The organism is uncultured Nostoc sp., assembly GCF_964247315.1.
Classification (GTDB): domain Bacteria; phylum Cyanobacteriota; class Cyanobacteriia; order Cyanobacteriales; family Nostocaceae; genus Nostoc.
This window is the reverse complement of record NZ_CAXTTT010000055.1, coordinates 1-50,519: the sequence shown is the minus strand read 5'-3', so window position 1 is coordinate 50,519 and position 50,519 is coordinate 1. Positions and strand designations below refer to the sequence as shown.

Annotated in this window: 22 protein-coding genes and 2 pseudogenes; 20 read left to right on the top strand and 4 right to left on the bottom strand. The window is 41.8% G+C overall.

Going from position 1 to position 50,519, the window contains the following annotated elements:
* Positions 1–419, top strand: a pseudogene (locus ACFE93_RS17570) (IS1 family transposase); the annotation flags it as partial.
* Positions 420–578: 159 nt separating this feature from the next.
* On the opposite strand, the gene ACFE93_RS17565 reads toward ACFE93_RS17570, so the two are convergent.
* Entirely contained in the window at positions 579–1,181 is a 603-nt protein-coding gene (locus tag ACFE93_RS17565; RefSeq protein ID WP_375474627.1) for an IS630 family transposase, read from the bottom strand.
* A complete protein-coding gene (locus tag ACFE93_RS17560; protein ID WP_375474623.1) occupies positions 1,106–1,576 on the bottom strand; it encodes a transposase in 471 nt (156 codons plus the stop codon). Before ACFE93_RS17560 ends, ACFE93_RS17565 begins: the two co-directional genes overlap by 76 nt.
* Before the next feature lie 335 nt (positions 1,577–1,911).
* Between ACFE93_RS17560 and ACFE93_RS17555 the strand changes: the two genes are divergently transcribed.
* The 13 genes and pseudogenes from ACFE93_RS17555 to ACFE93_RS17495 all read left to right on the top strand — a co-directional run bounded on the left by ACFE93_RS17555 (position 1,912) and on the right by ACFE93_RS17495 (position 42,596).
* Positions 1,912–6,051 (top strand): putative Ig domain-containing protein, encoded by a 4,140-nt coding sequence (locus ACFE93_RS17555; RefSeq protein ID WP_375474621.1) that lies wholly within the window; start codon positions 1,912–1,914, stop codon positions 6,049–6,051.
* Positions 6,052–6,184: 133 nt separating this feature from the next.
* Positions 6,185–11,656 carry a phytase gene (locus ACFE93_RS17550; protein WP_375474619.1) on the top strand — a complete coding sequence of 1,824 codons (5,472 nt, stop codon included), beginning with the start codon at positions 6,185–6,187 and terminating at the stop codon, positions 11,654–11,656.
* 798 nt (positions 11,657–12,454) lie between these two features.
* A complete protein-coding gene (locus ACFE93_RS17545) occupies positions 12,455–15,553 on the top strand; it encodes an esterase-like activity of phytase family protein (RefSeq protein WP_375474617.1) in 3,099 nt (1,032 codons plus the stop codon).
* A gap of 406 nt (positions 15,554–15,959) precedes the next feature.
* Positions 15,960–18,635, top strand: coding sequence for an alkaline phosphatase family protein (locus tag ACFE93_RS17540; protein ID WP_375474615.1), 2,676 nt, complete (start codon positions 15,960–15,962; stop codon positions 18,633–18,635).
* Positions 18,636–19,739: 1,104 nt separating this feature from the next.
* Positions 19,740–21,983: pseudogene (locus ACFE93_RS17535) on the top strand (AMP-binding protein).
* A 3-nt stretch (positions 21,984–21,986) separates the two neighbouring features.
* Complete coding sequence (locus ACFE93_RS17530; protein ID WP_375474613.1) at positions 21,987–25,475, top strand: beta-ketoacyl synthase N-terminal-like domain-containing protein; 3,489 nt, start codon at positions 21,987–21,989, stop codon at positions 25,473–25,475.
* Between the two features lie 290 nt (positions 25,476–25,765).
* The gene (locus ACFE93_RS17525; RefSeq protein WP_375474611.1) at positions 25,766–29,176 is read left to right on the top strand and encodes an amino acid adenylation domain-containing protein; all 3,411 of its coding nucleotides are present in this window, start codon (positions 25,766–25,768) and stop codon (positions 29,174–29,176) included.
* Positions 29,173–33,441 carry an amino acid adenylation domain-containing protein gene (locus tag ACFE93_RS17520; RefSeq protein WP_375474609.1) on the top strand — a complete coding sequence of 1,423 codons (4,269 nt, stop codon included), beginning with the start codon at positions 29,173–29,175 and terminating at the stop codon, positions 33,439–33,441. The genes ACFE93_RS17525 and ACFE93_RS17520 overlap by 4 nt, the downstream gene beginning before the upstream one ends.
* A gap of 169 nt (positions 33,442–33,610) precedes the next feature.
* A complete protein-coding gene (locus tag ACFE93_RS17515) occupies positions 33,611–33,748 on the top strand; it encodes a hypothetical protein (RefSeq protein ID WP_375474607.1) in 138 nt (45 codons plus the stop codon).
* A gap of 272 nt (positions 33,749–34,020) precedes the next feature.
* Positions 34,021–36,489: a DUF4347 domain-containing protein gene (locus tag ACFE93_RS17510; RefSeq protein ID WP_375474605.1), complete on the top strand. Its 2,469-nt coding sequence runs from the start codon at positions 34,021–34,023 to the stop codon at positions 36,487–36,489.
* A gap of 815 nt (positions 36,490–37,304) precedes the next feature.
* Positions 37,305–40,316 carry a peptidase domain-containing ABC transporter gene (locus ACFE93_RS17505; RefSeq protein ID WP_375474603.1) on the top strand — a complete coding sequence of 1,004 codons (3,012 nt, stop codon included), beginning with the start codon at positions 37,305–37,307 and terminating at the stop codon, positions 40,314–40,316.
* 87 nt (positions 40,317–40,403) lie between these two features.
* The gene (locus tag ACFE93_RS17500; protein WP_375474601.1) at positions 40,404–41,987 is read left to right on the top strand and encodes an HlyD family efflux transporter periplasmic adaptor subunit; all 1,584 of its coding nucleotides are present in this window, start codon (positions 40,404–40,406) and stop codon (positions 41,985–41,987) included.
* A 111-nt stretch (positions 41,988–42,098) separates the two neighbouring features.
* Positions 42,099–42,596, top strand: a complete 498-nt coding sequence (locus ACFE93_RS17495; RefSeq protein WP_375474599.1) for a DUF427 domain-containing protein — start codon at positions 42,099–42,101, stop codon at positions 42,594–42,596.
* A gap of 150 nt (positions 42,597–42,746) precedes the next feature.
* Here the strand turns inward: ACFE93_RS17495 and ACFE93_RS17490 are convergent, their stop codons facing one another.
* Positions 42,747–43,739 carry a metal ABC transporter solute-binding protein, Zn/Mn family gene (locus ACFE93_RS17490; protein ID WP_375474597.1) on the bottom strand — a complete coding sequence of 331 codons (993 nt, stop codon included), beginning with the start codon at positions 43,737–43,739 and terminating at the stop codon, positions 42,747–42,749.
* 862 nt (positions 43,740–44,601) lie between these two features.
* Between ACFE93_RS17490 and ACFE93_RS17485 the strand changes: the two genes are divergently transcribed.
* The 3 genes from ACFE93_RS17485 to ACFE93_RS17475 all read left to right on the top strand — a co-directional run bounded on the left by ACFE93_RS17485 (position 44,602) and on the right by ACFE93_RS17475 (position 46,250).
* Complete coding sequence (locus ACFE93_RS17485; protein ID WP_375474595.1) at positions 44,602–44,937, top strand: hypothetical protein; 336 nt, start codon at positions 44,602–44,604, stop codon at positions 44,935–44,937.
* A gap of 411 nt (positions 44,938–45,348) precedes the next feature.
* Positions 45,349–45,687, top strand: coding sequence for a YtxH domain-containing protein (locus ACFE93_RS17480; RefSeq protein WP_375474593.1), 339 nt, complete (start codon positions 45,349–45,351; stop codon positions 45,685–45,687).
* 23 nt (positions 45,688–45,710) lie between these two features.
* Entirely contained in the window at positions 45,711–46,250 is a 540-nt protein-coding gene (locus tag ACFE93_RS17475; RefSeq protein WP_375474625.1) for a DUF948 domain-containing protein, read from the top strand.
* A 154-nt stretch (positions 46,251–46,404) separates the two neighbouring features.
* Here ACFE93_RS17475 and ACFE93_RS17470 read toward each other — a convergent pair whose 3' ends face one another.
* Positions 46,405–46,725, bottom strand: coding sequence for a DUF2281 domain-containing protein (locus ACFE93_RS17470; RefSeq protein ID WP_375474591.1), 321 nt, complete (start codon positions 46,723–46,725; stop codon positions 46,405–46,407).
* 357 nt (positions 46,726–47,082) lie between these two features.
* On the opposite strand from ACFE93_RS17470, the gene ACFE93_RS17465 reads away from it, so the two are divergent.
* From ACFE93_RS17465 to ACFE93_RS17455, 3 genes are all read left to right on the top strand, one after another.
* On the top strand, positions 47,083–47,889 hold the full coding sequence (locus ACFE93_RS17465; RefSeq protein WP_375474589.1) for a TPM domain-containing protein: 807 nt from the start codon (positions 47,083–47,085) through the stop codon (positions 47,887–47,889).
* Between the two features lie 109 nt (positions 47,890–47,998).
* On the top strand, positions 47,999–48,628 hold the full coding sequence (locus tag ACFE93_RS17460; RefSeq protein ID WP_335194462.1) for a precorrin-8X methylmutase: 630 nt from the start codon (positions 47,999–48,001) through the stop codon (positions 48,626–48,628).
* Between the two features lie 106 nt (positions 48,629–48,734).
* On the top strand, positions 48,735–50,147 hold the full coding sequence (locus tag ACFE93_RS17455; protein ID WP_375474586.1) for a right-handed parallel beta-helix repeat-containing protein: 1,413 nt from the start codon (positions 48,735–48,737) through the stop codon (positions 50,145–50,147).
* Positions 50,148–50,519: the final 372 nt, after the last annotated feature.

Genomic DNA, 50,519 nt, shown 5'->3' with positions numbered 1-50,519 from the left:
AAAGAAGACATTTTACCAGAAGTTGGAGAACTGGATGAATTAGAGACATTCATAGGTTCAAAAAAAACAAAATCTGGCTATGGACAGCAGTAAATCACTTTACTCAAGGTATTTTAGCCTGGGTTTTAGGAGACCACAGTGCAGAAACATTTGAGCCATTATGGGAAATTGTTGAACAGTGGAAAAGCTATTTTTATGTGACCGATGGCTGGAAGGTTTATCCCAGTTTTATACCCAATGGAGACCAAATTGTCAGTAAAACATATATGACGCGAGTGGAAAATGAAAATACCCGATTACGTCATTATCTTGCACGCCTTCATAGAAAAACTTTATGCTATTCCAAATCAGAACAAATGCTGAGACACTCAATTAAATTATTATTTCATTATTTAAAGTATCAAATTGTACCTACATAAATCAATTCATCCCTCTATTCAGCAACGCCATTACAATAAGTCGAGGTCTAATATCAAGTCCGGCTAATTAGTTATGATTCCCGAATCTATGCAGAAACCCAAAAACCCTTCCCCTCTGCCCCTCTGCCCCCCTGCTCCTCTGCTGCCTTATAGCGGTTCTCAGTTGGGTGCAATATAGTAACAGCAGTGGGTGAACCATCCAATAATGTCTTTTTTCGTTACTGCATTGAGGGCATTTGTAATGGCCTCGTCTAACTCTTGATATGTTCTAGCAGCTTGCGATCGCAAAAACTCTTTCACCTTCGACCAACAGTTTTCAATCGGAGAAAAATCAGGAGAATAAGGAGACAAGTATACCAGCCTTGCTCCAACAGCAACAATTGCTTTTTTTATACCTGTAACCTTGTGAGAACTGAAGTTGTCCATGACTACACACGCTCCTGGCCAAAGACTTGGAACCAAAACTTGAGTGACATAGGTTTGAAAAGCTGATGCATTGGTACCACCAGTAAAAGTCATAGCAGCAATAATGCCTTCTAAGGAAATTGCTCCAATCATCGTCACATTTTTTCCACGCCCATCAGGACGCTCACCATAAGCACGACTACCTTGAGGCGAACGAGCGAAGTGTCTAGTCATCGCTATGTTAACTCCGGCTTCATCAATAAATACCAAGTCAGCTAGCTTCACAAAGCCAATGGTTGTCCAATACTCTGCTCTGAGTTTTTGTACTCGCTCTGTATATCGCTCACTGGCGTGGATTGTTTTTTTTTGCGTGTCAAATTCAGCTTTTGGGTGATTCTTCCCATCGTTGCTCGGCTGACTACAACGCCCGTTCGCTCCTCCAATCGAGAACACAACTCAACCAAAATTGCATCGTTGTCTTCCTCCACCAAGGTGATAACTATTGCCATTTGCTCACTACTTAGTTTACCTGTATTACCTCCACCATGCGCCTTTTGCTCGACTGTCCCACTGCTTCGATATCGCTTTAGTAACTTTTGGATAAAAGTTAAACTCACGCTAAATCTTTTTGCCAGTTTTCGTTGGGAGTCTTCTTGATTATTGTACGCATCAATTATTTTTTGGCGCAGGTCAATGGAGTATGCTTTCATTTGAGATGCACTTTGCTGTTGACTTTGTTCATCCTCCCACATTCTGTATTTCACTCAAGCGAGAACCGCTATAATGATAAGTCTTTAACCGGACATGATATAACATCCAACTGTATATTCTGAGGGCAACTCACTACCAAATATTTGTTCTTTTAACCTTTTGCTAGCGGTTTGTTAACGTTCCTAAGATAACTTGAGGTTGCTGAATATAGATTAATACTAGTAAATTACGTAGTTTTTTTACTAAAAAATAGTTTTTTTGATAGTGATATTGCGATTGTCAATGTGACTTCATTATGTTTGCAAATTATTCCTGAATATCGGCTTTTCAAGGGGTTCTTAAGCAATACAAAATAAATTGAAGGAGACGTATATTAATGGCTTTGACACAAGACGATATTGCTTTTATCTCTTTCAATGCCGATGAAGATGGCTGGTCTATTGTCACATTTGTAGATATAGATCCGAATACTACCATTTACTTCACCGATAATGAAGCTACTAGCCTTACCGCTTTTAACACTGGGGAGTCATATTTTCAGTGGAACTCAGAAGTTAATACAATTAATGCTGGTACTGTAATTCGCTTCAGCGCAATTGACAATGCTGTTAATCTAGCAGCGTCAATCGGTACATTTAGCCGAGTTAGCGTTTCTGGTAGTTCTAACTACGGTCTGAGTGCATCTGGTGATACTATTTATGCTTATCTCGGCAGTAGTGCTAATAGTCCTACTGTATTCCTGTCAGGCATATCAAATGATACTAACAGCCAAGGAACAACTGATTTAACTGCTGCGGGTTTAACGATTGGGACTAATTCAATTTTGCTCAATAGTAGCGCTGATTATGGTGTATACAATGGTTCACGCAATGGAGAGTCCAGTTTTGCAACCTATAAACTCTCTGTTAACAACGTCAACAATTGGACAGTCGATACCGTTAATGGGGACTATACTACGACAGTTGCGAACACCACAAACTTTGCAATCGCCAGTAGAACTCCCACAGTCAACTTATCGGTCAACACTAACTCAGGAACTGAGTCCGGGACAACCCAAATTACTGTCACTGCTACTGCTTCTAGTGTTGTTTCTGGTAATCAAACAGTTAACTTGGCTGTAACGGGAACTGGCATCACAGCCACAGATTACAACCTCAGCAACACAGTGATCGCAATTCTTCACGGACAAACCGCAGGTTTGATCGCTTTCACCATTGTCGATGATGCTGTGATTGAAGGTACAGAAACCGCTACTTTAACCATCAGCAACCCTTCCCCTGGTATCAGCCTTGGCAGCACTACTATTCAAAACATCACCATTACTGATAACGATCTGGTAGTGGGACAAGCCCCAACTATTCAACTAGATACAGCCAGCACCACAAACCTTTTAGATGCGAATAGTGCTTTGTCCGCCACAGGAACAGGGGCAATTAGCGGCGTGATTGGCAATGCCAACGATCCGGCAAAGACAGTGGGCGTAAACTTTGCGATCGCTGAGTCCGATACCCCTGTAGAAAATTTGACCGTTACAGTCACTAGCGGTAATACCGCAGTGGTTCCTAACGGGAATATAACGCTAACTGGCACTGGAGTCAACCGCAATCTGAAAATTAATCCTGTAAGTGTTGGTAATGCAAATATTATAGTTACCGTCAGTGATGGTACTAGTACTGCTGAGTATGCGATCGCATACTCAGCATCGGCGAATAATAGTACTGCCACAACTCAATTTTTAACGGGTACGAATGATGCTTCTACAGCTATTCCCGTTAGCGGGACAACTTGGGATGGCAAACCCAACAGCAAACCCCAATTGCGTGCAGCAACATTTTCTGCCAACTTCAACCCAGAAGGAATTATTAACATCCCTGATAACTTAACAAATACTTCTCAAATTCAATTCGTCAGCGATGATGGCAACAGCGTTCTCTACAACGACGGTACAGCAGCCAAAGATTTATCAGAGAACAATTTCAAAAAGTTTCGCACCGATAGTATTACACTTGGCGCTGTAGTTTTCACTCCTCGCATTCACGACATCCAGGGCGCATCTCACATCTCTGGGTTAAATGGGCAAAAAGTCGCTGATGTCGCGGGAATTGTCACAGTTCTAAAATCTAATGGCTTTTATTTGCAAGACCCAAACCCAGATAGCGACGATCGCACCTCGGAAGGTATTTTTGTTTTCACCTCATCAGCACCAACTGTACAAGTGGGTGACTCTGTACTAGTTGACGGTACAGTGAGCGAGTTCCGTCCTGGTGGTGCTACCAGCGCCAATCTGACTACTACTGAAATTATTAGCCTCACGATTGCTAAACTCTCCAGTGGCAATGCTTTGCCAACTGCCACAATTCTGGGTAATGGCGGTAGAACTATTCCAACGTCGGTAATTGATAACGATACCACTGGTAATATCGAAACTGGAACGACCACCTTTGACCCTGCCCAAGATGGCATTGATTTCTACGAAAGTTTGGAAGCAATGCGAGTACAGGTAAATAATCCTGTAGCAGTTAGTCCGACTAATTCTTTTGGGGAGATTTGGTTACTGGCAGACAATGGCGTTAATGCTACCGGACGCACAGCATGCGGTGGTGTCGCGATTAGTCCCAATGATTTCAATCCAGAGCGCATCCAAATTGATGATACCCTATTTACCTCTGGTAGCTCACCCCAGGTTAATGTCGGTGCTACATTCAGCACGATTACGGGTGTGGTTGATTATAGTTTCAGCAACTACGAAGTTCTGCCCACCTCAGTGACAGTGACTTCTAACACGCTAACCAAAGAAATTACTAATTTAACTCCCACCAATGACCAACTGACAGTTGCTACCTTCAACGTCGAAAACCTTGACCCCGGCGATGGTGCAACCAAGTTTAACAACCTTGCCAGCCGCATTGTCAATAATCTCAAAGCACCAGATATCATTAGTCTCGAAGAAATTCAGGATAATAACGGGCCGACGAATGATAGCGTAGTTGATGCCAGCACCACCTTCCAAACATTAATTGATGCAATTACTGCTGCTGGTGGCCCCACATATCAATACCGCCAAATTAACCCAGTAGACGATACGAATGGCGGTGAACCTGGTGGAAATATTCGAGTGGGTTTCTTGTTTAATCCCAATCGTGTCAGCTTTGTAGATCGCCCCGGTGGTACTTCCACTTCCAACACCACAGTCAGCAATGTTTCTGGTGTTCCTACAGTTTCTAATAGTCCTGGTTTGATTGTTTATATAATTGGCAACCACTTTAATTCTAAGGGTGGCGACCAACCGCTATACGGATCAAATCAACCGCCAACCCTCACCAGTGAAGTACAACGTCAACAACAAGCGACGGTGGTGAAAAACTTTGTTGAGAGTATATTGGCAATTAACCCCAATGCCAACATAGTAGTAGCAGGTGACTTAAATGACTTTGAGTTCTCCAACCCCGTCAGCATTTTAGAAAGCGCTGGACTGACTTCTCTAATTGAAACCCTACCTCAAAATCAGCGTTATACCTACAACTTTCAAGGCAACGCCCAAACCCTTGACCACGTTTTAGTTAGCAACAACTTACGCAGCAAGCTAGATAGGTATGATGTAGTTCACGTTAACTCAGAATTTGCCGATCAAGATAGCGACCATGACCTTAGCGTAGCTCGGTTTAATCTGGCTAAAAACAATGCCCCTACAGTGCAACCGCTTGATGACCAAATCATCTCTACTAACAAAGCCTTCTCTTTCAACGTTAGTAACAAATTTGCAGACATCGATGGCGATACCCTGATCTACAGTGCTACGGGCTTACCCACTGGATCTAGTATTGTTGCTAATACAGGTGTGATATCTGGTACTATCTCCCAAATTGGTATCTTCGGAGTCACAGTTACAGCTGCTGATGGCCAAGGTGGTAATGTTAGCGATACCTTTGACCTGACTGTTGCCAATAATAAGGCGACATCTGGCAACGATATCATCTTTGTCAGCGAACTTACTGATTTTAAAAAATACATAGTCCATGCTCTAGCTGGGAGCGATCGCGTCATCGGCACTAATAACAATGAGTTAATCGACGATGGATCGGGCAACGATTACCTTGATGGTAAGGGAAACGCCGATGTACTCCTTGGCGACGATGGCAATGACACAATCTTAGGTGGGCTTGGCAATGATGGACTTTTTGGGGGCAATGATAATGACCGTCTGATTGGTTGGGGGGGTGGCACAAACGAAATCGACTTCCTCAACGGCGAGCAGGGTGCAGATACTTACATCCTGGGTGATGTTGCTTCAGTTTTTTATACCAGTTCTCACAACAATGATTATGCCGATATTTTCAGCTTCCAAGCAAGCGATCAAATTCAGCTTAAGGGAGTTGCTAACAATTACTCACTAGGGTCAGTTAGATCGGCTGTGGGCATTTTCACCAACAATGGAGTGGAATTGATTGCTGTTGTGGAAAACGGGTTAAATTGCAATACAAATTTGGCAACAGATACTCGTTTCGTCTTTGTTTAACGCAGATTTAATAGGACTTACGCAAAATAGCTCTCAAACTCCGATTTCTTTGTTTACTCTGCGGTTCCTTATTCCCCACTCCCAATTTTCAAAACAGTCTCATTCACGTCTGGAATCTATTTCACAATTAAACATGGTAACTACTAATACAATTCGCTTTTCCCAGTTCAACGCTTCTTTAAACCGTAATGCTGAAGGTCAGTTAGTTAGTGATTTATCTACTCCTGACAATGCTCAGGCAAAGGCGGTTGCTGAGATTATCCAGCGCAATAACCCAGATGTATTGCTAATTAACGAGTTTGACTACTCCCCAGAGGCAGTTCAACTATTCCGGCAAAATTACTTAGCCGTTAGCCAGAATGGTACAACTCCCGTTGACTACCCCTACTTTTATATCGCTCCTTCCAATACAGGTATTGCCTCTGGGTTTGACTTAAACAACGACGGTACAGCAGTTACAAGCCCAGGTGCAGCAGGATACGCCGATGATGCTTTTGGATTCGGAAATTTCTCTGGTCAATATGGGATATTGCTGCTGTCCAAATATCCCATTCACACTGCCAACATTCGCACCTTCCAAAATTTTCTGTGGAAGGATATGCCCAATGCCTTACTTCCCGACGATCCGACAACCCCACAGCCAAATGATTGGTATTCTGAGGAGGAATTGGCAGTTCTACGCCTTTCTTCTAAAAGTCACTGGGATGTACCCATCCAGGTAAACGGCGAGACAATTCACATCCTCGCCAGCCACCCCACACCCCCAACTTTTGATGGTGCGGAAGACCGCAACGGTAAGCGCAACCATGACGAGATCCGCTTTTGGGCAGACTATGTTACCCCTGGTAAAGGCAATTACATTTATGATGACGAGGGTAGAACGGGTGGTATTGATGCTGGGTCAAGCTTTGTGATTGTGGGCGACCAAAATGCAGATTCTTTGGATGGTGATAGTTTTGACAACGCTATTCGCCAACTGTTGCAAAATCCTAATATCAATACTAATGTCATCCCTATCAGTCTGGGTGGTCTCCAACAAACAGACTTACAAGTTGGTGCAAACGCTAGTCAAAAAGGTAATCCTAGCTTTGACACGGCAGATTTTGCCGATACGACTCCCGGAAACCTGCGGACTGACTATGTGCTACCCTCAACTGATCTAACAATTGCCGACTCAGGAGTATTTTGGCCTCTAAATACCGATTCGACGTTTCCCTTGGTAGGTACTTTTCCTTTCCCCAGTTCTGACCATCGCTTGGTATTTGCAGATGTACAAACTGGGCCAACTGAAGCAGGTAAAACCATTCCCAGTATAGGATTTTTAAAACAAACTACCTTCGTTACTGGCTTTATTCCTGCTGGCGCGGCGGGAACTGTAAATGGGGTACAGACTCCAGTGGGTGGATTATCTGGTGTTACTTATGATGCTGCGAATAACCGTTATTACGCTATCTCAGATGATCGCTCCCAAGTTGCCCCTGCCCGTTTTTATACCTTCACTGCCACCGATTCCGGGGTGACTTTTACTAATGTTACTCCCCTAAAAGATACCAACGGCAGTTTTTTTGCAACCAACAGCCTCGATACAGAAGGTATTGCTTTAACCAACAATGGCACAGTCTTTATCTCTTCAGAAGGCGAAGTTAATCCTGGTGCTGGTCGTGTTACTAATCCCTTTATTAAAGAGTTTTCGCTGACTACAGGGCAAGAAGTGCGATCGCTACCTGTCCCCAGCAAATTCCTACCAGTAGTTGAAGATACCAATAATGACGGCGTTGTAGATATAGGTGATACGCAGACATCAGGTATTTACAATAACTTAGCCTTTGAAAGCCTCACGATCACACCCGACCAGAAAACCCTATTCACCGCCACCGAAAACGCCCTTTCCCAAGATGGATTAAAAGCTTCACTTACCAGTGGCAGCCCTTCCCGAATTCTGCAATACAATCTAGTTACTGGACAACCAGAAAAAGAATACCTCTACATTACTGATGCAATACCCGAATCGCCTGACCCTAGCACAGGCTCAGCTGACAATGGTTTGGCAGATTTACTAGCAATAGATAATCGTGGCACTTTCCTAGCGTTGGAACGCTCCTTTGCCCAAGGTGTAGGCAACACGATCAAAATCTACGAAGTTTCTTTGCAAGGTGCAACTGACATTAGTTTCGACAATTCTCTCAATAGTTTGAGTGCTGAAAAACTAGCTAGTATTAAACCCGCTCAAAAGCGCTTACTGTTGAATTTAACTGACCTGAATCTGCCTACTGATGTAAACCACCCGATTACAGGAGTGGATAACATTGAGGGTATTGCCTTCGGCCCCAAACTAGCAGATGGTCGTCAGTCCATTGTGTTAGTGAGTGATAACAACTTTGGTAGCACTCAATATACCCAAATCCTTACCTTGGGTGCAGACTTAGTTCCCACTGCTGCACCCACACTAGAAACTCGTCCTGCTTTATTTGACGATGACGATCCAGCACTACCTGCTGTAGATCAAAATGCTGATGCTGATGACCCTGCTATTTATGTTAATGCGACAAATGCTGCTGATAGCCTAGTATTAACCTCAGTCAAAAATGCTGGACTGCGGGTTTATGACCTGTCTGGTAATTTATTGCAAACAGTTAATCCCGGTGGTATTCGCTACAACAACATTGACCTGCAATACGGTTTTAAATTAGGCAATCAATCTATTGATATTGCCTTAGCTAGCGATCGCCAAAATGATAAACTAGCAATCTTCAAAATTAACCCCAACTCCACCACTCGCGGACAATACTTGGAAGATATCACCGATAGCAATATTGGTACTATTTTCCAAGCATCACCTTTTGAACCTCCCTATTCTGCATCAACTCGCAGTTCTTACGGACTTACCTTATACCGTAGCCCCGAAACTAATGATTACTATGTCTTTACCAGTCGTCGCCAAACTGGAGACATAGCTCAGTTCAAATTGCTCGACAAAGGTAATGGCAAAATCGGTACTGAACTGGTGCGAGAGTTCACCATCCCCTCGCCCACCGCAGCAGAACGTTCTCCCCAAACAGAAGGTATGGTGGTTGACCAAGAAACCGGCTTTCTCTACATAGCCCAAGAAGATGTGGGCATCTGGAAATTCAACGCAGAACCAGATGGTGGCAGAACAGGTAAACTAATCGATCGCGTTCGTTTTGAAGGTGGTTCTCATCTCACCGATGACGTCGAAGGGTTGACCATTTACTACGGCAAAAACGGTACAGGCTACCTGCTAGCATCCAGCCAAGGCGATAGTACCTTTGTTGCCTACACTCGTGAAGGTAATAACGAATACGTGGGTAACTTTGCCATTGGTAACAATGGATCAATTGATAGCGTCCAAGAGTCAGATGGTGCCGATGTAATTAATGTGCCACTGGGGCCTAACTTCCCATTTGGTTTATTTGTTACTCAAGATGGGTCTAATGAACCTGCCAAAACCATTGATGGCGAAAACGTCAACTCGAACTTTAAGCTGGTGCCTTGGGAAAATATAGCCAATACCTTACCCAATTCTTTAAATATCGATACCACTAGTTACAATCCTCGCAATCCCGTTGCCCAACCCAAGCTAACTATCTATAAATTTGACAACCTACCCAAATTAGGCACCACCTCCAAAGGTCAAGATATTTTCTTGGGTGGTTTTTCTGGGTTGTATTTCCAAGGGTTTGCAGCAAATGGCAACCTGAAATTTGTCACCAACACAGACCGCGGCCCCAATGGAGATGCTGATGGTGTCAAAAGACCATATTTATTACCAAACTTCCAGCCAGAAATAGTCAGCTTTGAACTCAATCGCACCACAGGTGAAATCACCATCACCAACAGAACAGGATTATTTCGCCAAGATGGAACGACGCCATTAACAGGACTACCAAACTTGCAAGCTGTAGGAAACGGTTTAGCTTACACAGATGAAATTGGCGTTGACTTAAATAATAATGTTCTTCCTAAAGATCCTTTGGGCGCAGACTTAGAGGGAATTGCAGTTGCACAAAATGGTGACTACTGGATGGTGGATGAGTACCGTCCAGCAATTTATCACTTTGATAGTAATGGTAAGCTAATTGACCGCTTTATTCCTCAAGGAACTGCCACTGCACTCGACCCAGACCAACCCGCCGGAACTTTTGGTACTGAGGTATTACCAGCAGTTTATGCCCAACGCCGCAATAACCGAGGATTTGAAGCTGTAGCACTCCAAGGTAATAAATTATATGCCTTTATTCAGAGTGCGATCGATAATCCAGATGTCGCCAATGATGCGACTTCTAAAGCTTCTCTCAACCTACGAATTCTAGAGTTTGATATTGTCAGCAAGCAGGTGACAGGAGAGTATTTATATCGCCTAGAAGGTCTACGAGGAACCGATAAGATTGGCGATGCAGTTTCTTTGGGTAACGGCAAATTTGCAGTAGTTGAGCGAGATGACAATGCTACATCTGCTGGCAATAAATTAATTTACCAAATTGATTTAGCTGAGGCGGCCAACATCAATAACCCTGCTAATTTTACCTTGCCAGTTGGTAAGACTATTGAACAACTTACCTCTGCAGAGTTAGCTACTGCCAATATTACCCCTGTCAGCAAGAGTTTGATTGCTAATGCTGCTCAGTTGGGTTACACAGGAATCGAAAAATTAGAAGGTCTAGCATTGGTAGCACCCAATACTTTAGCCTTGATTAACGACAACGATTTCAACATTACAGGTAATACGGCTGCTGAAAAACTCGGCATTCTCGAACTACCTAATAATCTGACAACTGTAGAGCCTACTTTCCCGAACGGTTTTGGTTCTAGTAACAACGATAATGTCAATCTTGAACCAGGACAATTCTTTAGTGCAGGTGATGGAGCAGACTTTGTAGAAGGTGCTGAAGGTAACACAATCCTGGCTGGAAACGGTGATGACACAGTGCTTGCAGGCAGTAACTCTTCAGTTTCCGGGGAAGATGGTAACGATCGCATATTTATTGGTCAAAATGGCTCAGTTCAAAATACCAGTGCTGATGGTGGCAATGGTGATGATGTTATTACCGTGGTGGAAGCCAGTGGTAGCAATAATTTGTTTGGAGCAGCAGGTGATGATAATCTCACAGTAATTGAAGGTACTCGTCAATCATTATTCGGTGGCTCAGGTAACGATACCCTCACGAGTAACGGTAGCAATAACCGTCTCTATGGTGGTTCTGGCGATGACAAACTCTTCTCTAATATCAATGACTCCCTGTTTGGTGGAGATGGCGATGATGTGTTATTTGCTAGTCAAGGAGGTGGCGATCCCTACGGGGGGCTGCGCCAAAGCCTTAGCGGTGGTGCTGGTGCCGATCAATTCTGGATTGCCAATGGTAGTTTACCAACTAGCAAGAACATCATTACTGATTTTACAATTGGTATTGACAAAATCGGGCTTGGTGGTATTTGTATCACTCAATTTAGTGGTTTAACTTTATTGCAACAGGGTAGTGATACTTTGGTGAAAACCGGAAATATAGAGTTAGCTTCATTGGTTGGAATTAGCTCGACTAGCCTCACAGCTAATGATTTCGTTTTCTCGGCTAGTATCGTGGCTTAATTTATTCGCCTAGCTTCTCATCAAAAAGTCATTTTTGGGGACATATAGCTGTATGTCCCTACAGCCTATTTATTTGATAGGAAATAATGCGATCGCTAGCCAATTGAAACCGCAAAATTTAATTTTTATCTTTTTAGAAGAATCAAAAATAGTTTGCAAACTCAAGCATAAATATTTAATATACAGCAGATTGCAAGTTAATGAAGTATAAAAATACCCCTCCCTAACCCTTTCCTGAGAAAGGGGAGGGAACTATATTAGGAATTTCCCCCCAATACATCGGGGGGATTAAGGGGGGTAAAGATGTACTTTATTTATATGCAAAATGCTGTATTATTTTTTATTTATTTTTCTCAAATTTAAAAAAATATATTTTAAAGATAAACATATTTTAATCGTTTCTGTCGTTTAATTTATTTTTTTCTTAATCTTTTAATGAAAACATCTTTAATGCGAGCTAAGTTGTCTCATAACTACTATCGACAGCTTTAGATTTGGAATCTAAGTGTTTGACGTTTTTACTCACTAATACAGATTAGTAGTTGACATTCTACTTCATTACTCAAGTTTTCGATAACTCTGAGAAAATACGTTTTTTGTAAATGTATTTTCATATTATTGACAAAATCGGACTTAACGGATTTAGCAAACTATATTCTTCTAACTCTGACATTTACCCGTAATCCCGGTTTATAGCATGAAAAAATGATTGATTTTTTCCAGCAGAGTTAATGCAATTAGAGAAATTGTATAACTGGCGATCGCTCTCAAATCAAACATCTAACAAATATTCTAATTATGGCAATTGAATTAGTCGGTTTTGCCTCTTTACCCGCTGATACTTTTAGTGATGGGCCACCTTCTGGTAAAGATGTTTCAGCGAATGGTAGAACAGGGCCTTTTCCAGGACAGCCAATACAAGGCTTTAGTGGTGTTCAATTTGCTAACAGCAACTCTTTCTACTTCCTGTCAGACAATGGTTACGGTAGCAAAGATAATAGTGAAGACTTTCTGCTGCGAATCAATCGTCTAGACCCGAATTTTAAGGGAAGACAAAATGGCGATGGCACTGTTAAAGTTTTAGATTACATTCAACTGTCTGACCCTAACCACAAAGTTCCTTTTGGAATTGTTAACGAAGGAACTAATGACAGATTACTAACTGGTGCAGACTTTGATGTAGAGTCATTCGTCTTTGATAAAGATGGAACAATCTGGATTGGAGACGAGTTTGGGCCCTACTTGCTGCATTTTGATGCCACTGGTAAGTTATTAGAAGCTCCCATTGATACACCCGACCGCTTCAAAACTTTAAATGGAGAAGCGCCTAAAGTTATTGGTCACAGAGGTGCAAGTGGCTATTGTCCAGAACACACCTTAGAGTCTTACAAGCAAGCAATTGCACGAGGCGCTGACTTTATTGAGCCTGATTTGGTAGTAACAAAAGATGGTGTGCTAATTGCTCGCCATGAGCCTGCTTTAGCAGTTTTGAATGCTGATGGTACTGCTAATTTCAACAATACAACCACAGATGTTTACAAACATCCAGAGTTTGCCGATCGCAAAAAAACAGTAAGTTTAGATGGAAACACAATTACAGGTTGGTTTGCTGAAGATTTCACCTTAGCTGAAATCAAGACTCTACGAGCAGAAGAACGTTTACCTTTCCGCGATCATTCCTTTGACGATAAATTTGAAATTCCTACCTTCACGGAAATCATCGATTTGGTTAAGGATGTGGAAGCCAAAACAGGTAAAAAGATTGGCATTTACCCGGAAACTAAGCATCCGACCTATTTAGCTGATAAAGCCACCTATGTAGGCACTACGGACAAAATACACAGAAACATCAGTCAGTTACTCATTGATACGCTCAAAGCAAATAACTTCACTGACCCTAGTCGCATCTTCATCCAGTCCTTTGAAGTGAGTAACCTCAAAGAACTGCATGATCGCATTATGCCTGCGGCAGGGGTAGATATTCCACTTGTCCAACTTCTAGATGCCAGTGACATTGACATCAACGGCAAGATTATCGAGAGTCAGCCTTATGATTTAAAAGTCAGTGGTGACACTCGCACTTATGGCGACTTACGAACTCCAAAAGGCTTGGCTGAAGTTGCTACTTATGCTGATGGCATTGGCCCTTGGAAGCGGATGATTGTTAGCGTCAAAGGTACTGATGCTAACAATGATGGTAAAGTCGATGATGTCAATAACGATGGAGTAGTTAATGATGCCGATAAGACAACATCACCTCCCACTACTTTAATTCAAGATGCTCACAATGCAGGGTTGCAGGTTCATCCTTACACTTTCCGGGCAGAAGATCAATACTTAGCAGCAGATTACAAAGGTAAGCTAGCACTAGAAATTCAGCAGTTCTATCAATTAGGGGTAGATGCACTCTTCTCAGATTTCCCAGATATAGCGGATGAAGTACGGGATAAACTTAGAGACGATCCTCAATATAATGTAGTGCGATCGCCACAAAACCCCGATGTACTTTCAGGAGATGCTTTTGCTAACTTGGCTAGCTCCAAAGGTTTTGAAGGTGGAGCAATCAACGCCAGCAAAACCAAGCTCTATATGCTGCTAGAAGGGACAGTCCAAGGTGATACTCCTGGTGCTTTGCGGATTAACGAATTTGATTTAGCCAGTCACGAGTACGCTGATAAAAAGCTTTACTACAGATTGGATAATCCGTCAAATTCCATCGGGGATTTAGCAGTCATTAATGATAATGAGTACTTAGTCATTGAACGGGATAACAATCAAGGGGCTGCGGCTAAATTTAAGAGGATCTACAAAATAGACTTGTCTAAAACAGATTCTAATGGCTATGTAGCTAAAGAAGAAGTTGCAGACTTGTTAAACATCCAAGACCCCAAAGACCTCAATGGAGATGGCAAAACTAACTTTGACTTCCCTTTTCAAACAATTGAAAATGTTTTAGTTATTGACAAAAACACCATTTTGCTAGCTAATGACAACAACTATCCTTTCTCAACAGGTCGTCCTGGGAACGATCCTCAAAATCCAGTTATAGACAACAATGAGATTCTAGAACTGAAGTTAGAGAAGCCCCTTAACCTTGCTCCTGGCTTAGGACAACCTCAAGCTGAAGAAATTAATTTTGGCTCCACTACCAGCAATGATATTACCGTTCAGCCAAATCAAACCTTACTCACAGGTGACGGAGCAGACTTTGTAGAGGGTACTAAAAGTAACACAATTGTGACTGGGAATGGTGAAGACACTGTGGTGGTCGGCGGTGACTCCTCGGTGTCCACAGGAGACGATAATGATCGAGTCTTAATTGGCGCAAATGGCCCTGCTAACAACACTAGTGCTAATGGTAATGCTGGTGATGATGAAATTACCGTAGTAGAAGCTAATGGTAGTAATAATCTATTTGGAGCAGCAGGTAATGATACTTTGACAGTAGTTGAAGGTTCGCGTCAATTATCCTTCGGCGGCTCAGGTAACGACACTCTCAAGAGTCAAGGTAGCACTAACCGTCTCTACGGTGGTTCTGGCGATGACAAACTCTTCTCTAATATCAATGATTCCCTGTTTGGTGGCGATGGTGATGATGTGCTATTTGCTGGTCAATCGAGTGGCGATCGCCTCAGTGGTGGTGCTGGTGCTGACCAATTCTGGATTGCTAACGCCAGTCTGCCAACTAGCAAGAATATTGTGACCGATTTTGCGATCGGCATTGATAAAATCGGGCTTGGCGGTGTTGGGATCGCTCAATTTAGTGCTTTAACACTGCTGCAACAGGGTAGTGATACTATCGTGAAAACTGGAAATACAGAGTTGGCTTCGTTGCTGGGAATTACAGCAACTAGCCTAACAGCAAATGATTTCGTTTTTTCTGCTAGTGTCGTTTAGCTAAAAGATGATTACAGCTTAAATTCAACATTCATTCATTAGTTAAGCTGTAGCGAGTTTGCTAATGCGGGGGAATCATATTCCCTCGCTTTTTATATCTATTAGTAATTTTGTCTTTAAAAATTATTCTACTTTTGTCCGAAATCTTAACTTGTTTATAACTTTCCTTAAACATTGAAAAACTATCTTTTGAAACAGTAACCAAAGTTAAGTTCATTTAATTGTCTGCACTAGTTTGTGTGGACACTAAGCATTTTGTCGCCAAATACTACTTAGGTTTCTGTAGCCAATAATTTTTTGCTTGGGTTGAGTGTAATTAATCGCTCATATAGACACACAATTGCTGCGTAGGCGTAGCCAACCGTAGGCATTGCTCGTAGCTCATAATACTTAAGGAGTAATCGGTATGGCTGATACAAACGGCAACGGTAGAAATGTGATTATTTTTGTTGCAGATGGATTGCGTAACGGTTCTGTAAACCCCATTGATACCCCAACTTTATATAGCATCCGTCAGCAAGGAGTTAGTTTCGCCAATAGTCATTCGCTGTTTCCGACATTTACCACCCCGAATGCTGCTGCGATCGCCACGGGACATTATCTTGGTGATACAGGTGACTTTAGTAACACTATCTACACTGGTTTTCCTAGCCCTAATGCCAATGGTAGTGTCACGCCATTCATCGAAAATGATGCGGTTTTGGGGGATATCGATGAAAAGTTCCCCGGTAACAACTTTTTAGATGAAGAGTCACTTTTAGCTTATGCGCGATCGCAGGGTTTCAACACCGCAGCCGTTGGTAAATTAGGGCCTGTTGCCATCCAAGATGTTACACAAGTTAATCGAGAAGGTGGTACCACGGGTACTATTCCTACTCCAGATACAATTATTATTGATGACACTACAAATGGTGCAACACCGCCGACTACAGCCGCCGGTTCACCTTCTGGTGTTCCACTCGAGCCAGATATTGTCAATCGCTTACAAGCTGCGGGTTTAGATGTCAAACCGACACCGCGAGTCCAGCCTGCTGGTAACAACACAACTCCAGGAACCCTGAATGCCAACGTGGCTCAACAACAATACTTTGCAGATGCCACAACCAAGGTAATTTTACCCAAGTTTCAGGAAGACGGTAAACCATTCGCATTAGTTTACTGGTCAAGAGATCCCGATGGTACTCAACATAATCAAGGTGATAGCTTAAACACCTTGACACCAGGTATTAACGGCCCTACTTCCAAAGCTGGGGTCAAAAATGCTGATGATAATTTAAAGCAACTTCTTGACTATCTCAAGAGTACAGGTTTAGACAAGACTACTGATGTCTTTGTTACTTCCGACCACGGTTTTTCTACCATCAGCAAACAAGCTATTGATAGCCAAGGTACAAAAACTACAAGTTATGCTGCTACCCAAACTTATGCAGGCGTAAATCCAGGATTTTTACCCGCAGGCTTTGTTGCGATTGATTTAGCTCACGATCTAAATCTACCTCTATACGATCCAAACCCTACAACTCTTCCCCCAGACCTGAACCACATCCAATATGCCACTGTTGATGCTACACAAGGTCAACGTCCTATTTCTGGAAATGGTGTAATTGGAGGTACAGGTCAGGTAATTGATGGCCAGCTTGACCCAGGTGCAAAAATAGTTGTAGCTGCCAATGGTGGTTCTGACCTGATTTATCTGCCTAATGGCAATGCTGATTTAGCTAAACAGGTAGTGAATTTGCTTTCGCAAAAAGACTACATCAGTGGTATTTTTGTAGACGATGCTTATGGAAACATCCCAGGTGCTTTACCATTAAGTGCGATCGGGCTAAAAGGTGATGCTCAAACACCAGTTCCATCTATAGTGATCAACTTCAAAACTTTTAGCACCGACCCAAATAACCCCAACAACCCTCAATCTCAAGTAGAAATTGCTGATACAACTTTGCAGCAAGGGCAGGGGATGCATGGCAGCTTTGGCCGAGGTGATACCTTCAATAATATGGAGGCTATTGGCCCTGATTTTAAACAAGGTTATGTGGACTATGCACCCGTCAGTAATGCTGATGTCACACCTACACTTGCTCGTATTTTAGGGTTAGAAATTCCCAGTAATGGCGATTTGAAAGGTCGTGCCATTACAGAAGCACTGGTGGGAGGCCCGGATGTAGTTCCCTCGACGAAAGAAGTCTTGACTTCGGATGAAACTACTAATGATCAAGCAACAATTCTCGATTCTCAAAGTGTAGATAATACTCATTACTTTACAGCCGCAGGGTTTGATGGTCGCACTGTTGGACTAACAACACTAGACCTTCAATTTGGATCTACCAGTAGTAATGATGTTACCCTCAAGCCAAATCAAACCTTATTTACAGGTGACGGAGCAGACTTTATAGACGGTACTAAAGGTAACACAATCCAGACTGGAAGCGGTGATGACACGGTGGTAGTCGGTAGTGACTCCTCGGTGTCCACAAAAGAGGGTAACGATCAAATCTTGATTGGTGCAAACAGCCCTGCTAGCAATACTAGTGCTGATGGTGGTGCTGGTGATGACGAAGTTACCGTAGTTGAAGCCAATGGTAGTAATAATTTATTTGGAGGCGCGGGTGCTGATAATTTGACAGTAATTGAAGGTTCGCGTCAATTATCATTCGGTGGTTCAGGTAACGACACCCTCACCAGTAATGGTAGCAATAACCGTCTCTACGGTGGCTCTGGAGATGACAAACTCTTCTCTAGTGTGAATGATTCGCTCTTTGGTGGCGATGGTGATGACGTGCTATTTGCTGGTCAACAGGGTAGTAATAGGCTGAATGGTGGTGCTGGTGCTGACCAGTTCTGGATTGCTAACGCCAGTCTGCCAACTAGCAAGAATATTGTGACCGATTTTGCGATCGGAATTGATAAAATCGGGCTGGGCGGTATTGGCGTTACTCAGTTTAGTGCCTTGACCCTATTGCAACAGGGTGCTGACACTATCATAAAAACCGGAAATATAGAGTTGGCTTCATTACTGCAAATTACCTCAACTAGCCTGAGTGCAAATGACTTTGTTTTCTCTGCTAGTGTTGTAGCTTAGTCTGTGCGGCTAGCGCAGCCTGGCAGAAATAACTATCAGTTGAAACAGCGGTTTTCAATTACGTAGACTACAGCAAATAGTTCGTTATTGTGGGGTGAGCATTAAAATGCCCACCCTATTGTCGTTTCGCTGGAGTCCAACCTACCTCGAAAAGGTTACATTACTTATTAATTGCTAAAATCGCTGTATTTCTTGTTCTTCAAGGTATTAATTATTCTTGTTCTCTCAAAATAAGCCTACGTACAGTTAATATTCCCATTGCAAACATCTCTAAAGTTTTAATTTTCGATGAAGATGTATTGGAAATAACTACGATTTTGAAGAAATAAGTCAAAATAGGAGAATTAAATATTAGAACCAGTGCCCTTTCGTACAAACATTGTAAAATTGCGACATAATTTGTTGCGAAATTCGTCTTTTAATATTAATTTCAAAGTTAACGACGGAACTATACTTTGTAAGGAATAATACTATAACTAAAGTATATAAAAGCTTTAGTATCCTTGTGTGGTGTTACAGCTATATTAATTTTCATACATCATTATGTTGCTTATCTTATACCTAATTTAGCTAAGAGTATAACTTCGTATAGTAATTTTTTTAATTAATGGATATTTATGTGTTGACTTCTTCCTTATTTTGAGAGTTTTTATTTTAAGTTATATTTATACTGAAAATTTTAAATAGTAATTATCGGAAATATCTAAATCTTCACTTTACTGTAAGTTTATTCTGATAGGTGTTAATTATTATGTATTATGATTATCAGGAGATCCTAATATTATCAAGTTTGATTTTATTTATTTATACAAATATTAAATATACCCAATTATTCGCTACTCATTTATCTCAGAACAATATCGTACTCAATTTATATAGTTCACTGGTTTCTCGAAAAATCTATATCGTTAATATACAAAAGTGTCTTTAATGTAAATTTTTGAATAAACTTTAATATTTCTCAGTCAGTAATCCTTCTGATTTTATATATTTTAGTAGTTACATTAACTGCATCGTTAACCCATAAATTGCTTGAATGAAAAATGCAGCAACATTTAAAACCACACATTTTGTAAAATAATATATTTTTTGCAGGAATGAAATATGCAATCAATAACTAATTCATTGGCTCAAAATACAAATAAGTTATTGACAGATGAGTGCAAAAATTCATTATCAGAAAATAACTTAGAACCTGATACTTTAACATTACCTATCTTGAAAAAATCCGAAAAAGACCTACTAATCGAGTATAATTATACTGAGCAAGCGTCTATTCATCAGTTGTTTGAAGCACAAGTAGAGCTTACACCTGAGACTGTAGCAGTTGTGTTTGAAGACCAACAGTTAACCTACCGTGAGTTGAATATCAAAGCCAATCAACTAGCACAATACTTACAAAATTTAGGTGTAGGACCTGATGTCCTCGTTGGCATCTGTGTAGAACGCTCCTTAGAAATGATAGTGGGATTGTTGGGTATTCTCAAGGCGGGTGGAGCTTATGCGCCACTTGACCCAAATTATCCAGTTGAGCGCCTCGCTTTTATCTTAGAAGATGCTCAAGTTTCAGTATTATTAACACAAAAGCACTTATTAAATAATCTTCCTCAAAACTATACTCAAGTTTTATGCCTTGATTCTGACAGAGAAATCCTATCTCAATACAGTTCAGAAAACCCCACGAGTTCAGTAACATCTGAAAATCTGGCTTACATAATTTATACTTCTGGTTCTACAGGTAAGCCTAAAGGTGTATTAATTAATCACTTCAATGTTGTGCGCTTATTTAAAGCTACCGAACATTGGTATCACTTTAACCAAGATGATGTATGGACGCTGTTTCACTCCTTTGCCTTTGACTTTTCTGTGTGGGAAATTTGGGGTGCATTAATTTACGGCGGACGGTTAGTTATAGTGCCATATTTAGTTAGCCGTTCTCCCGAAGCCTTCTATAAATTACTTTGCAAAGAAAAAGTTACAGTTCTCAATCAAACTCCTTCAGCTTTCCAACAATTAATCCCCACACAGACAATTGCTGATTCTGGAAACTTAGCTCTGCGTTGGGTAATCTTTGGTGGTGAAGCATTAGAAATTCAAAGTTTAAAGCCTTGGTTTACTCGTTACGGGTATGAGTCTCCAAGGTTGGTGAATATGTACGGTATTACAGAAACTACTGTTCATGTTACCTATCGTCCAATCACAGAAGATGACTTGAGACCAGGAGCAGGTCAGGGCGGCCGCATCATGTCAACAAAAGGATTGTATTTTCAATAAGCTCCCAAATAGTCGCATTAATTGTTGCTTATTGACACAGGTTGAAGCGATCACTTTGAGCTTGGGAAACTAAACCAAACGATAAATGCTGATTTTTTCGTTGGTTCTTAACCTTGGTTGTGATCAAGAGTAATTTAGATGCGTTTGCCCTGAGGAGCAGGTAGTGTGATTGGTTGTCCAATTCCTGACTTGCAATTGTATTTGCTAGATGAGCATAGACAGTTAGTTACTGTTGGTGTCCCTGGTGAAATCTATGTGGGAGGTGCAGGTTTAGCTCGTGGCTATCTCAATCGGCCCGATTTGACTGCGAAAGCTTTTATTGCTAACCCCTTAAGTAACGATCCGAAGGCGCAGCTTTATAAAACGGGTGATTTAGCAAGATATTTACCCAATGGAGACTTAGAATATCTCGGTCGCATTGACCATCAGGTGAAGATTCGTGGTTTCCGAATTGAACTAGGAGAAATTGAAAGAAAAATTGCTCAACATCCTGAAGTTCGCGAAATTGTCGTTCTAGCTAGACAAGAAGAAACAGGCGAAAAGCAGTTAGTTGCTTATTTTGTTCCTCATCAAAACAGTAGTTATATATCTAGTAAATTGCGTAGCTTCTTAGAGCAGCGACTACCTGATTACATGGTGCCATCAGCTTTTGTGTTATTAGAATCAATGCCTTTGACTGTAAATGGCAAAGTAGATAGACAGAAATTGCCAGCACCAAGTAGAGAACGTCCGCAACTTGAACAAGCGTACATTGCTCCCCAAAGCGATTTAGAGCGACTGCTTGCAGGTATTTTATCCGAACTGCTCAAAATAGATCGCGTTGGGATTGATGATAATTTCTTTGATTTGGGAGCAACTTCAATCTCAATTTTACAAGTTGCTGTGCGAGTACAACAGGAACTTGGTATTGAGTTACCTACTGTAAAGCTATTTCAGTATTCAACGATTAGCTCTTTAGCAAATTATTTGGATTCAAACCAGAATAGCCAGCCGTCTTCTGACAAGCTGCAAAATCGCGCCCAACGCCAACAAGCCGCTCGTACTCGTCGCCGTTATCATCAACAAGGTGTTTAAGCAATGGTAAATATGCAAGCATCCGAGAACCAAGATCCTATTGATGGTGTTGCCATTATTGGCATGGTAGGAAGATTTCCTGGCGCTGGAAATGTCGATGAGTTGTGGCGCAATCTGTGTGAGGGATTAGAGTCAACGACTTTTTTTGAAGATGAGGAACTAGATCCCAGTATTGATCCGAACCTTTGCAAAGATCCTAGCTACGTAAAAGCTAAAGGAATTATTTCTGGGGGAGAAACCTTTGATGCTGCATTCTTTGGTATTAATCCCCTGGAAGCTGTAGTTATGGATCCACAGGCTAGAGTTTTTCTAGAGTTGGTTTATGAAGCCCTAGAAAATGCTGGTTATGAATCAGAGTCTTTTGAGGGTTTGATTGGTTTGTACGCTGGTTGCGGTCAAAATACTTATTTTGCTAACCACATTTCTGGACGTATGGAAATTGTCGATCGCATCGGTGAGTTCCAGACGATGCTAGCAAATGAAAAAGACTTTTTGACGACCCGTGCTGCTTACAAACTCAATCTCAAAGGCCCGGCTGTCAGTGTCAATACAGCCTGTTCCACTTCTTTGGTAGCAGTCATTCAGGCTTGCCAAGCCTTAACCAGCTATCAGTGCGATCTGGCTATGGGGGGTGGTGTATCTATGACTACACCTCAAAACAGTGGTTATCTGGCTCAAGAAGACAGTATGTTATCTGGTGATGGGCATTGTCGTCCCTTTGATGCCAACGCTCAGGGCACAATGTTCAACAATGGCGCAGGAGTGGTTGTCCTCAAGCGTTTAGAAGATGCACTCAACGATCGCGATCGCATCTATGCAGTAATTCGGGGTTGTGGTATCAATAATGACGGTGCTGATAAGGTAAGTTTTACGGCTCCCAGTGTAGACGGACAAGCAGAGGCGATTGCGATGGCGCAAGCTTATGCCAACTTTCACCCAGAAACCATCTCTTATATTGAAGCTCACGGCACAGCCACACCTTTAGGCGACCCGATTGAAATTGAAGCGCTGACGCAAGCATTTCGCGTACATACAGATGCTAAACAATTTTGTGCGATCGGCTCTCTTAAAAGCAATGTCGGACATTTAGTTGCGGCGGCTGGGGTAGCAGGGTTAATAAAAACTGCTCTTGCCCTGCATTATAAAAAGATTCCACCTAGTTTAAATTTTGAGGCTCCCAACCCCAAAATTGACTTTACCAACAGCCCCTTCTATGTCAATACCAAACTAGCCCAATGGTCGGAGGGTGAAACTTTGCGGCGAGCTGGTGTGAGTTCTTTTGGTGTCGGCGGTACTAATGCTCATATAGTTCTAGAAGAAGCGCCACAAATCCAAAGTTCAGGATCTTCGCGTCCACAGCAGCTATTGTTACTCTCGGCAAAAACTAGTAAAGCTTTAGAGGCTGCAACAGCGAATTTACAGCAGCATTTACAGTACAATGCCGAAATTAACTTAGCTGATGTAGCTTATACTTTACAGCAAGGGCGCAAAGCTTTTAACTACCGACGCAGTATAGTTTGTCACGATATCACAGATGCGATCGCAGCCCTCCAATCTTTAGATCCAAATCAAGTAAATACCCGTCATACAGAAGTCCGCAATCCAGCCGTTGTCTTCATGTTCCCCGGACAAGGATCGCAATATGTGAACATGGGACTAAATCTCTACAACCGCGAAACTGTGTTTCAGGAGGTAGTAGATGAATGTGCTGAAATCCTTAAACCTTTACTGGGCAGGGATTTACGAGAAATCATCTATCCTGTACCGAGCGATCGTGAAACTGCGGCTATCTCCCTGCGGCAAACCTGCTTTACCCAACCAGCATTGTTCGTTATTGAATACGCTTTAGCGCAGCTGTGGCAAAGTTGGGGAGTTAAACCCCAAGCCATGATTGGCCACAGTATTGGTGAATTTGTCGCTGCCTGTATAGCGGGTGTACTTACCTTAGAAGATGCGCTGATGTTGGTTGCAACTCGCGGTCGCTTAATGTGGGAGTTACCAGGAGGGGCTATGCTCTCAGTGCGCCTACCAGCCAAAGAGTTAGAGCCACGATTGAGTGCAGAACTTGCGATCGCCGCAATTAATAGCCCTTCCTTGTGTGTAGTTTCTGGCCCCACAGAGGCGATCGCAGTTCTGCAAAAACAACTTGAAAGCGAAGAATTTGTCTGTCGTCATTTACACACTTCCCACGCTTTCCACTCTCCCATGATGGATAGCATCATTGCTCCCTTTGCTGAGGTAGTTGGGAAAGTTAAATTATCGCCTCCCCAAATTCCCTTTGTATCCACAGTTACCGCCGATTGGATTACAGTCCAGCAAGCAACCGATCCGATGTATTGGGCTACGCATCTACGCCAAACTGTGCGATTTGCTGAGGGCGTACAAACCCTATGGCAGCAGCCAAAACGAGTGCTGTTAGAGGTGGGGCCGCGAATCACAACGACGACCTTAGCCCGGCAACAAGCAAAAGATATTAAACAACAGATTGCGATTCCTTCTCTAAGTGATAACGCTGAGAACGAAGCTGAATGGACAGCATTACTCAAGGCGGTAGGACAACTGTGGCTAGCAGGAGTATCTATTGACTGGAGCAAGTTCTATCAGAGAGAAACGCGACAACGAATTCCTCTGCCTACCTATCCCTTTGAACGCCAACGCTTCTGGATCGATCCTCTACCTCATCCCAATCGTGCAGCAACTCCCAAACTTTCAAATCCCCAGTTATTAGAAAAGGCCAAAACTCTGACAACATCTCCTCAGCAAAAACTCATTCCCCTGCTCAAAGAAACTATCGAAGAAACTTCAGGATTGGAAATCGCTAGTGTTGACGACTCGACAACATTTTTAGAAATGGGATTAGATTCCTTATCTCTAATGCGAGTCGGGTTAGCTTTGAAGAAAAAATTTCAAGTCAAGGTAACACTTAGGCAGTTACTAGAAATTTGCCCGAATTTAGAAACGCTAGCTGACTTAATCAATCAAGCCTTGTCTTCTGAAGCTTTATCCACACTAGGATTAACAGAAACCGTTGCAGACCCCACTCCAGAAGTACCATCACCAGCACCTGCAACCACATCACCCACTTTGGTAGTCCATGAAGTTCATACAAATGGATCTGCACCTCAGATTTCTCCCCAACCAGCTGCATCTAGTTTCCTAGAAAATGTGATTAATCAGCAGCTACAAATTATGAGCCAGCAATTAGCACTATTGGCTAATCACAGCCAATCAACAATTCCAGTTATACCTGCGGTAACATCTCAAAATAATAATATCAAGCCACAAAATGCTGTATCTATTCCCCCAACCCAAACCAGCAAAGAATCAGCATCGGAAGACACAGAATCAGCAGAAGTTACCAATAACAGCTTACGCAATCGTCCTCCTCAACCTGATGCCAAATTAGGACGAGATCCCCAAGGGAACCCCGCTTGGTATATTCCTGATACTGAGCGACCTGGCAAATATCTACAAGTTGCCAGTTTTTCCTGAAGCAGGGTTAGTAAATATTTAGTAAAAAATTGATATGTCAATTACCTCCAAAAATTAGGTTTTTAACCGATCAATATAATTAATTTACAATCAAAGATTATGCCAAAAGCTTAACACTGGGAATCTTATCTAAGTGTCAAAAAATAATTATTATGTTCAGGAGTAAAAATCTGAATAATTTATAAAAATCAGCAATCAAGCTAAGTAATTTGTTTCATTGTTAGTTGCATTCATTTTAAATATCTCCATTTTTTAGCCACTAAAAAAAAGCTAGAACATCAAAGTTTTTTATGAGTTTATTACCCTTGAATTCACAATCTGTATTAACATCTGTTGATTTCGATCCATTTTCAGGTGGAGAGTTATTATTGACTGCGCCTGCAACCGAATCTCAAAAAGAAATTTGGGCTTCTGTACAAATGGGAAACGGTGCCAATTGTGCTTATAATCAATCCCAATCTCTGCGACTAAAAGGAAATCTGGATGTAGAAGCTCTCCAGTCTGCTATGCAAGAGTTAGTCCAACGTCATGAAGCGTTACGGACAACCTTTAGCACAGATGGCAATACACTCTGCATTGTTGCTTCCCTGAGAATAGAAATCCCCATCATCGATCTTTCTAGACTAGAGTCACAGGAGCAAGAAACAAAAATAGCTAGTATCTTGCAACAAGAGGTAAAACAACCCTTTGATTTAGAACACGGCCCTCTATTTCGGGCAAAAATTGTCAAATTACATCTGCAAGAACATCTAGCAATTTTGACTGCCCATCACATTATTTGCGATGGTTGGTCATGGACGGTGTTGTTGCCAGATGTGGGTAAACTCTATTCTGGTTTGCAACAGGGTATTGTTCCTGAATTGGAAGAACCAGATCGCTTCAGTGAATATGCGACCTTGCAAGAAGAAGAAACCCAAAGTTCAGAAGCGATCGCCACAGAAAAATATTGGTTAGATCAATTCTCTGATTCTTTGCCTGTACTGGATTTCCCCAGCGATCGCCCACGTCCATTATTCAGAACCTTTAATGCTGCCCGTGAAGATTGGCATTTAAATCCCGAACTAGTTGTCAACCTCAAACAACTAGGAACAAAACTTGGTTGTAGCTTTATGACTACCATCTTGTCAGGATTCGAGGTGTGGCTCCACCGCCTGACAGGACAGAACGACTTGGTTGTAGGTGTTTTCGCCGCCGGACAAGCTGCTTTAGGTCAATATAATCTCGTAGGACACTGTGTTAATTTATTACCACTGCGTAGCCGCATCAATGGAGAAAAATCCTTTATTGACTACTTGCAAACGCGGCGCTCGGCTGTATTAGATGCTTATGACCACCAACAATTTACTTTTGGCAGTCTAATCAAAAAACTAGTGTTTCCACGGGATTCTAGTCGTATTCCCTTAGTACCAATCACCTTTAATATCGAGCAGGGCTTGGACGGAAACAGTTTGCCATTTGCAGGGCTGGAGGTAGAGTGTTTCTTCAATCCTCGCGAATTTGAGAATTTTGAACTATTTATCAATGCTACAGAATTACGTGGTCAGCTTATTCTGGAATGTCAGTACAACACCAATTTATTTGATGCTGATACTATCCGTCGCCGAATGGCAGAGTTTGAGGCTCTCTTAGCAGGTATAGTTGCTAACCCCAATCAAATTATTGCCAAATTGCCAATCTTGCCAACAACTGAGCAACAGTTATTAGCAGCATGGAACAATACTCAAACAGCTTATCCTCAAGATAAATCCATTCACCAGCTGTTTGAAACTCAAGTGGAGCGAACACCAGATGCGATCGCTGTTGTGTTTCAAAATCAACAACTGACTTATCTAGAACTTGAGGAGCGTGCCAATCAGCTTGCTCATTATCTCCAAACCTTGGGAGTCAAGCCGGGAGTGCTAGTTGGCATCTCCTTGGAACGGTCAATAGAAATAGCGATCGCTCTGCTAGCTGTACTCAAGGCAGGTGGTGCTTATGTCCCCTTAGACCCCACCTATCCCAAAGAACGCTTGACCTTCATGCTTGATGATGCTCAAGTATCCGTGTTACTTACCCAAGCCAACCTACTTGATTTGTTACCAAATCAGGTAGAAGTAGTTTGTTTGGACACAGATAAAGAAAAAATTACCCATTATCCAACTCACAAACCTGCTTACCTAGTAACTGCTGAGAATCTAGCCTACGTCATTTACACTTCTGGCTCCACAGGAACACCCAAGGGAGTAAAAGTTTCTCACCAAAATGTTGTCAACCTCCTGGGAAGTATGCGTAAGCAACCAGGGCTGACTCAGCAAGATGTTTTGCTATCTGTCACCACTCTCTCCTTTGATATTGCCGTTCTGGAAATATTCTTACCGTTAATCGTGGGGGCAACTACTCTGATAGTCAGCCGTGAGGTGGCTACGGATGGTGAGAAACTGCTCAAAACTCTCAACCATTCAGGAACAACAGTCATGCAGGCCACTCCTGCAACCTGGCGATTGCTGCTGGCAGCTGGCTGGCAAGGTTCCAAACAACTCAAGATTCTGTGCGGTGGGGAAGCATTACCACCTACTTTAGCTAAGGAACTGGTGAATCGTGCCCACAGTATTTGGAATATGTACGGGCCAACTGAAACAACAATCTGGTCTACCTGCTATCAAATTAAAGCAGACGGAATGCCTCTGATTGGTCAGCCCATTGCAAATACTGAAATTTATCTATTAGATGCTTATCAGCAGCCCGTACCTGTAGGAGTTCCTGGTGAACTTTATATCGGCGGTGCAGGTGTAGCGTTGGGTTATTTGAATAGACCTGAGCTAACTACAGAAAGGTTTATCTCCAACCCATTCAGCCAAGTACCTCATACTCGACTCTATAGAACAGGTGATTTAGTTCGTTACCTCGCCGATGGCAACCTTGAATATCTGCAACGAATTGACAATCAATTTAAAATTCGCGGTTTTCGGATTGAATTGGGTGAGATTGAAATGGTGATGGCTCAACATCCGACTGTGAAAGAAGCTGTCGTTGTTGTGCGAGAAGATATCCCCGATGAGAAAATCTTAGTTGGTTATCTAGTTCCAAAACCACCATCGCAAGTTGAGTCTTCAGCAAAGTCTGCTAGCAGTACTCAACATATTCAAGCCTGGAATCAAAGGTCGGACTTACTCTCTGAATCAGAATCTCTACAAAACCAGACTTTAAGTGATGCTTATGCCAATAGCCCCATACAGAAGCAGACAGGAAATAATCAGCTAATCTCACAATTACGCCAGTTCTTGAAGGAAAAGCTACCAAATTATATGGTGCCCACTACCTTTGTGACACTGGATGCGATGCCCCTTACTCCTAATGGCAAAGTAGATCGAAAGGCTCTACCAACACCCGATTTTGCTCGTCCAGAACTGACGGAAGGTTATGTTGCACCTTGCACCTTGGTTGAACAGCAGATTGCTGGCATTTGGGCACAAGTCCTCAACTTAATAAATATCGGCATTCATGACAACTTCTTTGAGTTAGGGGGACATTCAGTACTGGCGATTCAAGTCACTTCACGGTTGCGTCAAACCTTTCAAGTAGAAATACCTTTACTCAACTTATTTGAAGTATCAACTGTAGCTGATTTAGCTGAACGAGTTGAAACACTGCAATGGGCAGCGCAAAATTATCAAGCTTCTGTGACTGAAACGATCGGCGACTACGAAGAGGGACAACTATGAAAACCATTCATGAGTTTTTATCAGAACTACGTCATCTAGATGTGAAATTATGGATCGAAGACGGTAGCCTGCGCTATCGCGCTGCTAAGGAGAGCCTGACACCAGATATACTGGAGCAGATGCGAGAACGGAAAGCCGAAATCTTAGAATTTCTCCTCCAAGCTAACTCTGTTGGTAGTAATAATCTTCCTCATATATTACCTAACATCAGAGATGGCAAACTCCCTCTTTCTTTTGCTCAACAACGCTTATGGATTTTAGAGCAATTTGATCCTGGTAACTCTGTCTACAATATACCTCTAGCCTATCGCCTCACAGGTTCACTGAATGTAGCACTACTGGAGCAATGTCTAGTTGAAATTGTCCGCCGTCACGAAATCCTACGAGTTACCTTTACATCTATAGATGGGCAACCCAGCCAAGTCATATCTCCAGATATAACCTTGAATCTGCCGCTTGTCGATTTGAGTCAGTTGCCTCTAGAACAGCGAGAAATTGAAGAAAAAAGACTGGCTGCTCAGGAAGCTCAACAACCTTTCGATCTTTTGCAAGGGCCATTGTTTCGCTTTAAACTGCTACGCCTAACTGAACAGGAGAATATGCTGCTCCTGAACCTGCATCATATTATTGCAGATGGTTGGTCTTCAGAGGTTTTCTTTCAAGAACTCACAACACTTTATGAAGCCTTTGCTGCTGGCAAACCCTCCCCACTACTGGAATTACCTATCCAGTATACTGACTACGTTCACTGGCAGCGTCAGTGGTTACAAGATGCAGTCTTAAAATCTCAGCTTGATTATTGGAAGCAGCAGCTAGGTGGCAACCTACCTATACTAGAGCTACCCAGCGTTAGCGAAGCTCGCCGTAGGCATCGGCCACCCGTCCAAACTTATTCAGGCGATATTTATCGCCAGATGCTACCGCAGACGTTAACTGATGCCCTCAAGGCTTTGAGTCAGCAGTCAGGAGTTACACTGTTCATGACTTTATTAGCAGCCTTCAAGGTATTGCTCCATCGCTATACAGGACAAGAGGATATTCTTGTTGGCTCCCCAATTGCCGGTCGCAACCAGATAGAAACCGAAGGATTGATGGGTTTATTTGTCAATACCTTGGTCATGCGGACTGATCTTTCCGGCAATCCCAGTTTTCGGGAAGTACTCGATCAAGTGCGTCAGGTAGCTTTAGGTGCTTACGATCGCCAAGATTTACCTTTTGAAAAACTGGTGGAAGAACTTAATCCAGAACGCAATGGCAGTCATTCACCACTGTTTCAAGTAATGTTCGCCATGAATCCTCCTTGGACAAAGGGGGCACGAGAAGTAGCAGGTTTGAAAATTGCCTCCACCTTTGGATACACCCACAGCGGTACGGCAAAATTTGATTTAACCCTGATGATACGTGATACAGGCAAAGGATTGAGAGCCTCTTTTGAATACAATACTGACTTATTTGATGAAGCCACGATCGCTCGGATGCTTGGACATTTCCAAACTTTGCTTGCAGGTATTCTTGCTAACCCAGAGCAACGCATCTCAGAGTTACCGCTATTAACGCCAGCCGAACGGCAGCAGTTACTTGTAGAGTGGAACAATACTCAAACTGACTATCCCCGGCAGGCTTGCATTCATCAATTGTTTGAGTCACAAGTCGAAAGTACACCCAATGCTGTAGCACTCGTATTTGCAGGACAAGAACTAACATATCAACAGTTGAATGAACAAGCTAATCAGCTAGCACACTACTTGCAAAGTCTGGGTGTAGGGCCAGAAGTAATGGTGGGATTGTGTGCAGAGCGATCGCTCCAAATGGTAATCGGGTTACTGGGTATTCTCAAGGCAGGTGGAGCTTATGTTCCTTTAGATCCCATGTACCCCCAAGAGCGTCTTAGCTTGATGTTAAAAGATGCTCAAGTGGAAATCTTGCTCACTCAACAACATCTGCTCGAAAAATTACCTGTGTGTGGAGCAAAGGTGGTTTATTTGGATAGTGATGCTGAAGCGATCGCTCAACATAGTCAAGAGAATACAGTTAGCCAAACTACCCCTGAAAACTTGGCTTATGTAATCTACACATCTGGTTCTACAGGCATTCCCAAAGGTGTTACGGTCATACATCGGGGTGTCGTGCGCTTAGTTAAAGACACCAATTACATTAGTTTGGGTGCAGAAAATGTGTTTTTACAGTTAGCGCCCATATCCTTTGATGCTTCCACTTTTGAAATTTGGGGATGTTTGCTCAACGGCGCAAAGTTAGTGCTCATGCCACCTCACGCACTATCGCTATCAGAACTAACAGAAGCTTTGAAATATTATCGTGTAACGATACTGTGGTTAACTGCTGGTCTTTTCAACTTAATGGTAGATGAGTATGTTGAAGACTTAAAGCAAGTTCGACAACTTTTAGCTGGTGGAGATGTTTTATCTGTCCCTCACATCCAAAAACTTTTGCAAGCAGGCGGAGATTGTCACCTGATTAATGGCTATGGGCCAACGGAAAATACAACTTTTACTTGTTGCTATTCTTTAGACAGCAATATTAAAATTAATGGTTCTATTCCCATTGGCCGACCTATTTCCAATACACAAACTTACATATTGGATAGCAATTTGCAACCTGTCCCGATTGGTATCCCAGGTGAGTTATATATTGGCGGTGATGGTTTGGCTAGGGGTTATCTCAAACGGCCAGAATTAACCACCGAAGAGTTTATTTATAACCCCTTTAAAAATTCCCAATTTGAATCCGATCGTCTATATAGAACTGGCGATTTAGCTCGTTACTTACCAGATGGCAATATTGAGTTTATCGGACGTTTAGACCATCAAGTAAAGATTCGCGGCTTCCGCATTGAGTTGGGAGAAATTGAGACGATACTGGGTCAACACCCAGGAGTACAGAAAAATGTCGCTGTTGTCAGAGAAGATGTTCCTGGCAATAAATTGATAGTTGCTTATCTTGTTCCTCAGTTAGGTGAAACTATTGTTAGCGATGAAATGCACAGCTTTCTCAAGCAAAAACTGCCCGATTATATGTTGCCTGCGGCCTTTGTCATACTAGACTCTCTGCCACTTAATGCTAATGGCAAAGTTGATCGCAAAGCTTTACCTGTGCCCAATTTAACTAATTCTAAAAGAGAAAAAACATTTGCTACAGCAGAAAATCCACTACAACTTCAATTAACAGAAATTTGGGAAAATGTTTTAGGAGTTCATCCGATTGGAATAACAGACAACTTTTTTGATTTAGGTGGACATTCACTGCTGGCAGTACGTCTGTTTTCTCAAATTGAAAAGATCGCAGGCAAAAATCTCGCTCTATCTATCCTCTTGCAAGCACCAACTATTGAGCAGTTAGCTAATGTTATTGAGCGAGAAATATGCTCAAAACCTGGGATTGCAGCAACACCAATAGCTGATGTCAAGTCTGAAACATCAATTCCTTGGTCATCTTTAGTACCTATTCAACCTAACGGTTCTAAGCCTCCTTTCTTCTGTGTACATGGTTTTGGTGGAGAAGTTTTACGTTTCCGTGAATTGGCAGTGCATTTAGGATCGGATCAACCATTTTATGGACTACAACCACAAGGGTTAGATGGAAAACAGCTTCCATATACCCGGATTGAAGACATGGCAGCACACTATATTCAACAAATCCAGATTATTCAGCCCCATGAGCCTTATTTGATCGGCGGATACTCTTCTGGGGGTATAATTGTTTACGAGATGGCTCGGCAATTGGTCATGCAAGGTAAGAAAGTCGCTTTGCTAGTTTTATTTGATACCTACGGTTCCAGAAATATTGAATCTGTGCCATTGCAAAAACCAATCTCTCGTAATTGGAAGAGTCTTTTCGCAACTGCATCTAACTATGTTATTAAGCAGGTAAAAGGAAATACAGAGCTGCTTAAGTATCAGATCAAAGAGATACTCTGGCGGATTGTTTTTTACTTTCACCTGATTCTCGGACGCCCCTTACCTTACTCCAACCGGAAATTCATGGTGGAACAGGCCACTAGAGAAGCGCTCAGAAAGTATGTTTTACAAGTTTACTCAGGTCGAGCAACCGTATTCCGAACAGAAGATAGTCTTGTAGTTGAACAACAGGAGGGCGATCCTAAAATGGGTTGGGGTAAATTAGCATTAGGAGGAGTGGATATCTATGATGTTTCTGGGATTCATAATTCCATTTTTAAAGAACCCCATGTACGAACTGTATCCGAAAAAATGAAGGCTTGCATAGATGAAATTATTGCAGAAACCTAAATCTTTCTAGACTTATAGGAATATTTAACTCAGTGAGGTACAAAACTTAAGTCTTTAAGCCAGATATAAAGCCTGTTTTGCTTGTGACTCTCAAAATTTAAGTAGACGATCAAAGTTATTTCTGAATTCTGTTTTAGTGATAGCTTTCTAACCTCATCTCGCTTCCGGGATGGGGTTGTTTTATGCACGGGTAATAACTTTAACTAGCGGCTTGTATAGATGTGTAAATGCGATCGCCAATAAAGCCTTTGCATCAGTCCTAAACCAGTGTGTAGGCGTGTTACAGGCATTTTTTGACGGTGAATAAGGAAAGCATTTTACACCGCGACTTTCAAAGCTGATTCCCTGTTTGCACTATTTATTGTTATTGATGGCAGAGCTGATGTTATTTTCGATGGCAATGGTAATATTGATCCGCAGGTTTAGGCAGTAAATTTACTGGAGTTAACTATTTGCCTTTTATATAAGTTTAATAATTGATTCCTTTACTATGCCAAAAAAAATCCTGCTTCTACGTGATTTACAGGATATAACACGTAACGGGTGTAACCAAAAAACTATTAATTAATAAGAGTAATTATGTCAGACACCATCCCGATCGCGATCGCAAAAGAGCCAACTCAAGACTTGTATGAGCAAATACCTGCTACTCACTTAGTTTTCATAGACCCACAGGTTGAGAACTACCAAAGTCTGGTAGCAGGTGTATTGCCGAACACCTCTGTTGTAGTCTTAGACCCTGACCAGAATGGCATTGAACAAATTAGCCAAGTGCTGGCAACTCATCGGGAAATCAACAGCCTACACATTGTTTCTCATGGCGCACCAGGGCAAGTCTACCTGGGGAATAGTCAACTCAGCTACGAAACCCTCAACCATTATGCTCGGCAACTCATGGACTGGGCAAATGTTTTGAGTGCAGATGCACAACTGCTGTTGTATGGTTGCGAAGTCGGGAAAACAGAGCAAGGTAAAGCATTTGTACAGCGCCTGAGTGAATTGACAGGTGCAGTAGTAGCGGCATCTAATGACTTAACGGGGAGTACTGCATTAGGTGGTGACTGGGAACTGGAAGTTTCTACGGGGGCAATTGTTCCTGCTCTGGCGTTTCAGCCAAAAGTAATGGCAGCCTACGCTTCAGTACTAACTGCTCCACTCTTGTCCAAGGCGATCGTAGACCAAAAAGCCACCCCAGGTATTCTCTTCAGCTTCACTGTACCAGATGCCACTTTCACTGATCCAGATGTCGGAGATAGCCTTACCTACACTGCAACTCTGGACAACGATACGCCTTTGCCGAATGGGTTGAAGTTCAATGCTGCTACCAAGACTTTCAGTGGTACTCCCGATAATGGGGACGTAGGTAGTCTAAACATCAAAGTTACCGCTAAGGATGTTGGTGGAGAAACAGCCAGTGATGTGTTTAAACTCACTGTTGATACTCCTCCAGTCTTGTCCAAGGCGATCGCAGACCAACAAGCCACTCAAGGTATTCTCTTCAGTTTCACTGTACCAGATGGCACTTTCACTGATCCAGATGTCGAAGATAGCCTCACCTACACTGCAACTCTGGACGACGATAAGCCTCTGCCGAATGGGTTGAAGTTCAATACTGCTACCAAGACTTTCAGTGGTACTCCAGAGAATGGGGACGTAGGGAGTATAAACATCAAAGTTACCGCTCAGGATGTTGCTGGAGAGCAAACCAGTGATGTGTTTAAAATCACGATTAATAATGTCAACGATCCTCCAGTCTTGGTAAAAGAAATTGCAGACCAACAAGTTACTGAAGACACACTTTTCAACTTCACTGTCCCAGCTGACACCTTTAGTGATGCGGATGTTGGAGACATCCTCACCTACACTGCAACTCTGGAAAATGATGACTTACTACCCACTTGGTTGAACTTCAATCCTACTACCTTTACCTTCAGTGGTACTCCTGAGAATGAGGACGTAGGTGGTTTGAATATCAAAGTCACAGCTAAGGATGTTGCTGGAGAGCAAGCCAGTGATGTGTTTAAACTTGCGGTTGCTGACAATACTGCTGTAGTCACACAAATTACAGGCGATATCTTTAATGTCAAAACTAAGCTAAACATTGAAGGTGATAAAGGAAAACTCTCAGTCAAGATTCAAAACAACACCTCTGAAGAGGTGAATGAACTAAGTGTATTTACTGTTGACGATGAACAAGGTACGATTAACGGCATAGCCCCTGGTGCAGAAGGCTATACGCAAGCGGCTCTTTTGCGTTCAAAGGTGGTTTTCTCTGCTCTTGCCAATCTGCCTAATGGTTTTAATCCTGCCGACCTGAAAAACATTTTAGAATTCGACTCTGATACCAAACTCAAATTTTATCTGGTATCCAATAGTACTACTCAGGATGTACAGTCTGGAAAAACCCCCTTATCAAGTGTGCTTTTTTCCTCAGGTACAAATAACAACATAGAAGATGAAGGGTTTTCTCTTAATTTTCAGAATTTGGTAGTAAATATTCAGCCAACCAATCAAGAGGTATCTTTAGGTACTGGACTGCAAGGCAAATATCAAGGCGAACTGATTGATTTACGGAGTGTGACACAATCACTAACAGCTGAGTTTGCAGTCAACAGAGAGGCATCGTACAATAACTTTGTCGGCTTCTATCAGGTGGCTGATGAAAATGGTGGTATTGACACCAACGGTGATGGCACAGCAGATATTCTCGTTGGCCAGGCTGGTTACGCCGAAGCTGCTGTGCGTGGGCGTGTTGCAGGCATTGATTTGGCGGTAGGCAACCAAGGCACTGCAAATTACACTGGCACTTTCGATCCAAATTCTTTATTTGCACCATTTATTATTGTGGATGGCACACCTGATGCGATTCTGAATAGCAACGCCAATAAAAATGTTTACTTTACATTTTTGGGTGCTAATTCAGATAAGGTAGATCACATTCGGCTGTTGGGAAATAACACCTTTGGTTTTGAAGATTTAGCAAATGGTGGTGACAAAGATTACAACGATATGATTGTGCAGGTAAATTTGAGTACCAATCTTGCCTAGTATCAAAGACGAGTAATTACTTAGAAAAATTAAACAACCTCATCCCGGTTGCGGCATGAGGTTATTTTATGCATGGTGATTAAATGGACTCGCTATTAATTAAATTAGTAAATTTACTGAAGGCAGTTATTGTCTTTTCTTCATAAATTTAATAGTTGATTCCTCTAAGGTGACAAAAAATCTTCACCTTTACTTTTCCAGTTAATTTTTATTAAATTAAGCTAGCAAAAAAGTGATGGAGAATTCTTTCATAGTTAGGTACAGGTGATGTTTAACGAGGAAAGCTCCTGTCTTTCGCCATTAGTGATATTGTCAATCTCTATATTCGAGAATTTGTAAAAAATAATTCAGAAATTTAAAGTTTTTTTTATTACATAATTTTTTATTAGGGTATTTACTTAGAAAGGCATCTATGATATTTTCATGTTGATTGTCATAAATTAAAATATGCAATACTAAATTTAACAACCGCGTTTATGTGTCTTGGTTTGATCATTAGTATCCATCTTGCATACTTGCAATGCTAAATATTGATTTTAATTTTGTGTAAATCATGTGGCGTTAACCAAGTGATAACTTGTATTCAATCTATTTATACTATGCTTGGTTTTGAAAAACGCATAACGATCGTAACCGTGTGATATAAATATAGGTCTGCAATTAGACGAACCTTCCCTCTGTGCTTTTACACATTTAAACACCTGAATTCCAGAAAAGTATTGTCACTGCTGGCATAAAACCAAACACTGGCACTGTTAGTAAAAGAGATAGCCCTTAATATTTTCGACTTAATTCCTCACTTTTACTTGTTTTATATGACTTATATTAAGAACACTTTTCCCGAATTTCTCACCGCCCTAGAGGGGTTTGAGCAGTTGCCAGATGGGGCGATCGCGAATCTATCAGAACAACTGCAAGCCTGGCGCTATCGCATAGGACAGAAAATCATCGGTAAAGAAAGTCTCCCGGAACGCATCACCATCATTTATGAAGGACAAGTGCGCCTGTTGGGATACGATCCCCAGACGCAAATGCCAATCACCCTAAAATTACTGCAACCTGGGGAAATTATCGGCGAAATCGGTTTGTTGCGCGATGTCGCCTGTGAAACAGCGATCGCTTCCACCGAAGTAGTATGTTTAACCTTGAGTGCATCAGCATATTTTAGCTTTCTGGCTTCATACCCAGCTTTTGCCGAAGCTCGTAAGAACCGCAGTTATTTGGTAGAAGTTTTCGATATTCTCAGTTCCTATTGGCAAAAGCAAGCGATCGCTACCTTAAATCTCAGAGAACTGGCAGAAAAAGCCTTACCCCAGGCAAAAATACATTATCTCCCTTTAGGAAAAACTTCATTCAACCAACTGGATAGTAAAAGCGTTTGGTTTATGAGTGGCGGTGGTACAGTCGCGAATTTCTCACCTAGCGATCGCCTAGAATCAGACGATGACAGAGACAAGATCCAGGTCATCGGTCAAAATCCCGCACGCTTGCTTGGTATACATCCGTCAGATTTGATCTTAGAAGATAGTCATCAGATAGAACTTGCGGTAACTGAAACCAGAGTAGATAGAGATAGCGGTGATGACTTAGATATTATTCCCTACGCATCAGACGAAATAGTTCCACAGACAGCCCCCCAAACTTCAAAGAATTCGTCAAAACAAAAATACCCATTTTTTGGCGGTAAGGGAGAACTAAATACAGCCTTCGCCTGCTTCCAAATGATCGCGAAGCATCTAGAAATGCCGTTTCGTCGAGAGGTGGTTCGCCGCATCTTAACTGAGCAAATCAAACGTCAGGGGACTATATCGTTTCAAGTTACTGCTTACTTGGCAGAATTAATTGGACTTAAAGCGCAGTTAATAGAGTTACCAGTCGCCTCAGTGACGCGCATTCCGACACCGGCGCTGATTCGTTATGGCGATAATTTTGCCGTTTTATACGAAGTAAATGCAAATACTGTAGTTGTAGGTGTCCCATCCAAAGGAATTGTGCGTTGCAAACCCGCTCAACTGGTTGAACAATTAGATGTCGATCCAACCAACTTTCCGCCCCAAGTTAGGGTATTACTGCTCACTGCTACCAATCAAACGCCGCAAGAGCGTTTTAGTTTGCGGTGGTTTATACCCTATTTGTCACGCCACCGTCGAGTCCTGATAGAGGTCTTTATCGCTTCCTTTTTCGTGCAGTTGGCAGCGTTGGCAAATCCCCTAGTCGTTCAGTTAATTATCGACAAAGTTATCACTCAAAATAGTATTGGTACACTACATATTTTAGGGGTTTTGCTATTAGTAGTTGGGCTATTTGAAGCAGTACTAACTACCTTACGAACCTACTTATTTGTCGATACCACTAATCGGATCGATATGGGTTTAGGGTCGCAAATTATTGACCATTTACTACGTCTACCACTGCGCTATTTTGAACGCCGACCGGTGGGTGAACTTTCCACTCGCATCAACGAATTAGAAAATATTCGCCAATTCCTCACGGGTACTGCCTTAACAGTGGGGTTGGATGCTCTATTCTCGGTGGTTTATATCGGTGTGATGCTGATTTACAGTTGGCAACTCACCTTAGTCGGCTTAAGCACAATCCCCGTGTTTGTTGTGATCACCTTAATTGCTTCTCCCACTATTAGCAGACAGTTACGTGCCAAAGCCGAACGCAACGCCGAAACTCAATCTTATTTAGTGGAGGTGATGTCAGGCATTCAAACAGTAAAAGCGCAAAATATCGAACTGCGATCGCGCTTTTCTTGGCAAGAGCGTTACGCCCGATTTGTCGCCGCTGGCTTTAAAACAGTTGTGACTTCTACCCTCGCTAACTCTACCAGCAACTTTCTCAACAAACTCAGCAGCTTACTAGTTTTGTGGGTAGGAGCTTATTTAGTACTGCAACAACAATTAACTTTAGGTGAATTAATTGCTTTTAGGATTATATCGGGTTACGTCACCAGCCCAATATTACGTTTAGCTCAACTCTGGCAAAGCTTCCAAGAAACAGCCTTGTCCCTAGAGCGTTTGAGCGATATTGTCGATACCCCACAAGAAGGAGAAACAGACCGCTACAATATACCCTTACCTACGATTAAGGGAGCAGTGAAATATGAAAATGTTTCCTTCCGCTTTGGCACAAGTGGCCCTTTGCAACTTTCTAATGTCAACCTCGAATTTGCGCCAGGTCAATTTATCGGCATCGTCGGGCAAAGTGGGTCTGGTAAAAGTACGATGATGAAATTACTGTTGAGACTTTACGAAACTGAGTCTGGCAGAATTTTGATTGATGGTTATGATATCGCCAAAGTCGAACTTTATTCACTCCGACGACAAATTGGCGTAGTTCCCCAAGAAACATTATTGTTTGACGGCAGCGTTCAGGAAAATATTGCCCTAACCAATCCTGATGCCACAACCGAAGAAATTATCGAAGCGGCTCAGGTTGCGTGCGCCCACGAGTTTATCATGAACTTACCTAACGGTTACAACACGCGGGTAGGAGAACGGGGTTCTGCACTTTCAGGTGGACAACGACAAAGAATTGCGATCGCTCGTTCTGTTTTACAACGACCAAAATTATTAGTTTTAGATGAAGCAACTAGCGCATTAGATTATCCCACAGAACGGCAAATAGGTCTCAACTTAGCTAAAGCATTCAAGGGTGATACAGTATTTTTTATTACCCACCGACTAAACACTGTAAGTAATGCAGACATGATTGTTGTAATGGATAATAGCAGGGTTATAGAGCAAGGTAGCCATCAAGAATTAATGGCTACTAAGGGTCATTATTATTACCTCTATCAGCAACAAGATGTAAACTTGTAATTAGTCATTCTTGAGGGCAAAGGTTTTTGGCATCGGGAAACATTGCCCACCTTACAAAAAAGTCAAAATCCAAAATCCAAAATCGTTATGACTCAACTTAATGGGAATCATCTCAACGGCAATCATAAAAATGGCAATCACAAAAATGGAGTGAAGCACGATTCACAGGTACTGACAAAACAACACAAAGCTGCTCAAGAGTCTTTAACTAACTCAAACACTCAGGAATTTGAGCAATCCATTGTCTTGCGCCAATCTCCAATTTGGTCGCGTACAATCATGATTACACTAGTGGGGCTAGCCAGCTTTGGAATTGCTTGGACTTATTTTGCAAAAATTGAGCAAGTAGTGCCAGCAACAGGGCAATTAAAACCCCAAGGAACAGTCAAAGAAGTTCAGGCTCCTGTTAGTGGAGTGGTGAAAACAGTTAATGTAAAAGATGGCCAAGAAGTGAAGCCAGGTGATTTACTGCTAACTTTTGATTCCATAGCCTCTGTTGCCGAATTAAATTCTTTGATTAAAATTCGCCTTGCATTAATGAAAGAAAATCAGATTTATCGCCGATTGATGGGTGCAAGTATGGCTACTGGATCTGAACTGTTATATTTGCGTGGTAATTTGCCACAAGAAACTGCTTTTTTACTAAAAAGTCGGGTAGCATTAGTAGCAGAAAATGAATTATTCCGCACTCAATTAAAGAATTCTGGTCAAGATTCGGGAGTAGGAATTGATGAACAACAACTTCTACGAGTGGCCAAACAAGAATTAGACTCTCGCTCCTCATCAGCACGATTAGAAGTAGAAAAAACCAAAAAACAATTTACTCAAAATCAAATTAAACTAGAAGATAGTAAAGCAAGTTTAGCTATTCAACAAGGGATTTTAAATAAACTGAAGGTATTAGCAGAAGAAGGTGGTATTTCTCAACTTCAATATCTCAACCAGAAACAAGAAGTTCAAAACCGCACAGCGGAAGTAGCGCAACTAGGTGAGGAACTGAAACGCCTCCAGTTTGATATAGAAAAAGGACAACAAGAGTTAAGCAATACGGTTGCTGTTTCTGATAAAAACATTTTGGATAAGATAGCTCAGAATAAACAGCAGATTGCCACAATCGATAGCCAATTCATGAAAGTTGTGTTGGATAACGAGCAGCGTTTGGCAGATGTCAATAGTAAAATATCTCAATCACAGTTAAACGTTAAATATCAAGAACTACGCGCACCTGTAGCTGGAACAGTTTTTGATTTGCAAGCAAAAAATCCTGGATTTGTCGCAACTCCAACTACAAAACTGTTGCAAATTGTCCCCAATGAAAACTATATCGCTGAAGTTTTCATCACTAACAAAGATATTGGGTTTGTGCGAAAAGGTATGAAGGTAGATGTCAGAATTGATTCCTTTCCTTACAGCGAGTTTGGCGATATCAAGGGAGAAGTGACTGGGATAGGTTCAGACGCATTACCGCCAGACCAAACCCATCAATTTTACAGATTTCCGGCAAAAGTCTCATTAGATAAGCAATCCCTCGTGATTAAGGGTAAAAAAGTTAACTTGCAATCAGGTATGTCCATCAGTGCCAATATAAAAGTGCGTGAAGAACGGACTGTGCTTAGTTTATTCACTGAGTTGTTTACCAAGCAAGTTGATGCTCTTAAACAGGTACGATGAAGAGAGTTGAGTTAAAAGATTGCAGTGGCTCTAAGGAAGTTGCTCCTTCACCAAATACATTTGTACTGAGTATTTTTTATCTCTCGCACTTAGCACGCAGCACTCTTGATAATGGTTAATTTTCAACGCATCGAACCCGCTCCCGGACAAGAATCAGTTTGGGATTACCCGCGTCCTCCTCTTTTAGAGGATACAATCAAACATATCCAAATAATCTTTAACGGAGTCGTAATTGTAAATACTCATAGCGCCAAACGTGTTTTAGAAACCAGTCATCCTCCTTCTTACTACATTCCCCCAAAGGATATCAAAATGGAATATCTACAGATGACTCCGCAATCTAGCTTTTGTGAGTGGAAGGGAAGTGCTGGTTACTACACAATTCGAGTTGGTGATAAAGAAGTCCATAATGCTGCTTGGTTTTACCCCAAGCCCACACCAGCCTTTGAATTTATCAAGGACTATGTAGCTTTTTATGCTCATTTAATGGATAAATGCTACGTTAATGGCGAAGAAGTGCAACCACAACCAGGTAACTTCTACGGCGGTTGGGTAACTAGTGATATTGTTGGGCCATTTAAAGGCGCTCCTGGTACTTGGGGATGGTGAGTCAATGTAACTTGGGTTCTAGCTTGCTTTCCCCTAAGGATATGGCAGTGAAACCCAACATGAATAAGAATTAAATGTTGGGTTTTGCTGCTCAATTCAACCTACTACTAAATAAACGGAGTTTTTAGGATTACTAAATTGATGTTATAGCTATCTAGAAGCTTTCGCTTCAAACATCAAATACGTCCCTCCTAGTCCTTCTACAATTGTGCGTGTATTGGCAATCATCATTTTCTGATAAGTATCCGCCTCACTTCCTGGTTCGCCAAGTCCCTCAGCATACAGCTTTCTGTCAGAAATGTTCACTTCAGCTTCTGTAGCTAGAGATTGAATCAAATTAGGATTATTTTCCACTTCTGCAAAAATTGTTGACACTTTAGCCCGTTTAATATTTGTAGCCAAATTTTTCACTCGTTCGGCTGTCAGCTTTTCGTTAGTACTAATACTTTGCAATCCTCCTGCCAATGAAATACCGTATGCTTTGGCATAATAATTCAGTGCATCAGAGGTTGTAACTAACTTCCGTTCTTTAGTAGGAATGCTGGCAATTCTTGACTTAATCCAGCTATCTAGTTGAGTGAGTCCATTTGTAATTCTTTTGGTATTACTAGTATAAACCTCTGCATCACTAGATTGTATTTTTATCAAATTACTATTAATTACCTTCACCATTCTGATAGTATTTTTGGTATTGTGCCAAAGATGAGGATCGCTTACATTCTTACCACCTGCCTGAAATTTTTGTGGCTTCAGTACTGCCAGTTGACCGACAGCTATTTTCGGTGCACGGTTTTTAGTCGCTTTAATTAACTTGATCAGATTTGGTTCCAAATTATAACCATTATAAAGAATAAGATTAGCTTGCTCAATGGCTTTACGATCTTCCGGTTTTGGTTTATAAAATTGCGGGTCGGCAGTAGGGGAAATTAAGCAGGTGAGGTTAACTGTATTTCCGGCAACCTGCTTGGTTAAGTCACACAGTACGCTTGTAGTCGCGACAACTTGAGGAAGATTCTCATTTACCTGGGTGTTAGTCTGAGTGAATGTAGTTCTTACAGCTTGATTTACACACCCAACAAATCCAATCGTCAAGGCAGCAAAAATAACTGGGAAGAAATTATTCAATGGTGATTTTTTTGACATCCTCAACTCCTACTGGATGTATAAAAAAAGATAATCATTATTGGTAAAGTATTAGTAAAATACTAGGGGAAGGTCTTCAGCAGGGAAGAGGTTAAGGGCTGACGGGGAAGCCTTCGGCAAACAAAAAGGTAAAGGTTAAGGGAAGAGGAATTAATAGACTTTCTCCTTTATCACTTGTCTGTTTTCCCAGTCCACACCTAGCAATTTTTGGTTAGTGAACCACTATTGGTCTCTCCCACTAATTCTGATAGGTGAATCAAATTTCAATTTCTCTTCTTTCCTTCTCCCTTTGCGCTCTTTGCGTCCTTTGCGGTTCGTTCTCTTTTATAGGCAAAATATTAGTTAACTGCACACGACGGGCTGGAAAACTGGTAGAGCTAGGAGCACAATAATAAAGGTAATGCTGGGGAGTTTCCAAGGAGTGTAGTGTAGTTCTCTTACCATCTGTTGAAGGGTCTATACCATTGTGCTTACATCGCACAAAGGTCGCAAATTGACTAGAATGATCGGGTTAAGGAGTGGCAGGTAGTAACGATCGGGCTTATCGAGCATACGGGTTGATTTCGCAAACCGAGTCGTGAATCTAAGGCAATTGTAGCTGTGGTTTTGCGAGGTGTGGATATATCATTGTTACAAAATTGGCAAATTGGGGATTTTTTAGGCATCAGCCTTTGTTACACTAATTTTCACCTAGTAAAACCTTTCAATAGCGCTGAGAGCATCATCTAACTACTTTTTATTGCCAAAATTCAGGATGTACTTTGTGCCATAAATTTTATCCTCTAGTTTCTTCATCATTAAATAAGAGCCAAATCAAGTATATATAACAATTCCTCAAAGCTAATATTGGTCAAGATAAACAATGGTAATTTTAGTTGTCATAATTAACACTCTAATTTCACTGGTACTACTCTATGCGGCTTGGCGGGTGTGGCAACTTAAGCAGCAGCTAGCATACATAGCAGATAGGTTAACCGCCTATGAAAGTTGTACTAATGCAGCCCTGAATAAAGCACCCGAAAATATTTATCTCAGCCAACAGAATATTTATAACTTACGGCAGAGAAATCAAGCGCTACAAATGCAAATTCAACAAGTGCGGCAAATTATCAGTCTACTTTTGCTAGGGCGGCAAATCTGGCAGCGTTATTTTCTGAAGCTAGAGTTAATATCTGGGAAAAGAACAGTTGCAAAATGAGTTATTTCAGGTTCAGATGAACATTTATGATTAGGGCTGACGGTGGTACATAGAGAGAAGTCCGTAGTAAGATCCCATAGGGTGTATTGGCTTGTGGCGTAGGCATAGTCCGCCGCAGGCATCGCTTTCCCTTTCCATAACCTAATCTTAAACAAGTTAGCAATACCCGATACGGAACCGGAGCAAGATGTAATACAAAAAGACGCCCGCCAGAAGGCTTACTGGAGGTATCAAAACTTTGGGTAATACGGGGAGTTTTGAATTATAAGTAATTAATAGTTTTGATATTAATTAATAAAAGCAACATTTCTGGGTGATATTTTGTCACCATAGATTAACTCTATAAAATCAGTTGAGTCTTACAAGGGGAGAAAACCCACCTAAAATGGTTGTAAGGAGAGAAACAACAAGATGTCTAATAAACGTTCTGGAGTATTTTTTGGCGGTTTGATGCTAGGAGCTACCATCGGTGCTTTAACCGGTTTACTCGTAGCTCCACGCACAGGGCGCGAAACGCGTAAAATTTTGAAAAAATCTGCCAATGCTATCCCAGAATTGGCAGAAGATTTATCAATGAGTGTGCAAATTCAGGCAGATCGTCTCTCTGCTAGCGCATTACGAAACTGGGATGACACTTTAGATAGATTACGGGAAGCGATCGCAGCAGGTATAGATGCCAGTCAGCGAGAAAGCCAAGTATTGAAGCGACAAACATCTGTTGAAGATTCAGATTCACTTGCCCAGCAATGAGAACGCTCATAAATGATACAACCGTGATTGAACCCCTGTTTTGGTTGGGACTTTCTTTACTTTTAGTCGCCACAAGCTTAACTGCGGTTTTAGTGGCGGCGATACCGGCTTTGCAGGAGTTAGCACGCGCGGCTCGCAGTGCAGAAAAGCTATTTGATACCCTCTCACGGGAGTTACCACCCACTTTAGAAGCTATCCGCGTGACGGGCTTAGAAATCACTGACTTAACCGGTGATGTCAGCGAAGGTGTAAAAAGTGCTAGTCAAGTCGCCAAACAAGTTGACCAAAGTATTGATACTGCAAGAATTCAGGCTCAAAATCTGCAAGTAGGTACACGCAGCATCTTTATTGGCGCGAAAGCTGCTTGGAGAAACTTCACGCGCCAAAAACCCGCAAGGCGGATGAGCGATCGCTTGCCAAGTAATGAAAAACCACCACTGACGTTGCGAGAACGAGAAGTGCTGAGGCAAGAAAATCGTCGGAGCAAAGCAGAGGTATACCGCGTTAATGACGATTATAACGATGCCACTAGCTGGGAAAACAATTTCGATGATGAAGATTGAGCAGAAAAAGGGCGTAGAGCATTGTTTATCTTTCTTGTTGCAGGGACAATTACGCAAGTAGCAATGTTATTTTCTCCAACTTCGTTCACGCGACGGACAATATTGGGATCGCCTAAAATAATGGCACTACAATGATTTGTATCAAGTAAATACATTATTCAAATAGGTTTTCGTCATTAAATTTAGCTTGACCACGAGTAGCATATACTGCTTGAAGGCATTCTTCAAAGTCGTCATCTTCCCAAGTGCCAGCGTGTCGAAGGATGGAGCGTCCAGAAGCCGGACGGTATGTAAGTTGCTCTTTATCAGTAGAAGTTTCTGTAGAATCCCTTAAAGGGATAAATTTAAGCGTATCTGGTTCTAACTCCTTTTGTGTATATTTAACCTTAATAGAACGGATCAAATCGAGTGCTTCTGTTAGCAACTCTGGCGGTAAAGTTTCTATTTCTTGGATTAATAATTCTTTGTTAGTCATCTCTCACCTCTAATCATTCCCCTTTTATTGTATGGGGAACTCCGCTATGGCTTAGTCAATTTTGAGTTGTTAAAAACTTCGACGATAATAATTAAAAAGAGGGTGGATGATTCTAGTGTCTATAGCCTCCCCTCTCCCCAGACACGATTATCATTTTAATTAAGGATGTTGTGACTATTTTAAGTAGTTGACAAAATCCGCGTTTTGCTTTACACATTTTCCACACACCCCAAAAACCTTTTGCTTTGATCCCCTAGATTAGAGTAAAGTAAACAAGTGTAAAGAACTATCATTTTTCTAGTACTCTTTTAAAACAACTTGTTCGCTTTTACCGTTGATATTTGTATAAAAACGTCCATGCAATCTTGTTTTTGGCGACGAATTCTAGTATCTATTGCAATATTTTTCCTGGCTGGGTCAATTTGGGTCATGCATTCTCCCCCAGCACTGGCTTATGACAATCCTGAGTTACTGCCTGACACCTTTACCCCAGTTGTAGATTTAGCTAAATCTCTGCCTGTGCTGCAAGAAGAAAAGCTTGTTAAAGATTTAGAGCAGTTTGAAGCTGACACGGGCTGGAAATTGCGAGTCTTAACCCAGTATGACCGCACCCCAGGTAGGGCAGTTATCAAATATTGGGGTTTGGATGACAAAAGCATTCTGCTCGTTGCTGATTCTCGTGGCGGTAACATCCTCAGTTTTAGCGTCGGTGATGCTGTTTATAAACTTTTACCGCGGACTTTCTGGATAGAACTGCAAACCCGTTTCGGTAATTTGTACTTTGTCCGAGAAGAAGGCGAAGACCAAGCCATTCTGCAAGCCTTAGAATCGGTTAAAGGCTGTTTGCTCAAAGGGGGTTGTAATGTTGTCCCCGGACTACCACGAGAGCAGTGGATTCTCACCTTGATTACCTCAGTTATTGGTGGGGTGATTTGTGGATTTGCAGCTCAACCCCGCGAAAAAGGACAAGTTTTTGCTTGGCAATGGGCTTTGATTTTCTCACCTTTGTGGGGAATATTGTTTATTGCCTTCGGCATTGGGCCAGTTGTGACACGCACAAGCGACTGGTTGCCTTTAGTTCGCAATATCTCTGGGTTTCTCATTGGCGTTTTGGTTGCCTACCTATCTCCTATTTTCAGTCGGTCTTCTAGTAATGAGTTATGAGTGAGTAGTTAGGAGTGAGTAGTTTAATTAACTCATAACTTCTAACTCCTAACTCTAAACTCTCTGAAGCTGATAAGCTGAAAGCTAATATTTGAGAAGCTCAACAAAAATGGAATGGCACGTAACTGATGCTCAAAGTTTAGCAATCATTGATAGTGAAATTGGCGATCATGTCTTTTCACCCGCAGAGTATGAGATTGTGCGTCGGGTAATCTACGCCACAGCTGACTTTGAGTATAAGTCTTTGATTCGCTTTTCTGAGCGTGCCTTGCAAGCTGGAGCAGCAGCGCTAGCCGCACGTACCACGATTGTAGTAGATGTCCCGATGGTACAAGTAGGTATTGCCTACGACATTCAAAACACCTTTGCGAATCCAGTGTATTGCAGCATGGAAGCTCTAACACGCCCTCAAAAAGAAAAAACTCGCGCAGCATGGGGAATAGAAACGTTAGCAAAGCGTTATCCAGAGGGTATTTTTGTAGTGGGTCAAGCGCAAACGGCACTGACTGCACTCGTGGATTTAATTGAAGCTGAGGAAATTAGACCTGCTTTAATAATCGCAACTCCAGTGAGATTTGTAAATATTGATGAAGCTAAGAAGCGTTTACAAGACTCTCTAGTGCCTCACATTACAATCGAGAGTCGCAAAGGTAATGCAGTTGTAGCAGCTGCGATCGTTGATGGATTGGTAGACTTAGCTTGGCAAGCCTATGGACAAGATAGAAATCGGGGGAGCTAGAAAAGTCGGCTCTATCATACCCTTGATGCCAAATAGTATTTAAAAGGACTGACATATCCTGATATTATATTTTTGTTAAGTAGTGCCTATAAAGGAGCCTTTTGTTGTGGTAATTCGAGGTTTCAGGTTAAGCGCATATCTTGCAATTCCCGTGGTATTAGGTCTTTTGGTTGAGCGAGAAAGGATAAAAGTATATTTAGTTGAAAACATTCCTCAGATATTCACTAACAAACAAATTATCCTATCTAGCCATCAGCTAATCAGCAGTAGGGCAACTCCGAAAACATACTATGTTAGTGGTATTGGAAATGACAAAAATAGCGGACTCTCTAGTTCATCCGCCTTTAGAACAATTCAAAAGGCAGCAAATCTGACTAACCCAGGCGATACAGTATTGATTATGAACGGAGTGTACAGGAATGCAAAACCAGGTGGGAACGTAGTATCTATTACTCGCTCTGGAACAGCAAATGCATGGATTAAGTTTAAAGCATATCCTAGACATCGACCGAAAATTCAACACAATGGATGGCAGGGAATTTTCATTCACAAAGCAGCGTCATATATTGAGATAAATGGGTTGGAGGTGATAGGAAACAATGCCAACATAACCCTTGATTATGCAATCAGTCAGAAAACTAATAAACAAAACCCGCTAACGAATGGAAACTGTATTAATGTAGATGGCCGAAAAGATGGTCGTAGTCATCATATAAATATTGTCAATAACAAGGTACACGGGTGTGGAGGAGCAGGCATTTCCGCGATTGAATCAGACTACGTGACAATAGATAATAACGAAGTGTTCGATAATGCCTGGTACAGTGTTTATGGTTGCAGTGGCATTTCGATTTTGAATAGTTGGAATTCTGACAACAAGCGGGGATACAAGATGTTTGTTACTAACAACAAAACCTACAACAATCGTATGTACATCCCTTGGATTGCAGTCGGAAAGATTACAGATGGTAATGGCATTATTATCGATAGTACAAGAAATCAAGATAACTCAAAATTGGGTGCATATAAAGGATATACTTTAGTTAAAAATAATCTTGCATTTAATAATGGTGGATCGGGTATTCATGCATTTTTAAGCGAGCATGTTGATATTGTAAATAACACAGCTGTTTTAAATAATCAGAGTCCAGAACTTAATGGCGGACAAATATTTGCTCATACGTCATCTGATGTCAAAATTATCAGGAACATTCTCTATGCTTTTCCTGGGAAAAATATTAATAATAAGACTAAAAATAAAAACGTTATTTATGATTATAATATCTACATTAATAGTTCTAAAATAAATGTTAAGGGGCCTCACGATATTGTTGCAGACTCTCAATTTTTAAGCAAGTATCCCACTCTCGAAAAAATATCTGGCGATTGGAAATCGCGGTTAGATAAACAAAATCCACCAACACGGTCTTATGTAGAATCTGAGTCGGCAGGTATTGCCTGTGGAGCAGTGACTTATCGTTTGCAAGGGAAACTCATCAAAGTGGGATGCTCTCGTTAGTAACAAGACAGGAAATTCCGGGTAGGAGAGATAGATTTATCCTAAATCCGAAACCTCGAACCTCCTGTAGCAATTTTATATAAATATGCGCCAAATTATATAAGGAAGAAACCGCATAGACGCAAAGCGGCTACCCTGCGGGTAGGGCGCATAGACACGAAGTGGTTTCCCGTTCGCGTAGCGTCTTTGAAGGAGAAGGGTAGGAAACAAATAGCGATCGCTTGCTGATTCTAGTTATCTGGCAGACAATGGCGTTAGCGTAGCTTACCGTAGGTATCGCTTACGTGTTTAATCAAAGCAAATTTGCTAAGTTCCTATATTGAATTCGGGCAGTCGTTCATTGAATTTTGGAGGTTGTTGGAGCGCAAACTT

Coding starts and splice junctions, on each gene's coding strand:
- ACFE93_RS17510 (WP_375474605.1), top strand. CDS start 34,021: ATGTCAGACACCATCCCGATCGCGATCGCAAAAGAGCCAACTCAAGAC.
- ACFE93_RS17470 (WP_375474591.1), bottom strand. CDS start 46,725: ATGACTAACAAAGAATTATTAATCCAAGAAATAGAAACTTTACCGCCA.
- ACFE93_RS17540 (WP_375474615.1), top strand. CDS start 15,960: ATGGCTGATACAAACGGCAACGGTAGAAATGTGATTATTTTTGTTGCA.
- ACFE93_RS17465 (WP_375474589.1), top strand. CDS start 47,083: ATGCAATCTTGTTTTTGGCGACGAATTCTAGTATCTATTGCAATATTT.
- ACFE93_RS17485 (WP_375474595.1), top strand. CDS start 44,602: ATGGTAATTTTAGTTGTCATAATTAACACTCTAATTTCACTGGTACTA.
- ACFE93_RS17460 (WP_335194462.1), top strand. CDS start 47,999: ATGGAATGGCACGTAACTGATGCTCAAAGTTTAGCAATCATTGATAGT.
- ACFE93_RS17530 (WP_375474613.1), top strand. CDS start 21,987: ATGGTAAATATGCAAGCATCCGAGAACCAAGATCCTATTGATGGTGTT.
- ACFE93_RS17505 (WP_375474603.1), top strand. CDS start 37,305: ATGACTTATATTAAGAACACTTTTCCCGAATTTCTCACCGCCCTAGAG.
- ACFE93_RS17515 (WP_375474607.1), top strand. CDS start 33,611: ATGGGGTTGTTTTATGCACGGGTAATAACTTTAACTAGCGGCTTGTAT.
- ACFE93_RS17550 (WP_375474619.1), top strand. CDS start 6,185: ATGGTAACTACTAATACAATTCGCTTTTCCCAGTTCAACGCTTCTTTA.
- ACFE93_RS17560 (WP_375474623.1), bottom strand. CDS start 1,576: ATGTGGGAGGATGAACAAAGTCAACAGCAAAGTGCATCTCAAATGAAA.
- ACFE93_RS17520 (WP_375474609.1), top strand. CDS start 29,173: ATGAAAACCATTCATGAGTTTTTATCAGAACTACGTCATCTAGATGTG.
- ACFE93_RS17480 (WP_375474593.1), top strand. CDS start 45,349: ATGTCTAATAAACGTTCTGGAGTATTTTTTGGCGGTTTGATGCTAGGA.
- ACFE93_RS17490 (WP_375474597.1), bottom strand. CDS start 43,739: ATGTCAAAAAAATCACCATTGAATAATTTCTTCCCAGTTATTTTTGCT.
- ACFE93_RS17495 (WP_375474599.1), top strand. CDS start 42,099: ATGGTTAATTTTCAACGCATCGAACCCGCTCCCGGACAAGAATCAGTT.
- ACFE93_RS17525 (WP_375474611.1), top strand. CDS start 25,766: ATGAGTTTATTACCCTTGAATTCACAATCTGTATTAACATCTGTTGAT.
- ACFE93_RS17500 (WP_375474601.1), top strand. CDS start 40,404: ATGACTCAACTTAATGGGAATCATCTCAACGGCAATCATAAAAATGGC.
- ACFE93_RS17555 (WP_375474621.1), top strand. CDS start 1,912: ATGGCTTTGACACAAGACGATATTGCTTTTATCTCTTTCAATGCCGAT.
- ACFE93_RS17545 (WP_375474617.1), top strand. CDS start 12,455: ATGGCAATTGAATTAGTCGGTTTTGCCTCTTTACCCGCTGATACTTTT.